The sequence below is a fragment of the Bacillus sp. SCT118 genome, from assembly GCF_058566435.1.
Map to the genome: position 1 here is coordinate 692,057 of NZ_CP191225.1, position 57,671 is coordinate 749,727.

The following is a 57,671-nucleotide window of genomic DNA, read 5'->3' on the forward strand; positions in this document are numbered from 1 at the left end:
ATATGTTTCAGCTGATTGATGAAGTCCATAAACGCGGAATGAAAATCGTCATGGATTTGGTCGTGAACCACACATCAGATGAGCATGCTTGGTTTGCTGAAAGCCGCAAGTCGAAGGACAATCCTTACCGGGATTATTATTTTTGGAAAGATCCTAAACCGGACGGCTCAGAGCCGAATAATTGGGGATCGATCTTTTCAGGCTCAGCGTGGACATACGATGAAGGAACAGGGCAGTATTATTTGCACTACTTTTCGAAAAAACAGCCTGATTTAAATTGGGAAAACGAAGCCGTTCGCCGGGAAGTTTATGATGTAATGAGATTCTGGATGGATAGAGGCGTTGACGGCTGGCGGATGGATGTGATCGGCTCTATTTCTAAATACACCGATTTTCCGGACTACGAAACGGATCATAGCCGCAGCTATATTGTCGGCCGTTATCACTCTAACGGCCCACGTCTTCATGAGTTTATTCAAGAGATGAACAGGGAAGTGCTTTCTCATTACGACTGCATGACAGTCGGAGAGGCAAACGGCTCTGATATTGAAGAGGCGAAAAAGTACACAGATGCAAGCAGGCAAGAGCTGAATATGATCTTTACATTTGAACATATGGATATTGATACAGAACAAAACTCGCCAAATGGGAAATGGCAGATCAAGCCGTTTGATTTGATTGCTTTAAAAAAGACGATGACAAGGTGGCAGACCGGGTTAATGAATGTCGGCTGGAATACCCTTTATTTTGAGAACCATGATCAGCCGAGGGTTATTTCCCGCTGGGGCAATGACAGGAAACTGCGTAAGGAATGTGCGAAGGCATTTGCAACGGTTTTGCACGGCATGAAAGGAACGCCGTTTATTTACCAGGGAGAAGAAATCGGCATGGTCAACAGCGATATGCCGCTGGAGATGTATGATGATCTTGAAATAAAGAATGCATATCGTGAACTAGTCGTCGAAAACAAAACGATGTCAGAAAAAGAGTTTGTCAAAGCCGTGATGATAAAAGGAAGGGATCATGCGAGAACACCTATGCAGTGGGATGCCGGAAAACATGCGGGATTCACAGCCGGAGACCCATGGATACCGGTAAATTCCCGCTATCAAGATATCAATGTGAAAGAGTCCTTGGAAGATCAAGATTCGATTTTCTTTTACTATCAGAAGCTCATTCAATTACGAAAGCAATATAAGATTATGATATATGGCGATTATCAGCTGTTGCAGGAGAATGATCCGCAGGTCTTTTCTTACCTCCGAGAATATCGAGGGGAAAAGCTTCTTGTCGTTGTGAATTTATCGGAAGAAAAGGCTCTGTTCGAAGCGCCTCCAGAACTGATTCATGAGCGTTGGAAAGTGCTGATTTCAAACTATCCGCAGGAGCGGGCTGACTTAAAGAGTATTAGCCTCAAACCTTATGAAGCTGTGATGGTCATTAGTATATGAAAGCGGTCATTTTTGATTTAGACGGAGTGATAACAGATACGGCTGAATATCATTTTCTCGCTTGGAAGCACATCGCAGAACAAATCAATATCCGCTTTGACAGAGACATGAATGAAAGGCTAAAAGGAATCAGCAGAGAAGAGTCACTTGAAAGCATATTGATTTCTGGCGGTGCGGAAACAAAGTATACAAATGCGGAGAAACAAGAACTTATGCATCAGAAAAATCACGATTATCAAACGTTGATCAGCAAATTGACGCCGGAAGATCTTTTACCGGGGATTGGCAGGCTCCTATGTCAATTGAAAAACGAAAATATAAAAATCGGGTTAGCATCTTCAAGTCGCAATGCCCCCGAGATTTTAAGACGATTGGCAATTATCGATGATTTTGATGCCATTGTTGATCCGACGGCTCTTGCGAAGGGGAAGCCTGATCCTGACATCTTTTTAACAGCTGCAGCGATGCTCGATGTTTCCCCTGCTGATTGCGCGGCAATAGAAGACGCAGAAGCAGGCATTTCTGCAATCAAATCTGCGGGGATGTTTGCGGTTGGTGTCGGTCAAGGACAGCCGATGCTTGGTGCTGATTTGGTTGTGAGGCAGACGAATGATTTGACGCTTGAGCTGTTACATGAGGAATGGGAGCAGTATAGAATAAAAAGTGTTTAAGGGAGTCAATTCCTTGAAATGAAAAAAACCTGCAAGAGACGCAGCTCTTGCAGGTTGTGTTATTACTTTTTGTCTTCTGTGTGAGTCAAAATTTTGTCAATCAGGCCGTATTCAAGCGCTTCTTCAGCAGACTTGAAGTTATCACGGTCTGTGTCGCGTTCGATCACTTCAAGCGGCTGGCCAGTACGTTCAGCAAGGACTTTGTTTAATTTGTCGCGAAGCAAGAGAATGCGTTTCGCGGCAATTTCAATTTCTGTCGCCTGACCTTGCGCACCGCCAAGTGGCTGGTGAATCATGACTTCACTGTTTGGAAGCGCATAGCGTTTGCCTTTTTCGCCGGCTGCAAGCAGGAACGCGCCCATTGACGCAGCCATACCGATACAAATTGTAGAAACCTTCGGCTTAATAAACTGCATGGTATCATAGATCGCCATACCGGCTGTAATAGAGCCGCCCGGGCTGTTGATGTAAAGAGAAATTTCTTTTTCAGGGTCTTCTGCTGCTAAGAATAAAAGCTGTGACACGATGGAGTTCGCAACGTTGTCATCAATCGCAGATCCAAGCATGATGATACGATCCTTTAATAGACGAGAATAAATGTCATACGCTCTTTCCCCGCGGTTCGTTTGTTCAATGACTGTAGGTATTAAATTCATAATGCTCCTCCTTCACCTTTTAGGTAAGTATGTAGTTACATGATACATTTTTGGTCAATAAAGGTCAAACAAAAAGCTGGCTTGATATGCAAAGTCGTCTCTTTTTCCCATTTTCCCCAAAAATACAGGGGTTCAAACCATCGTATGTCAGATTGCCAATTAAGATGCTTTGTCTATTTAAAAAACGGCCTCTCGAAATAGAGGGTTGTTATTTGAATGGAATTATCGTATAATTAGTTGTGCTGACGTTCTCATAACGCAGTCATTCTGCGCTCGTAGCTCAGTTGGATAGAGCGGTGGTTTCCGGTACCACGTCTGTCGGGGGTTCGAATCCCTCCGAGCGCGTCCAATAGAACAACAGGAAAGACAAGGGTTTGGCGATTTGCCGCTCTTGTCTTTTTTGTGTGAAGTAATGAAAAACTAAGGATTCTGTTTCCTGTATATATTATAGGAGTAAGAGCTTTCTGATGTGTCAAATATCTTCAGCAGATGTTATAGAGTGCGTACAATCCTAATGCCCTTGAGTGCTTATATAATTTTCGAAATCATTTTTTATACGAAAAAGAGGTTAGAGATCTATAAAAAAGGTTTAAATAAGTTTAATATGAAAAAATAAATACTATCCCTTACAAGTTTAACAGCTCACTTTTCGGCAGTGGCTATCAACTAGTAGGGGATTTTTTATGGCGCGAAAAGGACAACATTTTTACCACTATATGAAAGAAATTAACATGAAAGCCGTCAACTTGCATGTAGAAGGAACTAAAGCGCTGTAACGCGTTATCTGAAGAATAAGGGCTTCAGAGTTCAAACCAGCTCAAAAAATTGGGTAAAAAACGCCGTGGTATTTTGAAGAGCAACGGGGAAAGAATAAAAAGTCAGACAACCTTTTTATAGGATGCCCTAAGACAACGTTTAAAAGCGTTGAGGAAGAACGAGATTATCTAAAGGTACAGGTTGAATAACTAAAAAAACGTTATCCGATTACATGGCTGGCGGTATCGCCAAGGTGTCAAGATAAGGATACTAAAAATGGTGCAAGACTCAAAGGGTTCGAATGGCAAGGTATCAGAGAGATCAGTTGATTAAAGAACACATTATGGCGAATCACCATTCGCGCCCCTTCTATGACTATCCGAATTACTGTAGCTGTTAAAGAAAGAAGGCTTTTCCGTCAACCATAAGCGTGTTGACAGGTTGATGAAAGAGATGAACATCCATCGATCATTCGAAAAAAAGGGACGTTATTCTGGAAGAAAGGCATCGATTGTTCAATCAAACTGACTGAACCGAGAATTTTAAACCAATCGACCTAACCAGCTATATGTAACCGGTATTACCTATATTGTAGTGGACAGCTCCACTCTCTGATCAAGGATCCCAATACACAACAAAAACATATCATAAGCGATTCGAAACCGTTTGTTTGAAGGGCAGTCATTCTCGTAAGGGTAACGGTCTGGATAATGTATGCATCGAATTGTTTTTCTCACACCATACTTTTCTTCATGCCAAATTGAAATAGAGCTACACAAGAACATTAAAGATTATTCAGTTATATCAACGATTCCAGAAAAATTTAAACCAGTGTGCTCCGATAGAATACCGTAACACACTGGTTGCTTAGTTTTTTTATGCTGTCTACTTGACAGGGGTAAGACTAACTAACCTATCGGGTATCTTTTTTACGATTATTTTTATTTTTCGGTGCTATGTAGGTTGGGCCACAAACAAATCCTACAACCATAATAACGACTCCTACCCACCGGACAGCATAAAAATCAGTATCACGTAGGAAGACGAATGAAAATAAGGTAATGATCGTCCCAATAATCACTGCAACTGCCCAGATATTACTTGATTTCCTCATTTAAAAGCTCCTTTATAACTTAATGTTTCAGCTGAGTATTGCGATGTAAAATATAACATACTGTGGATTAAATGGAAAATCCTAAAGGTAATGAATTGATAGCACTATTTTTAACGAATAACAACTCTATTGAATTAATATCTGAATAAAAAAGTTCTTAATACCCATTTTTTTTTTTGAACTCTATTTACAATACAAAATCTAGTCAAAAAAACTTTACTTTAGTTTAATATTAAACGAATCGTAATAGAATGAATTCGTATAAATGAGGTCATTTTCACCTATAAAATAATATTTTCACATTAATTATAATAATTTGACATATTAAACTTTTATTCCTAATATTGGATTTGAATACAAATAAAAGGAGGAGTTTTGTGAAGCTTAAAAGATTTGTTATAGCTGTTACTATTGGAACTGGAATTCTGGGGTCTGTAATGTATTCGTCGGCTTCGGCAGCAACATTAGAAACAAAAAAAGTTGAACTGGAAAATGTCTCTCAGGAAGGCAAAGATGCTAATGCAGCAGGCATTGGGAACCTAGCTCAAAAAGCCTGGGTTTATGGGACTGAAGCTGCAAAGCATTATGGAGGCAAAGCTTTGAATATGTTTTTAGACAATGGAGGGTTAGGTATAGCTAAGCCTTCAAACGAAGAGGTACAAGATATGGATGTTATTTTTGACAAAAAATAATTTATAAGGAAGGGGGATTATTATAGTCCCCCTTTTTTTAATAGAGGGGATTTTGATGAATAAAAATAAAACTTTTATTATTGGTTTGTTGTTTATTTTATTAGTTACTTTCGTTGTACATTTCTTTTTAATTTTGTCTACTGTATTACCCCCTAATCCGTTAGCTCTTGCGGTCAAACCTGTTTCTGATCGTTACACAAATACTTTATTCCAACAGAATTGGCATCTATTTGCGCCGGATCCTATTACAACTAATACAAATATATATATGAAGGTTGATACTGGAAAAGCGAGGGGAAAGAACGAGTGGATTGACATTTCTACCCCCTTAAAAGACCAAAATCACACTAAAATCGTAACCCCTTACAATCGAATTGTTAGAATTATAGATGGGCTTTCTTCTGATATTTTTGGAACTAATCAAGATGATGTCATTTTTCAATACTTAAAAAAAGCAGCTGAAAATGATAAACAGGTAAAAGCTATAACAAAAGAGATAGAGAAGAGCCAAAAGATTGGCGAGGAAAATGTGTATCGTTATGCAAGTTCGTATGCTAAATCAATTTATAATCCTAAAACAATAAAAAGAATAAGAGTAAGAATAGATACAGTGAAACCGATTCCGTTTTCTCTACGGGATAACAATGATAAAGGTGAGAAATTAGAACAAAGCACTACATTTAAATGGAAAACGTTCAATAATAAAGTGGTTCCATTTTTTTAATGAGAGTGGAGGAACAATATTATGAATAACAGTATCACTAACAGAGTTATCTCCTATTTTGCAAAAGAACGTTTTTATATTGGGGTGAGCTTGCTTCGTATTGTATTTGGTTTGCTCATTTTATATTTTTATTTAATTCATTATAATCAAAGGTATTTCTTGTTCTCCGATTATGGTATCAATACATTTCATAATGTTATGAAACCAACTACATATTCATTGTATAATGTAACTTCATCCTTAAAATACTTTGATGCGATATATCACGTTGGCATTGTGTCAGCAATTCTATTTACTCTAGGTTTTAAAGGCCGGCTCATGGGCATCTTGAATTATGTTTTGTTCTATTCATTATATGTTCGTTTCTCATATATTGGGGACGGTGGCGACAATTTAATGGCAATTACACTTTTTTATCTCTTGTTTGCAAATACTACAAAGTATTTTTCTATAGATGCAGCGTTACGAAAAAAAGTGGCTTATGTATCTGACTGTAGGAAAACTACCGCTAATATTATTCAGTACTTTGTTGTTTTGTTTTGTATAATGCAAGTTTGTATTGTATATGTTACGTCTGCTATTTATCAAATTATGGGTGAAACTTGGAATAATGGAACAGCTTTATACTATATATCACAAGTTAAAACGGTTGCGATGCCTTTTCTTCAGTCAGTAGTTAGTCAACACATCTATTTAAGCGTCGTGATTTGTTATTCTAGTGTATTATTAAAAATTGCTTTTCCTTTTCTTATTATAAACAAAAAAACAAAATGGCTTGCTGTCTTAATGGTTTGTTTACTACATTTAGGTATTGCATTTGGAATGGGTTTATATTCATTCTCTATTGTCATGATTGCGATTGAATTGGTGATTTTTACCGATAAGGAGTACAATCGCTTATTCTTTAGTTATCAGCAATTGAGACATAAGCTTAATTGGATGGTAAGGAAAAAATTAATGCGAAAATTTCAAGCTCACTGGAAAATGACTGTATACTATGATGCATGGTGCCCGTTATGTACTAAAACGAAAAAACGTATCAAGAGGGCGGACTGGCTCAATTTAATTGTTTTCGAATCCTTTCGTGATGAGACATCAACTATTAATGATGAGATAGGTATAGAAGAATTAGAAAAACGAATGCATGGAAAGACGTTGGAAAAGGGCATCGTCTCTGGTGCAGATACTTTTATCGAAATAAGCAAGCGGGTTATTCTGCTATGGGTATTGTATATGATACTCCTCTTGGCTAAGTTGTTTCATGTTAGCGATAGGATATATGATTTGATTGCCTCAAAAAGAAAAATAATTCCTTATGGGCAATGTAATCATGGGGCATGCGGCCTCAATCAGAAGCAGAGAAAGGGGTAATAGTTTGTTCCTCATTGTTTTAATACTAATAGTAGCTGTTTTTATATTCGGTTTTTTTGGCCTAGCGGCATTTTTGAAAAGAAAGGATCGAAATAGAACGGTTGAGGATTTGACACGTTTTATGTTATCTCACCCTGAGCGCTTTTCGCTGACTGTTATACAAAATGATCAAATCCTTTTAAATCATAATGGAAGTAAGATGTTTCCCTTAGCCAGTACAGTGAAAATCCTTTTTTTGCTAGCATTTGTACATGAGGCAAGAAAAAATCAGATAAGTTTCAATGATACTGTCAGTATCATTGAAATAGATAAATTTTATATTCCGAATACCGACGGAGGAGCACACGATAATTGGAAGAGCAAAGAGAATATTGGTCAAATTGTGACGATGAAAGAAGTGCTCATTGGTATGATGAGATACAGTTCAAATGCATGTACTGATTATATTTACTTAAGGATCGGTAAAGACAATATCCAAAAAATAGTTGATATATATTTACCTGATAATCACACGCCTGTTTTTTCTATAAACTCTTCGATGTTAGTCGCTCCTTATCTAAAAAAATATGAAAAGAAAAAAACGAAAGAAATCTCTGGTTATATGAAAGAGATGAAGCAAAAATATTTCATGGATATTTCAGGAGAAACTTTCGATGCCCTTGTGCATGGTAAAGCTGATTCGTTAATATCCTCACTTTCTTCTGCTAATCATATTGATATACAAAGGGAGTTCACGAAGAAACTTCCATCTTCATCTAGTGAAAACTACGCCAGATTAATGTATCGTCTGGGAACCGGGGACCTTTTAAGTGAAGTGGAAAAAGGAATATTAGATGAGATAACAGGACCGCCGAACCTTCAAGAAAACCGTATTTGGTATAAAGGAGGCTCTACCTTATTTGTTATGACGTCGGCTATTTTTAAAGAAACTGCGTCAGATTCCATCTCATTGGCCTTTTTTATTGAGGACATGACTCGTTTAGATATGTTATGGATTGATCATGTTTATCAGCCATTTCTTCAAAAGATAACTAACGACCCCTTATTTCGACAACAATTAATAGCTGATTTAAAGGGAAAATTATAATAATGTTGAATAACGGTACTTTAAAATAAAACCGTCAAATTTACAGATTTAATGTAAAGGAAAATCACAATACGCAAACATTCAATTCATTTTAATTTTGGTTAAACTTGTAAATCGATATGGGTAACATAGTAATTATAACTAATGAAAATGAAACGTTTAGAAAAGTGTATTATATATTTAAGGATAATAAATATATAATATGAAGTTCTTTAATGGTTTCCGGTACCACGTCTGTCGGGGGTTCGAATCCCTCCGAGCGCGTCCAATAGAACAACAGGAAAGACAAGGGTTTGGCGATTTGCCGCTCTTGTCTTTTTTGTTTTGTTTCATAAATCTTTCTTGCTGAAACATAAATTTTCCTCCTACCGGGCACGTTATGGAATGTATGCGATATTGAATTTGCGAGGAGGATGAACATGGGTATTTTAAGCGGAAATCCGCAGGATGAACCGATGCATTATGGTGAGGTATTCGGCTTGTGGAGTTATGTGATGGCGGGCAATAAAATGGTCGGCAATTACCAAATGCTATTGAATCATGTCGGTGATGACGACCTGAAGAAGCTGCTTCGTGAGTCTATTGAAAAATGCCAAGATGAAATCAAACAGGTCAGCACGATCCTGAAAGAAAACGGGGTGGCGCTGCCGCCGGCTTCTCCTGAACCGCCGACAGCAGATCTTAACGATATTCCGCCTGGCGCACGGTTTCTCGATCCGGATGTGGCGGCCTCCGCGGCAGCAGCAAATGCTGCAGGTCTTGTGACATGCAGCAAAATGATGGGGCAATCGATTCGTGAGGATATTGCCATGATGTTTGGGCAATTTCATATGTCGAAAGCGGCAACCGGCGCAAAATACTTAAGGCTGCTAAAAAACAAAGGCTGGCTCATCCCGCCGCCGCTTCATCTTCAAAAACATCACGAAGCTTAATGGCAAAGGCATATACAGCTGTATATGCCTTGATTTTATGAAGATGACGTAAGACGCAGGCCGATGACGCCGGCTAGGATAAGGCAAAGTGAAATCACCTGTGAAAGCTGAAACCGCTCCTTAAACCAGATGAGCCCGACCGCCGAAACGCCAATGCTGCCAATGCCGGTCCAGACGGCATAAGCGACTCCGGCAGGCAGGACGATCATCGCTTGGGACAGGCAGTAAAAGGATAAGCCGAATCCAAGCGTCATCACAATGATCGGCCATTTTTTTCTTGTCCCATCAATATATTTCATGGCAATGGCAGCTATAATTTCTTCTATGCCGGCAATCACTAATAAAAACCATGCCATTATTGTTCACCTCCCGGCTGAGATTTGCTTTCTTTCGTAAATAATTTCATTCCTAAAATGCCAGCCAACAATAAAGCTAAAAAGAACATCTGGGCTGCTGAGAAGGATTCGCCCAGAACAATTCCAGTCAGATATGTTCCGACGGTTCCTATTCCGACAAACACAGTGTACGCCGCGGCCATCGGAATTTTTCGATAAGAGCGGATCAACAGGATAAAGCTGACCGCGATTAAGATAAAAATGATGATCCAATCCAAAAGCGAATCGGCATGTTTGAGGGAAGAGGCCCAAACAACTTCTAAAAGCCCTGCAATAAAAACAAGAACCCAATTCAAATGAAACACCTCTCTATTTTTATGAATGAACGTCAGTCATTTTTAAGACATTAAAAAATGAGCGGTGTTACCCAGTCATTTTTTAAGCAGTGCCTAAGCTCCGTTTTAAGAAAGTGAAAATTTCCTTTTTATACACTTCAACATTTTCATCTTGTTCAAATCCGATATAGAATCGTTCCGCAGTATTCTCGACCAAGTTGATAATCGTTCTGGCTGTCCATTTTGAATTGATTCCTTCCGTTACCTCATGGTTTGCAATGGCCTTGTTGATGATTTTTTCAAGCCAGGAATAATAAGGTTGATAGATCGTCTCCCATTTTTCCATGGAGTGGTCGATCGCAAGCCCGGAATAACAGAGGACAATAATATCCTTATGGCGTTCTGTAATGAGAAAAGTCTCATCAATTAATATATCTAAAACGGTCCAAAAATCCTCGTCCCCATGCAGCCTACTTTTGATTTGATCAAGTGTATGGGTGAGAAGATTTTCTGCAATGGCCGGTATGAGGGCATTTTTAGATGAGAAATACAAATAGAATGTTCCTTGGGCAGTGCCGGCCTTTTTGACAATATCAGAAATAGAAGCCTTGTCGAGGCCTTTTTCAGAAATGACTTCTATGGCAGCCTGCAGAATTTTTTCATATTTGCCCGATGTTTGTTTTGGCATGAGGAACACCTCCAATAATGACTGACTCTCATTCATTTTATCGCGTGTATGTATGTTTGTAAAGAATAAAGAAGCAAGAAACCTCTTGCTTCTTTATTTATCGTAATCAATGGCGGCTTTTGGGAGCCCGGTATACTTTGCCCAGTAATAAATCGCAAGTGAGCCGATCGCGACTAAAATGAGGTCGACGGGATTGCTGATAATCCCTAAACCATGTCCGAAAGAACCGATGTAGGAAAAGATCAGCATCATAATATAAAACCCGATAAGCCACCAGGCTGATTTCAGCTGCTGAGCGAGGCTGACATCTTCTTTAGGCGTATATTTGCTGAAACAGAGATAGATCAAAAACATCACGAGCTGTGAACCGAGCAGCCAGGAGACTGTTTTCCATCCTGACCAGTACACGATAAACGCTGTAAATATAAAGGAAAGCGGCCCGATAATGCTCATTCCCTTTAAATAAAATGGCCTGTTTAAGTCCTTCGCGTTGACCCTCAGCGCAGCTGAAGAAATGGGTGCAATCGCATATGAAAGAATGAGCGCGACTGAACAGACATTGACGAGCGCGTTCCACGAAGGAAAGGGAAGTGTCCAGAAAATGGACAGGGCAAACGAAAGCCAAAGTGAAGCGCGGGGTGTCCCCGTATCTTTATTGACCTTTGAGAATATGCCAAATAATGTGCCGTTACGCGCCCAGGCGTAAACAAGGCGGGATGTCGTATTCATAAAGATATTCCCGTTTCCTCCGGGAGACAGAATGGCGTCTAAAATGACAAGCGTTGCAAGCCAGCCTAACCCGAGCATGACCGCAATATCCTTAAACGGCAATGAGAACTCCCGGCCAATTGCCGGCCAGCCATGTTTCAGTGTTTCTGTCGGGATTGCACCAATAAAGGTAACCTGCAAAACAGTATAAATGATGGTAGAAACGATGATGCAAATGATTAAAGCGATCGGGATATTGCGTTTTGGATTTTGGACTTCACCTGCTACAGATACAATCGGGTGCAGGCCGAGATACGCAAACATGACGCCGCCTGTCGAGATGGCAGCCTGAATACCTGTAAATCCAAACGGTGCAAATCCTTCAACAGATAAATTCTCCGGCTGAAAATGAAAGATCAGTACAATAATGATGGTAATCGGCACAATATATTTAAAAATCGATATGATGAAATTCGCCTTAGCGAAGGTTTTGACGCTCCAATAATTCAGCAGGAAAAACAAGCATAATAGGGCAAACTGCAAGATCCAGCCGGAAATGGTCGGTGAATCAGACCCTTTAATGGTCAGGCCGGGAAACCAATAGGCCACATACTGGCGCACAGCTGTCACTTCAATTGAAATCAAGCTTGTATAAGCGACAATCGTGACAAACGAAATTAAGTAGCCGACAAGGTGGCCATGTGAATAAACGGGGTATCGAATGATGCCTCCGGTACGGGGCAGAGCGGCTCCGAGCTCTGCATATACGAGCCCGATTAACAAAATAATGGCTCCTCCGAGGATCCAGGAAAAAGCGCCGGAGGGCCCTGCTTTTGAAGCGACATTACTGACAGCGAACAGCCACGCTGATCCAAAGATGGCTCCCATCCCAATCAAAATCAGATCAAACAGCGACATTGATTTTTGAAAATTTCCTTGTTTAGACATTCGCTTCCTCCTTTGAAACCAGCCTTATATTTCTTACAATGCCCAATATGTAACAGAGAATACCGCTCCTAATAAAAAAACAGGGCAGCCTGCGCTGCCCCTGTTTTTATTCATGAATCGAATCAAAGTGTTTCACTGTTATATTTTTGAAGGAGGCTGTGCCGCCGTCAGAAAAAAGGGTAATTCCTTTATCTTCAGGCTTTGGGAAGACTTCATTTGAAAAAACGGTTTTCCCGTCGCCTACAAATACTTCTATCGTTGTCTTATCGACGAGAATTTTTACATGTGCTTCATGTTTGCTTACATCGTAAGGTGCTTTGCTTTCGACAAAGGTATTGCTTTTGTCAGGCTGATTTGTGGCTGCTCTATTGACATATGCATAGCCGCTTTCGGCGAAAATGCCGACATCAATATGGCGTTTTTGGTCTTCTGATTCTCTGAGCCTGACGCCTGCATTTTTTAGCTCTGACCAAGAAAGATCCATATCAAGCTGGTATGTATCACCTGTCATCGACAATGTTTTTGATCCGTTCACATCCTGATCCTCTATTTCGTCAGTTGAAACAGTCAGCTGCTCCAAAGCTTCAATCGGCTGTGAGACGAGGCTGTATGTTCCATCCTGCTCCTTCAGCCGGAGTTCGCGTATGACAGAATCTGTGCCGTTAAAGCCGTTCTTCATTGTCGGAGTGTTGTTGGCATAATCCCAATTGTTCATCCAGGCAAGCGCATACCGTTTTTCTAATGGATCTGTGCTTTTGCTGTCTTCGAACGTCACACCGCCATACCAGTCGAAGCCATAGTCAAGCCATTGGGCTTCAGTCTGATCCGCTTTGAATTCTTTTCCGTCGAAGCTTCCGGTCCAGTAGGCGTACGTATTTGGTTTGCCCCACGGTTTGCCATTCGCGCTGGCGCCGAGAACCCACTTATTCGTTCCGTCGCTTGCCCGCATCATGTAGAGGTCGGGACATTCCACCATTCCCGCCTGTTCTGGGAAGAATCCGCTTGTGTAATGCCAGTCCTTAAGATTATCGGATTCATAAAAGCCGATTTTTGATCCTTCAGCCATAACCATGACCCATTTGTTATCTTGGTCATCCCATATCACTTTCGGGTCTCTGAAATCGTCTGTGCCCGGATTAGGCATAACGGGGTTGCCACTGTAGAATTTGAATGATTTTCCTTTGTCTGTGCTGTACCACAAATATTGTTCCTGTTTTTTGTCTTTGGCTGAGGGCTGTGTCACAATCGCGACAAGCGCATTTTTCCCGAAGCCGGCTGTGTTCTCTTTATCCACCACGACGGAACCGGTCCAAATGTCACCGTCCGGGTTCGTATATTTCGGAATAGCCACGCCTTCATCGGTCCAGTGCACCAAATCCTCTGAGACGGCATGGCGCCATTCTGTGCCGTTGCCTTTTGGGTAATCCCGGTTATATAGATAGAAATAATGATACTTGCCATCAAAATAGATCGGTTTTTGAGGGTCATTTTTCCATTTATCCGGCGTCGTAAAATGATATGCTGCCCGGTAGTCCGGCTTCTGTTTTGATTTTGTTTTTTGGTCATGTCCTTCTTTTGGAAATAAGTCGATAAACAGCAATATTCCTAAAAAGGTTAGGAATACGGTTAGCCATTTGCCTGCTTTTATATAGTTCATATGGGATTCACCTTTATGTTAATAAGAAATAAAAGAAAATGCCAATAGGATATCGGCATTTTCTTTTGTGTTTTTATTTGTTAACTGTTAATTGTCCTTGTTCAAGGATGCTGTCTTTGACAACAGATGTTTTCTTGCCTTTGATGTTCAGCAGGAAGCTTGGCGCAAACGTTGATTGTTTGTCTGCGTAGAATCCTCTGTTTGTCATATAGCTTGTAATCACGACATTGTTTCCTTTCGCTTGAGGTACAGCGAAGTGTGAGTAAGTAAAGGTTACATCGTTAGGATCAAGATCCATTTTTAATACAAGGCCAGTTTTGTTCAGCGGCTTGTATGGGCCAGTTAAAGAATTAGAAACATAGCCAAGCATGTAAATATCGTTAGACGTGATGCCGTCAATCGTCATTTTTGACCCGCGGGAGTCAGTGAACAGATACCATTTGCCGTTCATTTTAAAGACGTTCGCGCGTTCAATTTCATCTGTTACTGTGTTAGATGCAATCAGCGGTTTCATCACTTTTTTCAGTGTGTAGTCATCGTTTAGCTCGATCATGCCGAGGGCGCCGTTTGCTAACTCAGCCGTGCGTTTTTTATCGCTTTGCAGAAGTTTTTGACTTTCTTGACGGAAGAACGATGTGCTTTTGCCATAGTATGCTTTGTTAAATAAAGATTCTTCGCCTTGGTAGCCATCTTCAGTTCCAGTGTTTGCTTCAAATACTAAGTATTTGTGGCCTTTATCTTCTACGTAGTGAGGATCTCTCAGCGTATGGTTGTCGCCTGAGCTGTAGTTGCCTTCATCGATGAACTGCTGTACATTTTGATACGTTTTGCCGTCACCGTCAAAGATTGATTTATAATCCTCTACACCGTTGATGTTCAAAGAGCTGTCTGATGCTGATACGTTAACCTGTGCAGTTGTCAGTGTTTGTTTGCCGTAATGTTTACCGGAGAAATCAGTGTAGAATAAACGGATGTGACCGTCAGATGTGAATGTCGCTGAGCCAGACCATTCTTGTGTTTGGTCTTTCAGGATTGAATCATTTGCATCGAATTTGTCGCTGTCTTTGAAGACGCGGCCAGCGTTTTTCCAGCTGTCAATAGAAGTTTCGCCGACTTTTTGATAGAACATGTAAATCGATGTGTCATCCGCGTTTTTAGGATCTCCGGCTAATGCAAAGACGATGTGGTAGCCGTGATAGTTTGCGACAGTGCCGTCAGCGTTTTGTAATGGCCAGCTGTCCCAAACGTCCAGGCCTTTTGCAGAAGAGATATTTTTAATTGTGGACGGATCGAATTCAGGTACTTGATATTTTTCATTTTTTTGCTGTTCAGGGATTTGCAGCATATCATGGCGTGTAATATGGGAAATGCCGTACGTTTCCTTATATGGTTTTTGGTTCGTTTCTTTCGCAAACGCTTGAGTAGCGCCTCCTGCCAGCAGTGCGGTAGTAAAGGTTAATACTGTTGCTTGTTTTGCAAACTTTTTGATGTTCATCGTTCATGTCTCCTTTTTTATGTACTGTGTTAGCGGTCTGCTTCTTCCAGCCCTCCTGTTTGAAGATGGCAAGTTAGTTACGCACAATAAAAAAAGACCTAAAATATGTAAGGGGTGGCGCCAAAGTATACACTTTGCCCTTTACACATTTTAGGTCTTGCCTGCTTTATCAGTAACAAACCCGCGCGATTTACTTTTCGACCTCATTCTATTAGACTCTCGTTTGGATTGCAACTGGTCTATTTTCCTCTTTTGTTTGATAGTAAATCATAAAAGGATTTGCGGACTACGGGCCTAAAGAACTAAAAAATCTAGCTGTTTCTTTTCATTCTCTGTATTTTTTATAGCTTCTGTTGCATGGGCATAAAGTTGCCTTTTTCATCATAATTCAGAAAATATGACAATATCTCATTTTTCTATTGATCGATTAAAAAGGATCTCTAACTGAGGTCTTTCATATAAGATTAGCTGATGCCTTGGTGAAGCATGCCTCTTGGATTAAAAAGCAGTAATTCGTTTTGGGAACATGCTGCTGTTATTTCTATTTTTGAGTACAGTCCGGGCAGATACCGTTTCAATGTCTGTAACGATCAATATAATAATGTATTAACTAGCAAAAAAAGATAGAAGCTTAAGGCTTATAAGGAGGAAAAAGTTATGCCGCCACGGCCAACTAAATGGATTATGAGGAACGATCGACCGGAACCTCTTTTATCACCAAGTGTCATGCAAGGCAGAAATGGAAATACCCCGCCAGCTCAACAAAACCAGCTCTTCGCACCAATTAAGGCAAATAGTAACCAGCCTATTTCTGCTTTCCGAGCTACCAGCAATGCGAATCTGTCAGTGGCTGCAAATGCAGCTAGCGGAGTCCTTTTTCAAAATGTGCAATTTGATTTGGCGAATGAATATAACCCCGGCACATCTACATTTTCCCCGAGAACAGCAGGCGTGTATTCTCTTAATGCATCAGTTGAATTTCAAGCGAATGCGAATGTTGGCTTCAACTTAGAAGTCGTATTTCTCGTGAATCAAGATGTGGTAGGCGGCGGAAATAACCAATTTCAAGCAGGGAATCTCCCCGCTGTCGTAGCCATTACGGAAATTCTTCAGTTAAACGCCGGAGATACGGTGACAGTTGCAATGAGGAGTACTGCCGCAGGAGTCATTCAAGCGACTACGAGAACCCATTTTGCAGCCGCTAGAGTTCCTTCTCCGACTTCATAAAAGAGGATTTTTTGATTCATGCAGATCTAATACCGCTATATTAAAGTTGATTTTTCCTATTTGAGGATTAATCGGCTTTTTTTATTGTTTTCAAAATATTTGAAACGTTAGTAGGTTAGTTACGTACAGAGATATGGGAGGTGGAGGAATGAAGCAGAATAAAAGAAAGAATCTTCAGACGTTATTTGAGACATTAGGCGAAAAACATCAGTTTAACGGGACGGTTCTGGCTGCGGAGGGTGGCGATATTTTATATCACCACTCTTTTGGCTATGCGGAAATGACGGAAAAACGCCCGTTGCAAACCAACTCTTTGTTTGAGTTAGCGTCTTTGTCAAAGCCTTTTACAGCATTGGGAATCATCTTGCTGGAGGAGAAGGGGATTCTTGGCTATGAAGATAAAGTGGATCGCTGGATGCCCGGTTTTCCGTACCAGGGTGTAACGATTCGGCATTTATTGAACCATACGTCAGGGCTTCCTGATTATATGGGATGGTTTTTTGCCAATTGGGATTCACACAAGATTGCGGTGAATCAGGAATGCTGATGAATGAGGGGCTATCTGGTTATTTTGAGCCGAATGAAGGCTGGATGTACAGCAATACGGGGTATGTGCTGCTGGCGGTTATCATTGAAAAAGCATCTGGCATGAGCTATGCGGATTTTATGAAAACAAGTATTTTTTTACCGGCCGGCATGAATGAAACAAGAGTGTATAACAGGAGGCTTTCGCCTGAGCGAATTGATCATTATGCATATGGATATGTGTATGATGTACATTCCGAAACATACGTCCTCCCTGATGATTTAGAGGAAACGGACTATGTTGTGTATCTCGATGGCATACAGGGAGACGGGACTGTGAACTCTGTCACAAGTGATTTGTTTCGATTTGATCAGGCTTTATATGAGGACGATTTAATCAGCAAGGCTTCTAAGGAATCTGCGTTTTCTCCAGTGCACCTCAACAATGGAGAAACAATTGATTATGGCTTTGGCTGGGTACTGCAAAACAGTCCTGAAAAAGGGCGGATTGTCAGCCACAGCGGAGGATGGCCCGGCTATTCGACGATGATGATCCGATATATCGATCATCGTAAAACGCTGATTTATTTGAGTAATAAGGAAGAGGATACTGAATATGAACAAGCGATTCTGAAGACGGCGGAACATATTCTATTTGGCCAGCCATATGAGGTCCCGGAACGTCCTGCTGATAAAAAGAAAAAAGCTATTGATACGGCGATATACAGCCGCTATGTTGGCAGCTACCTGTTGCAGGATGGGACGGCTGCACAGGTGACAGCCGAGAATGAACGGCTTTATTTGGAGATCACCGGACAGCTGAGACTGGAGTTATTTCCTTTCTCGGAAACACGTTTCTTTCTGCGATCATTGTCTGTTGAAGTCGAGTTTACGTTAGGTGAGGATGCTGCGAAAAGCTTTATCCTCTATGAGGATGGCTCAGAGGAAGAAGCAGTCCGTACGAATTAGAAAGGAATGAATTTGATGATCGGAATATTAGCCGGAATGGGGCCGAAATCGACCTCGCCGTTTATTGATAAGGTGATTGATTACTGTCAGAAGCTGTATGGGGCTTCAAACGATATTGACTACCCGCACATGATGATCTATTCATGCCCGACGCCCTTCTATGCAGATCGTCCAATTGACCATGCTGAGATGAAAAAAGCGATTATCGACGGGGCGGTAAAGCTCGAGAAAACAGGCGTTGATTTCATTGCGCTGCCTTGTAATACGGCGCATGTCTACTATGAAGAGATTCAGCAGGCACTGTCGGTTCCTATGTTACATATTGTTGAGGAAACGATAAAAGAGATTCCGCAGCCTGCAAAAAAAGCGGTTGTTTTAGGAACAGAGCCAACCATCCAATCCGCCATCTACCAAAAAGTTCTGAAGGAAAATGGAAAAGAAGTTGTTCACAAGGACCATTGGCAGCAGGCTGTGAACCAGCTAATCGCCGCAATCAAACAGCCAAATCATATGCAGCATACACCAGTATTGTGGCAGACGCTATATGAAGAAATCAGTCAGCATGCAGACATCATCATTTCAGCCTGCACGGATTTAAATGCGTTGTTAAATCATATTCAAAGTGAGATTCCGATGATAGATTCCTCTGCCTGTCTTGCCAAAAGCACTGTCAGCACATATCTTGCTTATCAAAGCTAGCTTCAGCCAAGGACTGTCTTCAAACAGTCCTTGTTTTTTTATGTTCCTATTGTTTGACAGTTAACTGCAATAGTGTTAAAGTAAACATGTAAATAGTTACATGATTTTTTTCTGGAGGTGAGGTGGTTCTCGTGAAGAAGCCGGCTTTAAAACCATTCGCCTCTTTAGAAATCAAGGTTGATCCGCCTATCACGATTGGTGAGACAGGCCTGGGACTGAGACGATTCATTCCGATTCGTTCGGGAACAATAACCGGGGAAGTAAAGGGACGTATTTTGCCGGGCGGTGCCGATTCACAAATGATTCGCGCTGACGGCAGAACCGATTTATCTGCCAGGTATGTGATTGAAACAGCAGATCATGAACTGATTTACATTGAAAACAATGGACTACGGCAAGTCAGCGAGCCGTTTCGAAAACAAGCGGCAGCCGGGGAAATTATTGATCCTGAGCATGTTTATTTCCGTACGGTACCGACGTTTGAAACAGGCAGTGAAGTCTATCAATGGCTCCATGACCGCTTGTTTATCGGTTCCGCAGAAAGAACCCCTGATTACGTTCGACTAGACATTTATGAAGTACAGTAAAAGACTAAGGAGAGTGTGAAAAATGGAAAACTTTATCGGAAGCCACATGATTTATACGTATGAAAACGGCTGGGAATACGAGATTTATATTAAAAATGACCATACAATTGATTATAGAATTCATAGCGGAATGGTTGCCGGACGCTGGGTTCGGGATCAGGAAGTGAATATTGTCAAACTGACAGAAGGCGTATATAAAGTGTCTTGGACAGAGCCGACTGGCACGGATGTTTCATTAAACTTTATGCCAAATGAAAAACGCATGCACGGCATTATTTTCTTCCCGAAATGGGTGCATGAACATCCTGAAATTACGGTTTGCTACCAAAATGACCACATTGATTTGATGGAAGAATCCCGCGAAAAATATGAAACGTATCCAAAATACGTTGTACCTGAATTTGCGGAAATTACATTTCTGAAAAATGAAGGAGTCGACAACGAAGAAGTGATTTCGAAGGCTCCTTATGAGGGAATGACAGACGATATTCGCGCGGGAAAATTATAATAAACATAAAAACCCGGAAAAGAGAATTACTTCTCTTTTCCGGGTTTTCTTTTTGCTGAGTATGCGGGAACCATCACAATTCCCGTGAAAAACAGTATGATGCCAGTCCAGCGCATAGGCTGGTAATAGACTGTGTCCCGTAAACATACCACGGCCGATAAAATAATGATACAAGCGGCCACAACAATGGCAGCACCAATGTATCCTGTTTTCCCCATGTTTATTCTCCTTTTGGAGGGAATAGTTTCTGCCTTTTTTCAGATTCGGGATCGTTTTCGATCGTAATCTTTGAATCTAAAATCAGCGTCTCTCTTGTTTCTTCCTGATACGCTGGCCAATTCACAGCTTCGGTGCTTGGGTTTCCTGTTTTGGCGAATGTGATCCATGCTGTTTGTATCGAGTGAGAAAGCTGTTTCACCTCATCCGTAACCTCCGCTTTTGCCATTCGTTCTAATCCGTCCATATTTCCAAAGACAAAAGGAAGCTCTAATGCGTGAAACGCTTTATTGTATGGCGGCTTCTCTGGGTGCCAATCGAACCGGTACATCCAGACAGGGGCGTAATGAGACTGTGCGGATGCATAGGCGACAGCAGGGCGCCAAAATAATAAATCAGTCATCATATGAATTTGGCTTTCCAAAGAACGCGGATACAAATCGGCAGCTTTCTCTGCCAGCGGCTTCCCTAGTAAATACTCGAGCGCTGCATCAAGCGTTTCCTGAGAATGAACGTCTGAATCCGGGGTGAAAAATAAATATCCTTCATCACGGGTTGTTCCGATTAATAGCGGAATGCCGGAAGCAGCCCCTTCTGCGATCGCTTTTTCTGGTTCAGCAGGGAGCGTTTTCGGATCAAGGGCGGGCTGGAAGAACAGCTGAAAGATATTTTCTTTTTCTGCGATCCGAAGCTGATCGGCCGCTTTAAGCAAATCTTCCGCTGCTACAGTATGCAATCTGTCCATCTGGCTCTCATTAATCCCAAGGACCTGTAAAAAGGCAGCCGCAGTGCTTGCCGCTTGTTCTTTTGTCATTGTTCGAGAAGCGCCGCTTTCCATGATCGCTTTCTGGAACAGGCCTTTTGCCGCAGGCATAGCGAGCAGCGCGGCAATGCTCATGCCGCCGGCGGATTCTCCAAATACTGTTATGTTATTGGGGTCACCGCCAAACGCTGAGATATTCTCTCGCACCCATTTCAGTGCGGCGGCTTGGTCTAAAAGCCCAAGGTTATCGGAATACGCCTCATCAAATGAAGACAAGTGCAAAAAGCCAAACGGCCCCAGCCGATAGTTCAGTGTGACGACAATGACCTCTCCCTGCGCCGCAAGTTTTGATCCGTCATATAATGGCTCACTGCCCGCTCCAAGATAAAAAGCGCCTCCGTGAATCCACACCATGACAGGCAGGTTTTGACTTGGAGTGTCAGGCGCAAATACATTGACATACAAGCAATCCTCGGACTGGCGGGGCAGCTCGGCATACGACAGTGAGAGCAAATCAGACGGCTGCGGGCAAACAGGGCCGTACGCTGTGGCATCAAGGACATCTTCCCACACTTCAGGCGGCTCAGGTGCTTTAAAACGCCATTGTCCGACAGGCGGCTTGGCATAAGGGATGCCTTTCCACTTATGTACGCCATTTTCCGTTGTGCCTTTTATTTTGCCGTATTGAGTCGTTACTATTTGATGAGTCATTGTGCTCTCTCCCTTTTTCCCCCATTATAAACAGATTTACCCTATAGATGCGAACGTTAGCCCTTAACTGATCATCATCTTCCCATTGTTTTTAAAAAGGATTTGACTTCATGGACAGTCAAGCCGATTTCTCTTGCTTCCGCCATCAGCGCTTTCCATTCTTCTATATTGGATTCCGTCAGTTTGCGGTTGCGGTAAGAGGCAGTTTCAGGCTGTTCTTTCTTCAGCCTGTTCGTAAAAGTGAACAATTCTTCCTTTTCCATCCCGGCTTGTACGGCTTGCACTAAATGTACGCGCCATTCTTCTTCACCGCCGCTGATTTTTTCATACATCATTGTTTCTGCGTCAAATAATTCTGTTAATTCAACTTCCAGTGTGTCAGAAACCTTTTTTAAAAATTGAACGGACGGATTCGTGTGAACGCCTCTTTCAATCTTGCTTAAATAGGATTTGGATACGCCTGACTCAACAGCCAGCTGATTAATAGAATAGCCTTTTCTTTTACGGTACAAACGGATAATTCTTCCAATCATAATATGAAATTCTCCTCTATTCCTGTCATTATTTCGTTCATTATAAGGAATTTTTCGTTCTTTATAAAATTTAAAATAATAAGGGAAGTGCAGTAAATTAGAGGAAAATCATGATTTTGTTCTCTAAAGAGAACTTATTGGCTTATTTTGCAATTTTTAAATAATAACGTTTTCTTTTATAATCCAATCATTAACAGAAAGGGGCGCGGGAAGCCAGCCGCGGGAAGGCTGAAGGCTATGAATACATGAATGAGAATATGAGTTTCAAAGAATTATATGCGATTGTCAGACACAGATTCGTGCTGATTCTGCTCATCACAATCGGCGTCACCCTTATTATGGGTTTTGTGCAATTTAAGGTCATTTCACCGACCTACCAGGCGTCGACACAGGTGCTGGTTCATGAATCAGACGGTGAAGAAAACTCGAATCTCAGTGACATCCAGCGAAATCTTCAGTATAGCAGCACGTTCCAATCGATTATGAAAAGCACTGCCTTGATGGAAGAAGTTAAGGCGGAATTGCACCTATCTGAATCGGCTTCCTCGCTGAAAGGAAAAGTGGTTACCAGCAGTGAAAATGAATCAGAAATAATCAACGTTGCCGTTCAGGATCACGATCCGGCGAAAGCAGCTGAGATTGCGAACACATTAGTGAACAAGTTTGAAAAAGAAGTAGATGAAAGAATGAATGTACAAGGCGTACATATATTATCAGAGGCGAAGGCTTCTGAAAGCCCGATGATCAAGCCGGCCAGGCTGCGAAATATGGTCATGGCTTTTGGCGCTGCTGTCATGGGCGGCATTACACTGGCATTTTTTCTGCATTTTCTCGATGATACGTGCAAAAGCGCACGGCAGCTCAGCGAGAGAACCGGATTGCCATGCTTAGGCTCCGTTCCTGATGTCCACAAAGGGCGGAATCGCGGGATAAAACATTTCGGGGAGTGAAGCGAGTGATCTTTAGAAAAAAGAAAGCAAGGCGAGGTTTGGCTCAAATATCTGTTTTACACAATAAATCAGTTGTTGCGGAACAATATCGCACCATTCGGACAAACATTGAGTTCTCATCTGTCCAGACCAACTTGCGATCTATCCTCGTCACCTCCTCTGTGCCTGGTGAAGGTAAATCGTTCAGTGCAGCGAATCTTGCGGCTGTCTTTGCGCAGCAGCAGGAAAAGAAAGTACTGCTGGTGGATGCCGATTTAAGAAAGCCGACCATCAATCAGACGTTTCAGGTTGATAATGTAACCGGGCTGACAAATGTGCTGGTCGGCAATGCTTCACTCAGTGAGACGGTGCAAAAGACGCCGATCGATAACTTATATGTACTGACAAGCGGGCCGACCCCGCCAAACCCGGCAGAACTGCTGTCTTCAAAAGCAATGGGAGACTTAATATCTGAGATCTATGAACAATTCAGCCTCGTCATCTTTGATTCCCCTCCGCTTTTGGCTGTTGCAGATGCTCAGATTCTAGCAAATCAGACAGACGGCAGCGTGCTCGTCGTTTTAAGCGGAAAAACAAAAACCGATACCGTTCTAAAAGCAAAGGATGCACTGGAACAATCCAATGCGAAGCTGTTAGGCGCTCTTTTAAACAAAAAGAAAATGAAAAAATCGGAACACTATTCCTACTAGTTTTTGTAAAGGTGATGTCTCCTGACCTGTATCAATGGAGGCACTCGGCTCTGCTGTGGGCAGCTGAAGTTGCTGCCTTAGATGCTGGTCGTCGCTGGCGGGGCGTGAGGATGGGTTAAATGCCCACTTATCTGATATATACATAGGACGTATTGTCGGTTTAGCTGCTGCCGATTTTTTGGAGAGACGAAAACCGCCGCAGCTAAACCGATAAAAGAATTAGGGGGGAAAAGGTTGAGTTACCGGAGAAGACTGTCAATGATTATTGCGCTGGATACTTACCTCGTTTTAAATTCAGTTATTGCAGGATATCAATTTTTAAAAGATTCCTATCAATTTTATGACTCCGGAGCATTACTGCTTACCGCTGTCAGCTTGCTCCTCAGCTATCATGTGTGTGCTTTCCTGTTCAATCAGTATAAACAGGTGTGGACATACACCGGACTCGGCGAGCTGATTGTCCTGCTTAAGGGCATTACGCTTTCCGCCGCTGTGACCGGCATCATTCAGTATGCTGTGTATCACACGATGTTCTTCCGTCTGTTAACCGCGTGCTGGGTGCTTCAGCTTTTGTCTATTGGAGGGACCCGTATTTTATCCAGAGTATTAAACGAAAGCATCAGAAAAAAACGCTGCGCCTCGTCCCGCGCGCTGATTATCGGGGCGGGTTCAGGTGGGACTCTGATGGTCAGGCAGCTGCTTTCGAAAGATGAACCTGATATCATACCTGTCGCTTTTATTGATGACGACCAAACGAAGCATAAATTAGAAATTATGGGGCTGCCCGTAATCGGCGGAAAAGAAAGTATCATGCCTGCGGTGCAAAAGCTCAAAATTAATTATATTATTATTGCCATTCCTTCACTCCGCACCCATGAGCTTCAGGTGTTATATAAAGAATGTGTGCGAACCGGAGTAAGCATTAAAATTATGCCTCATTTTGATGAAATGCTGCTTGGCACACGAACTGCCGGACAAATCAGAGATGTAAAAGCTGAGGACTTGCTCGGCAGAAAGCCGGTAACCCTCGACACTAGCGAAATTTCGAACCGCATCAAAGGAAAAACAGTTCTCGTCACGGGAGCGGGGGGATCAATCGGCTCGGAAATCTGCCGTCAGATCAGCGCGTTTCAGCCTAAGGAAATCATTCTGCTCGGCCATGGGGAAAACAGCATTCATTCGATTTATACAGAGCTGAACGGACGATTCGGCAAACACATTGTGTTCCATACGGAAATCGCTGATGTGCAGGACCGCGATAAAATGTTTACCTTGATGAAAAAGTACGAGCCGCATGTTGTCTATCATGCAGCTGCCCATAAGCATGTGCCTTTAATGGAACACAACCCTGAAGAGGCGGTCAAAAACAATATTATCGGAACAAAAAATGTCGCGGAAGCAGCCGATATGTCGGGAACAGAGACATTCGTGCTGATTTCATCGGACAAAGCGGTGAACCCAGCCAATGTAATGGGGGCGACAAAACGATTCGCAGAGATGATTATTATGAATCTTGGGAAAGTCAGCAGAACCAAATTTGTCGCTGTTCGCTTCGGCAATGTACTCGGGAGCCGCGGCAGCGTCATTCCGATTTTCAAAAAACAGATTGAAAAAGGCGGCCCAGTGACAGTAACACATCCGGCAATGACCCGCTATTTCATGACGATTCCCGAGGCATCAAGGCTTGTGATTCAGGCTGGGGCACTGGCGAAAGGGCGTCAAATTTTCGTTCTCGATATGGGAGAGCCCGTAAAGATTGTGGATCTTGCCAAAAACCTCATTCATTTGTCCGGCTACACGACTGAGCAGATTCCGATCGAATTCACAGGCATTCGTCCGGGCGAAAAAATGTATGAAGAATTACTGAACAAAAATGAAGTCCATGCTGAACAAATCTTTCCAAAAATTCACATCGGTAAAGCGGTGGACGGCGATTGGCCGGTGCTGATGCGCTTTATCGAGGATTTTCATGAGCTGCCGGAAGCCGACCTGAGAGCGAGGCTGTTTGCGGCAATCAATACATCAGAAGAAATGACGGCTGCCAGCGTTCATTAGGGGGAGTGAAAATGACGAAAAAGATATTGTTTTGCGCGACTGTTGATTATCATTTTAAGGCCTTTCACCTCCCTTATTTTAAATGGTTCAAGCAAATGGGCTGGGAGGTTCATGTCGCCGCGAACGGACAAACCAAGCTGCCGTATGTGGATGAGAAATTCTCCATTCCGATTCGCAGGTCACCTTTTGACCCTCAGAACCTGGCCGTTTATAGGCAGCTGAAGAAAGTGATCGACACCTATGAATACGACATTGTCCATTGCCATACACCGGTCGGCGGTGTTCTCGCCAGACTGGCGGCGAGGCAGGCACGGCGGCACGGAACAAAGGTGCTGTACACAGCGCACGGATTTCACTTCTGCAAAGGAGCACCAGTGAAAAATTGGCTTCTTTACTATCCGGTCGAGAAATGGCTTTCAGCATATACGGACTGTCTGATTACGATTAATGAAGAGGATTACACACGGGCGAAAGGACTTCAAAGGCCGGGCGGAAGGACGCAGAAAATTCACGGCATTGGTGTCAATACCGAGCGTTTCCGGCCTGTCAGTCCGATAGAGCAGCAAAGACTCAGAGAAAAGCACGGATTCCGTGAAGATGATTTTATATTGGTTTATCCGGCTGAGCTCAATCTGAACAAAAACCAGAAGCAGTTAATTGAAGCCGCAGCCTTGCTAAAAGAAAAAATTCCTTCGCTTCGCCTTGTGTTTGCCGGGGAAGGGGCCATGGAACAAACGTATCAAACGTTAGCTGAAAAGCTTGGCGCTTCCGCCAATGTCTGTTTTTACGGCTTTTGCAGCGACATACATGAGCTGATTCAGCTTGCGGATGTATCTGTCGCATCCAGCATTAGAGAGGGCCTCGGCATGAATGTGCTTGAGGGAATGGCGGCAGAAAAACCGGCGATCGCCACAGATAATCGCGGGCATCGGGAAATCATCCGCGACGGAAAAAACGGTTTTCTGATCAAAATCGGTGACAGTGCTGCTTTTGCCCGCCGGATTGAACAGCTTTACCATAAGCCGGTACTCTGCCGAAAGCTGGGACAGGAAGGCCGAAAAACAGCCTTGCGCTTCTCGGAGGCGCGAACGGTGGAAGAAATGGCAGATATTTATTCCGCCTACATGGATATGGATACAAAGGAGAAAAGCGTATGAACTCAGGACCGAAAGTTTCTGTCATTATGGGCATTTATAATTGCGAACGCACTTTGGCAGAAAGCATAGAATCCATACTCAGCCAATCCTATAAAAATTGGGAGCTGATTTTGTGCGACGATGCGTCAACAGACAGCACGCTCCGCATCGCGAAGCAGTATGCCGCTCATTACAGCGACCGCATCAAACTGATTCAAAACAAAACAAATAAGCGGCTTGCCGCATCATTAAATCATTGTCTTTCGCATGCGACAGGCGATTATATCGCACGTCAGGATGGAGATGACCTTTCGTTTCCGCGCCGTCTGGAAAAGCAGGTCGCGTTTTTAGAAAAGCACCGACATTATCAGGTGGTTGGCACCGGCATGCTTGTGTTTGATGAATTTGGCGTAAGAGGCACCCGCATTCTGCCTTCTGTTCCGGAGCCGGGCATCATGGCAAAAGGGACCCCATTTTGCCACGGCACGATTATGATGAGAGCGAGTGCCTACCGCACGCTGAAAGGCTACCGGTCGGTGCGGCGGACGAGACGAATGGAAGATATTGATTTGTGGCTTCGCTTTTTTGAAGAGGGCTTCAGGGGCTATAATCTTCAGGAAGCCTTGTATAAAGTGAGGGAAGACAGCGATGCATTCAAACGGCGGTCATTTACGTATTCAATCGACAATGCCATTCTTGTCTATCAGGCGTGTAGACGCTTGAAGCTTCCTTTATCTGATTACATATATATCGCAAAACCGTTAATCCGCGCGTTTATGCCTGCAGCCGTGATGAATCGCTACCATAAAAAAAGAGTGATGAACCAAAAGGAAGGGCTTGTCAAGCATGAATAGCAGCCAAAAGCGCGTGCTCCATGTTCTCAGCGGCATGAACAGGGGCGGCGCGGAAACCATGGTAATGAATTTATATCGGAAGATGGACAAAAGCAAAGTGCAATTTGACTTTTTAACGCATCGAAATGATCCGTGCGCTTACGATGAAGAGATTTTATCTTTAGGCGGGCGGCTTTTTTATGTCCCGAGCATTGGGCAAAGCAATCCCCTTACATTTGTGAGGAATGTGAGAAACGCGATAAAAGAAAACGGGCCGTTCAGCGCCGTTCATGCGCACACGGATTTCCAAACGGGTTTTATCGCCCTTGCGGCAAGGCTCGCCGGAGTGCCGGTCAGGGTATGCCACTCCCACAATACGTCTTGGAAGACCGGCTTCAATTGGAAGGATCGCTTGCAGCTGATGGTGTTCAGGCGGCTCATTTTGGCAAATGCGACAGCGCTGTGTGCCTGCGGAGAGGATGCGGGCAGGTTTTTATTTGGACAGTCCAATATGGAGCGGGAGCGTGTTCACCTTCTTCCTAACGGGATTGACCTTGAGTTGTTCGCCCCAAATGGGCAGGCGGCTGATGAAGAAAAAGCAGCACGCGGCATTGCAGCCGACCGGCTCATCATTGGCCATGTGGCCCGGTTTCATGAAGTGAAAAACCACGCGTTCCTGCTGAAACTTGCCGCACATCTCAAAGAAAGAGGCGTTCGCTTTCAGCTCGTTCTGGCGGGAGACGGGCCGTTGCGCGGGGAGATAGAGGAGGAGGCGCGGCGGCAGAATTTGCTTTCAGACGTCCTCTTTTTAGGCACCGAAGAACGGATCCATGAACTGATGCGAACATTCGATGTATTTGTCATGCCGTCTCTGTACGAAGGCTTGCCGGTTGTGCTTGTGGAAGCGCAGGCGTCGGGGCTTCCATGCATCATTTCAGACAGCATTACAGAAAAAGTCGACGCCGGTCTCGGGCTTGTCACAAGATTAAGTCTTTCTGAGCCGATCAGCGTCTGGGCTGAAACCATTGCGAGGGCGGCCGCCGCAGGCAGGCCGAAGCGTGAGTTCATCAAAGAAACACTCGCTCAACTTGGCTACGATGCACAGCAAAATGTAGGAGCGCTGCTGAATGTATACAACATCAGCACGGAAAAGGACCATAACCGATGATTGTATATGCCGTCAATATGGGGATTGTATTTATTTGGTCTTGGTTCGCTAAAATGTGCGGCGGCCGTGACGATTCGCTTGCCACGGGGTATCGGCCGAATAAGCTTTTGATCTGGATTCCGCTCGCTTCACTTGTGCTCGTGTCAGGTCTCCGCTATCGAGTCGGCACGGATTTTCAGACGTACACGCTGCTGTACGAATTGGCGGGCGATTATCAAAATGTGTGGCAGATATTCGGTTTCGGCACAGCAAAAACAGCGACAGATCCGGGGTTTACCGCACTCCTTTGGCTGATGAATTTCATCACGGAAGATCCTCAAATCATGTATTTTACGGTGGCGGTCGTGACCTACAGCTTTATTATGAAGACACTCGCCGACTATGGCAGGCCGTTTGAGCTGAGTGTCTTTTTATTTTTGGGAACCTTTCATTACTACGCGTCTTTTAACGGCATCAGGCAATACATGGTCGCAGCTGCTTTGTTTTGGGCGATCCGTTATATCATCAGCGGGAACTGGAAGCGATATTTCCTGATTGTGCTGGTCAGCTCGCTCTTTCATTCGTCGGCGCTAATTATGATTCCAGTGTACTTTATTGTCAGAAGAAAAGCCTGGTCACCGGCGATATTTGGCCTATCCGCTTTATTTCTCGGCATGACATTTTTATATCAAAAATTTATTTCTGTGTTTGTCGTTGTACTTGAAAACAGCTCATACAGCCATTATGAAAAATGGCTCATGACGAACACAAATGGAATGAATGTGATCAAAATCGCTGTTTTGGTTCTGCCGCTGTTTCTTGCATTTTGCTATAAAGAACGACTGCGGCGTCTATGGCCGCAAATCGATATTGTCGTAAATTTGTGCCTGCTTGGTTTTTTATTCGGCCTTTTGGCCACAAAGGACGTGATTTTTGCCAGATTCAATATTTATTTCGGTCTGTATCAAATGATCTTAGTCCCTTATTTCGTCAGGATATTTGATGAAAAATCGAATGCCCTTATCTATATTGCTATCATTGTTTGTTATTTTCTTTACAGTTATTTGCTTATGCCGGTTGATTCATCCGTTCTGCCTTACAGAACGATTTTTTCCCGGTAATTTATGCAAGAGGAGCCGGTCATTATGGAAACACCTGCGGTTAGTCTGCTAGTCGCTGTTTATAACACAGAAACATATATCAGAACGTGTCTCGAATCACTGCGGAACCAGACAGTGGACAATATAGAAATCATCATTGTTAATGACGGTTCAGCAGACGCCAGCCCGGATATCGCAGAAGAATACGCCAATATGGACAACAGGTTCAAGGTGATTCATCAAGAGAACCAGGGTCTCGGTGCGGTTCGGAATAAAGGCATTGAGGCAGCACGCGGCGAATTTATCGCGTTTATCGATTCAGACGATTGGATCGAACCTGATTATTGCGAGCAGATGCTCCGAGCAGCAGGCGATGAAACTGATCTGGTCATTTGCAATTACGCCGCAGAGTTTGAGGACACTGGCAAAACCATGGACTCAGACATTGCCCAAACCTATCAGGATCGGCCGAAGGAGCACTATATCAAGGCGTTATTCGAAGGGAAGGTCAGAGGGTTTTCATGGAACAAACTGTACAGAAGAAGCATGATTGAAGCCCATCGGCTATCGTTTCCGCTCCGAGGCGAGCTGGAGCATGTCGAGGATCAGTTTTTCAGCTTCAGGGCTCATTTTTTCGCCCGCTCAGTATCCTACGTAAAAACGCCGCTCTATCATTACCGAATTCACCTTTCCTCCATTGTGCAGCGCTATCAGAAAAAATTGTTTGAATCAGGACTTGCGCTGTATGAGGCGAATGCGGCGTTTTTACAGGAGAACAACAAACTGGAGGAGTATCGCAAGGAGCTTGATACCTTTATCGTTCTTCACAGCAGCATCTGTATGCTGAATGAATGGAAAACGAGCGGCAGCCGCCGGCTGTTTGAAAAGCTTAGAAATGTTGGCGTGATATGCGCGGACCCGGTGTTTCAAGAAAGTCTTTCAAAAACGGGTACTGCTCCTTTTGACGCAAAACGGTCATGCCTGCTTCTGATGGCGAAATACAGAATGATTCCGTTCGTCGCTATGGCATCGGCTGTGTATCAGCGGGTGATCGAGTACAAAATGAGAAACAGAGGGTGAGGACATGTCGTTACAATCGTTGAAAATCAATTTTGCAGAATGGCTGCTGCTAAAGGTCAAATACCCGTCCCAATATTGGCTGGGAGCGGCAGATCAGCCGGTAAAGGCCGCAGCACATCAGAAAAAAATCATACTGACCCTGCTGCCGTCCCATGACAATTTGGGAGATCATGCAATTGCTTATGCCAGCAAGGCATTTCTTGAGCAAGAATACTCGGACTTTGACATCGTCGAGGTCGATATGAAGGACATTTACAAATCAGCAAAAAGCCTGATCCGCTCGCGCCATCCGGAGGATATGGTCTTTATCATCGGCGGCGGAAACATGGGGGATTTATACCGTTATGAGGAGTGGACGCGCCGCTTCATCATTAACACATTCCGTGACTATCGGGTTGTCCAGCTTCCGGCAACGGCCCATTTTTCTGACACGAAAAAAGGGCGCAAAGAGCTGAAACGGGCACAGAAAATTTATAATGCGCACCCCGGCTTGTTGCTGATGGCGCGGGATGAAACAACGTATCAATTTATGAAACAGCATTTTCAAGAAAAAACAATTTTGAAGCAGCCGGACATGGTGCTGTATTTAGACAGAAGCAAGGCCCCCGCAGAACGCGAAGGGGTTTATATGTGTTTGCGCGAGGATCAGGAAAGCGTGCTTCAGGAGGACCAGAGGAACCGGGTCAAGGCTGCGCTATGTGAGGAATTCGGCGAGATCAAATCCTTTACGACAACGATCGGGCGCCGGGTCAGCCGCGATACACGCGAACAAGAACTTGAAGCACTGTGGTCTAAGCTGCAAAGCGCAGAAGCCGTCGTCACTGACAGGCTTCATGGCATGATTTTTTGCGCGCTGACAGGAACGCCGTGTGTTGTCATTCGCTCCTTTGACCATAAAGTAATGGAGGGCTATCAATGGCTTAAAGACATCCCGTTCATGAAGCTGATAGAACATCCGGAGCCAGAGCGCGTAACAGCCGCAGTTAATGAGCTTTTAACAAAAGAAACACCCCGTGCAGGCTTTCCGAGAGATGTGTATTTTAAAGGTCTGCGTGACAAAATCAGCGGTGAAGCGCAATGACCCCGCTCGTCAGCATTATTGTCCCGATGTATAATGTTGAACCATTTATAGAAGAGTGCATTGATTCTTTGCTTCGTCAAACGCTTTCTGATATTGAAATCATCCTCGTGAATGACGGAACACCGGATCGTTCAGGCGAAATTGCAGAGGACTATGCACAACGGGATGGGAGAATCCGGGTCATTCATCAGGCAAACGGCGGGCTTAGTTCAGCGCGAAATACGGGAATAAAGGCCGCGCGGGGCACTTACATCGGCTTTGTAGACGGAGACGATTATGTATCATCCTCCATGTTCCAGAGGCTGGCTGAAGAAGCGGAGCAAAATCGGCTCGACATCGTCGGATGCGGTTTTTACAAGCAGTCATCGGACAGGCGGACATATGTGCCGCCGCAGCTTGAGGCAAACCGCGTGCTGACAAAACGAGAAATGACTGAACGGCTTAAACATGCTCACGAAACGAGATTTATCTGGTATGTATGGCGTTACCTTTACCGCCGTGAGCTTTTTGATAGGGCGAATCTGATGTTTGATGAAGACATCCGTTTTGCTGAAGACTCTCCCTTCAATTTGTCCGCTTTTTGCGAAGCGGAGCGGGTAAAAATGCTTGATGAAGGATTGTACATTTATCGTGAAAACCCGAACAGCCTGACAGAAATTCCTTATAAGCCGGCGATGGATGAACATCTTCAAAAACAATATCAGGCTAAAATCGCATTCTACAATCACTACGGCTTAGCAGGCGCATGCAAAGAAGATTTGAATGTGTACATTTGCAGGCACCAGCTTCCGATGCTTTTGGCAAATGCCTGTGCTTCTCCGAATTCGCCGAGAGACATCAAAAAGAAGATCAGACAGATTTTATCCTATGACATGGTGCGGCAGGCTGTCAGACATACACCGTTTCAGCATGAGAAATTATTAAGAGGAGAGCGTTTGGTATTAGCACTGTGTAAATGGCGGCTCACTTTTCTCATCAAGCTGTTTTTCGAGCAGCGGGGGACAATGAAAGGCAGTGCGAAGCAGGCATGAAATTCACGATAAATTTCAGCGCTAATCTCACGGCTTTTCTCTTGTCCGTTTTCCTGTCGGTTTGGATGACGCCTTTTATTGTCAAAACGCTCGGTGTGGAAGCGTTTGGCTTTGTTCACTTGACACAAAATGTGATTAATTACTTTTCGGTTATCACCGTGGCGCTCAGCTCGGTTGTCGTTCGGTTCTTTTCTGTTGCTGCCCACAGGGGAGAGCGGGAGAAAGCAAATGCGTATATCAGCAATTATTTAGCGGCCTCTGTTTTGATTTCATTGCTGCTCTTGCTGCCGCTTGCGGGTTCGGCTTTTTTTATTGACCGCGTCATGAATGTGCCGCAAGCGCTTTTGGCAGATGTGCGGTTGTCGATTTTGATCGGCAGTGTGCTGTTTATTTTAACATTTCTGATGGCCGGCTTCGGCGCTGCACCATTTTATGCCAACCGTCTTTATATCACCAGTTCCATTCAGGCGGTGCAAATGCTTATACGGGTGCTGTCTGTGCTGCTCCTGTTTGCATACTTTGCGCCGAAAATCTGGCAGATCCAGCTTGCAGCTTTAGCTGGTGCTGTTATTGCGTCTGTGCTGTCTTTCTATTTCTTCAAAAAGCTGATTCCATGGTTTTCGTTTCGTATGAAGGATCTTTCATTCCGCACTAGCAAGGAGCTGTTTCAAGCGGGCGCATGGAGCTCCGTCAATCAAATCGGCGTCCTGCTTTTTTTGCAGATTGATCTGTTAACCGCCAATTTGATGCTTGGGGCGTCCGCCTCCGGGAAATACGCGGCGATTATCCAGTTTCCGCTGCTTTTGCGCAGCTTGGCCGGAACGGTCGCATCCCTGTTTGCGCCTATCATGACTTCATATTATTCAAAAGGCGATATGGAAGGATTGATGAATTACGCAAATAAGGCAGTAAGGCTTAATGGTCTTTTGCTTGCACTTCCTGCTGCCTTATTGGGCGGATTGGCGGGGCCTTTTTTGACAATCTGGCTCGGACCGTCCTTTTCGTCGATAGCACCGCTTTTATTTATTCATGCCGGATACTTGGTTGTCAGCCTCGCCTTTATGCCGCTGTTTTATATATGGACCGCTTTTAATCAACAAAAAACACCGGCAATTGTTACCCTGCTGTTAGGTGCGGTGAATGTGGTGCTGGCGGTCACGCTGAGCGGGCCGGCTCATCTCGGTCTGTACGGCATAACATTGGCAGGGGCCATTTCTCTTATTTTAAAAAATGCCATCTTTACGCCGCTTTACGTATCCCGCATTACAGGCTACAAAAAGCACGTGTTCTTTAAAGGCATAATCGGGCCTCTTTCAGCCGCTGTATTTGCCTGGACGGTCTGTAAGACAATTCAGTTCGTTGTGAAGATTGACGGCTGGCCGTCACTGATAGCGACGGGAGTGGCAGTCAGCTTTTGCTACGCTGTTTTCGCTTTTATGCTCGTTTGTACAAAAGAGGAAAGACAGCTGGTATTAAAACGGTTTCGAAAAACGAAAGGAGCTGTGAATCTTTGATCCTGAAACGACTTTTTGATCTGACGGCCGCCATTTTTTTGTTGTGCTGTACAAGTGTGATCATTCTGTTCACCATCGCCGTTGTCAGGCTGAAAATAGGATCACCTGTCTTCTTTAAGCAAGTAAGGCCGGGCCTGCACGGCAAACCGTTCACCCTATATAAGTTCCGGACAATGACGGATGAACGGGACGGTGAGGGAAATCTGCTGCCCGATGAAGTCCGGCTGACGAAAACGGGCAGGCTGATCAGAAAGCTGAGCATTGATGAGCTTCCGCAGCTCCTGAATGTCCTGAAGGGCGATCTTAGCCTTGTCGGGCCGCGGCCGCTTTTGATGGACTATCTGCCTCTTTATACAGAAAAACAGGCACGGCGCCATGAGGTGAAGCCGGGTATCACAGGCTGGGCGCAAATCAATGGCAGAAACGCGATTTCCTGGGAAAAGAAATTTGAATTAGATGTTTGGTACGTTGACAACCGGTCATTTTTTCTCGATTTGAAAATTTTATGTTTGACGGTGCGAAAGGTCCTTGTTTCAGAAGGGATTCAGCAAACCAATCATGTGACCGCGGAACGGTTTACCGGAAGCGGAGATGTGTCCTCATGAAAAACGTGGCCATTGTGGGTGACGGCGGACACGGAAAGGTGATTAGAGAGCTGATAGACGTCCGCTCAGATACGCGCTTAGCCGCGGTGCTGGATGATAAATTCAAAACGTTCGAAGGCGGAAAAGAATGGTACACAGGACCGCCGGAAGCCGTTACTGAACTGCGCAGGCTCATTCCTGATGTGCTGTTTCTGATTGCTGTTGGGAATAACAGTGTCAGAAAACAGCTGGCGGAGCGACTGGGACTGAAAAAGGATGATTTTATTACATTGATTCACCCGTCAGCCATCGTCAGCAGGTCGGCTGTCATTGGGGAAGGGACAGTGATTATGGCGGGCGCGATCATTCAGGCGGATGCGCACATCGGCGCTCATTGCATCATCAATACGGGTGCAGTGGCAGAGCACGACAATCAAATCAGCGATTACGTTCATCTGTCCCCGCGTGTCACGCTGTCAGGAGCGGTTTCCGTTCAGGAAGGCGCTCACGTCGGAACCGGTGCATCCGTCATACCGCAGCTTACAATCGGGGCTTGGAGCATTGTCGGCGCCGGCTCCGCGGTGATCCGTTCCATACCGGACAGGGTAACGGCGGCCGGTGCACCGGCACGCATCATTTCTTCCATTCAAACATCAAACAAAGGATGATTCTATGCATAAAAAAATCTACTTATCTCCCCCTCATATGAGCGGCAGGGAGCAGCACTATATTTCAGAAGCCTTTCGCTCAAACTGGATTGCGCCGCTTGGGCCGCTCGTGAATTCATTTGAAGAACAGCTGGCAGAACGAGTCAGTGTAAAAGCAGCAGCTGCGGTCAGCTCAGGAACGGCGGCGATTCATCTCGCGTTGCGTTTACTTGAGGTAAAAGAAGGTGACAGCGTGTTTTGCCAGTCCTTCACATTTGTAGCAACCGCCAATCCGATTTTATATGAAAAAGCGGTGCCCGTCTTTATTGATTCTGAGCCTGATACGTGGAATATGTCGCCGACAGCCCTTGAAAGAGCATTGGAGGAAGCGAAAAGAAACGGAACACTGCCAAAAGCGGTTATTGCCGTCAATCTATATGGGCAGAGTGCGAAAATGGATGAAATCGTAAGCCTGTGTGATGCATACGGAGTTCCTGTCATTGAGGATGCAGCCGAATCTCTGGGTACAGTCTATAAAGGGAAGCAAAGCGGAACTTTCGGGCGCTTCGGCATTTTTTCATTTAACGGGAACAAAATCATTACCACATCAGGGGGAGGGATGCTCGTTTCAAATGATGAAGCAGCAATTGAAAAAGCAAGATTTCTCGCTTCGCAGGCACGAGAGCCGGCTGTTCATTATCAGCACAGTGAAATGGGACATAATTACAGGCTAAGCAATATCTTAGCCGGCGTCGGCATTGCCCAGCTTGAGGTGCTGGATGAGCGTGTGGAGAAAAGAAGGACCATTTTCACGAGATACAAAAATGCGCTTGGTCTCATAGACGGCGTCCGCTTTATGCCGGAGTACGCAGCCGGCGTATCCAATCGCTGGCTCACCACGCTCACACTTGATAACGGGCTCAGCCCATATGACGTAGTTCATCGTCTTGCTGAAGAAAACATTGAAGCCCGTCCGCTGTGGAAGCCGCTCCATACCCAGCCGCTGTTCGATCCGGCTTTATTTTATTCTCATGAAGATACAGGAAGCGTATGCGAAGATTTGTTCAAGCGGGGAATCTGTCTCCCTTCAGGGTCAAATATGACAGAAGATGAGCAAGACCGGGTCATTGATGTGCTACTGCACTTATTCCAAACTGCCGAGGTGAAGAAATGGACAGCAAGCATTCGATGATCGGCCTGAAACAGAAACTGTCCGGGCTGCTCGACGTCATTCCGAAACAATCAGAGATTATATATGCTGACTATCCTCTATATGGGAATGTAGGGGATTTATTTATTATGAAAGGAACAGAAGCCTTCTTTAAAGAATACGGGATTCGGGTCAGAAAACGCTGGAATCCTGACAATTTTCCAGTCGGGCGAAAGCTGGATCCTAATCTCATCATCGTCTGCCAGGGAGGCGGAAACTTCGGGGATCTGTATCCGTATTATCAAGGCTTTAGAGAGAAAATCGTCCAAACCTATCCGAACCACAAAATTGTGATCCTGCCGCAATCGATTTATTTTCAAAACAAAGACAACCTCAAACGGACGGCAGAGATATTTTCTAAGCATGCGAACCTTCACATCATGACAAGGGAAAAAGCCTCCTATGCTACGGCGCAGACTTATTTTACAAGAAATCACATTCAGCTTCTGCCTGATATGGCTCATCAGCTGTTTCCCGTCGTTCCCACGCAGCAGCCGTCCAATCAAAAGCTGAGATTTATCCGAACAGATCATGAAGCAAACCAGGCGCTCCAGGAACACGCAGAAGCGGAAAGCTACGACTGGCGCACGGTCCTGTCAGCTTCAGACCGCCGGACGATCGCTTTTCTCCAAACGCTGAACGTCCTGAACAAAAAAGCGGGCAACCCTCTGCCGATCGCGTTTATATGGGAAAAATACTCGGATTATATCGTCCAAAAAGCGATTCGGTTCTTCAGCCGTTACGAATCGGTGGAAACGTCAAGGCTGCACGGACACATCTTGTCCTCTCTTCTTCAAAAAGAAAATACGGTCATTGATAATTCCTATGGGAAAAACGCCAATTATTTTCATACCTGGATGGAAGGAGTGCCAAGCACCCGGCTCATCCAGAACGCCTCAAAGAAGGAAAACCTTCCTGCTCACATGTGAGCGGAAGGTTTATTTTGATTCTCCACGTTTGACTTTGTTGTATGCTTCATCTAAATGCTGAATCCGTTTCAGGACAACTGCGTTTTTCGTCAGCTGGTCCTGCACGAGTGTTGAGACGACGGAACGGTAGTAGCTGTTCATCGCGTGGATTTTATCCTCAGACTGATTCATTTCAATATGCTGTTTTAAATTCTCAATAAAATAAGGGACGGAAAAAAGTTCAGACATTTCTTTGGCAGCTCCTTTTTCATAAATGTATACGGTGTGATCTCAATCATGTACAATGAAGAAAGGGGAGTGAGCAAGATGGATATGAAACTTCAGCAAGTACAAGTATTAAAGCCTCAACTGACACAGGAGCTCAGGCAGGCCATCACGCTGCTTGGCTATCATTCGGCAGAACTCGCCGAGTACATTGATGAGCTCTCACTGGAAAACCCTCTTATTGAACGAAAGGAAACAGACACACCGCCACTATCTTACCATAAAACAAACAAAAACAGGATGAATGCACAGGAAGCGGGCCTTCAATTAAGTGATCCGCAAAAAACATTGCAGGATGCGTTAAAACAGCAGTCACTCGATATGAATCTGACAAACACTGAAAAAAAGATTTTTAATTATCTGATTCATTCGCTTGATTCAAACGGGTACTTGGAAGAAGATATAGAGGAGGCAGCACGGCGATTATCTGTATCGGCCAAGGAAGCGGAGGCTGTTTTGGCAAAACTCCAGTCATTAGAACCGGCTGGAATCGGCGCGAGATCTTTGCAGGAATGCATCCTTCTTCAATTACAGCGGCTGCCGAACAGAAATGAACAAGCGGAAATGCTGGTTTCAGCTCATTTTGATGCTTTTGCGCAAAAAAAATGGAAAGCGCTTTCAGTAGAGACAGGAATTCCGCTTCATACCATTCAAGATATCTCAGATGATATCGCGGCTCTTCATCCTAGACCTGGCCTTCTGTTTGCCCGGCCAGAGCAAGATGTGTATATTGAGCCTGACATTTTTATCACCGTAAAAAACGGGCACATTGCAGCGGAACTGAATACCCGCTCGTTTCCCGAGATCGATCTGCATCCGCAGTACAGAACGCTTTTATCATCCGGCTCCTGTCAGGATACTGTCTCCTATTTATCTGCGAAATATCAGGAGTGGCGCTGGCTGAGCCGCGCGCTGCGGCAGCGAAAACAGACAATCACGAGAATTATCAATGAACTGATCACACGCCAAAAGGATTTCTTTATGAAAGGGCGAAGCGCAATGAAGCCGCTGACTCTCAGAGAGGTGGCGGACTGTCTAAGCCTTCATGAATCAACTGTGAGCCGGGCCATTAAAGGGAAAACAATACAAACGCCTTATGGGCTGTTTGAGATGAAACTCTTTTTCTCAGCAAAAGCCGAGGCTTCAGGAGAGGGAGATGCGTCGAATTATGCAGTCAAAATGCATCTTGAAGACCTGATCAATCAAGAGGACAAAACAAAACCGCTTTCAGATCAAAAGCTTGTCGATTTGCTGTATGAACAACACGGCATCCAAATCTCGAGACGCACCGTGGCAAAATATCGCGATCAAATGAATATTCCGTCATCGGCAGCGAGAAAGCGATATAAATAAAATCCTCCCTAGACGGGAGGATTTTTTTAAGGAATCATCCAGCTGAATACGTGATGCTGCAAAAAGGTGATGATACAAACGAGCAGCAGCAAAAACAGACTGTGTTTAATGGTAAAGCGGAAAAGATCTGACTCCTTTCCGGCGAGTCCTACGGCGGCGCACGCCACCGCTATCGACTGCGGTGAAATCATTTTTCCTGTGACACCGCCTGAAGAATTGGCGGCCACAGACAGAACGGGGTCCATGCCGACTGATAATGCGGTGACTTTCTGCAGGTTGCCGAACAGCAGGTTGGCGGAAGTATCCGAGCCGGTAATGAAGACGCCGAGCCAGCCGAGAACGGGCGAAAAGAAGGTAAACATCGAACCTGTCAGCGCGAGTGTCATCCCGAGTGTCGTGCTCATTCCCGAGGAGTTGGTGACATAGGCAAAACCAACGACAGAAGCGATGGTCAAAATCGGAAGCTTCAATTCCTGGACTGTTTCTTTAAAAACGGCTCCCCAGTCTTTCCACGAAATCGCCGTGATGAACTTTGACAGCACTGCGGCAATCAATATCGCGGTGCCGGCCGAACCAAGCACCTCAAGCTTGTAAACCGCCTCAATCGGCGTACCGTCAGCATTGACAATCTGATTGTTCAAAAAAGGCACACCGGGGGCAAAAGTCAGTTTTTCTCCAACAGCATTCAGCCATTTCAAGAACACCGCAGAGCCTTCATAATGCCCGGTCAGTGCAGATTTGACAGATGGAATGCCCCATACGGAAATCATCGCCGTCAGCAGCAGAAATGGCGACCAAGCCTTAAAAATCTGTCCGCCGCTGTATGCAGGCGCTGCCGGATTTGTGCGCGCCGTTTCAATTGAGGCGGCCGACTCTTGTTCACCGGCAAACCGGAATGTTGTTTTCGGCTTCCACCATTTCAAAAACACAGCAAGCGCAGCCATTGAAACAAGAGCTGACAAAACATCGGGCAGCTCAGGCCCTAAAAAATTGGAACTGAGATATTGAACAACAGCAAAGGAAACACCGGATACGAGAATCGCCGGCCAGATCTCCAAGGCTTTCCTGAACCCGCTCATGATGATGATTAAATAAAGAGGAATAAATACGGATAAAAACGGCAGCTGCCGCCCAACCATTTGCGAAATCTCCATCGCCGGAATCCCTGTCGGCCCTTCTACGGCTGTAATTGGAATCCCAATTGCCCCAAAGGCAACCGGCGCCGTATTGGCGATCAAACAGATCCCCGCAGCATAAAGAGGATTAAAGCCGAGACCGACCAGCAGCGCGGCAGAAATGGCGACCGGCGCTCCGAAGCCTGCTGCCCCTTCTAAAAAAGCCCCGAATGAAAAAGCGATCAAGAGAGCTTGAAGCCGTCGGTCATCAGTAATCGAGAGAACAGAGCTGCGAATGATATCAAACTGTCCCGTTTTCACAGTGATTTTATACAAAAAAACAGACGTCACAATGATCCAGCCGATCGGCAACAATCCGTATACGGCTCCTTGTGTCGCGGACATCAGCGCTTTTTCCGCCGGCATCCGATAAACCAATACAGCAATAATAAGGGCGATCCCCAATGTGGCCAAGCCTGCTGTATACCCCTTCATCCGTTTAATCGCGAGTGCCCAAAAAAAGAAAATAATCGGTACAAGTGCGGCAAGCGCTGATAATAGCAAATTTCCCCCTATAGGCGTATATGCCTGTGTCCATTGCATCCCAAACCCCTCCTTGAAACATAAACTGGCGCCATATGTAAGCGGTTTCTATAGATGATATGATCATCTGATGACTGGGTAATAAGACCAGTTACCTAGCATTATATTTTGAAAAAAATCAAAGTACAAGACTTTTTGACAAAATAGTCAAAATCTTTTGGCGGCCCACAAAACAGAGTATAATAGATCGTAAACAGCCAGACCTACAAGTTACGGGGTGAATTGCATTGAAATACAAACAGATTAAAACAAAAAAAATATATGAAGAAGTAGCGGATGCACTATTAGATATGATCAAAAACGGCGAATTGAAGCCGGGGGATAAACTGGACTCTGTTCAGGCGCTTGCTGAGAGCTTTCAAGTCAGCCGTTCAGCGGTTCGCGAAGCACTTTCTGCGCTAAAGGCGATGGGGCTTGTCGAAATGAAACAGGGAGAAGGCACGTATCTGAAGGAATTTGAGCTCAATCAAATTTCTCAGCCGCTCTCAGCCGCCCTTCTGATGAAAAAAGAGGACGTCAAGCAGCTGCTCGAGGTCAGAAAACTGCTTGAAATCGGCGTGGCTTCACTAGCGGCTGAAAAAAGGACAGAAGCAGATCTCGAAAGAATTCAGGATGCACTAAAGGAAATGGGCAGCATTGAAGCGGACGGGGAGCTGGGAGAGAAAGCAGACTTTGCATTTCATCTTGCGCTTGCGGACGCTTCTCAAAATGAACTTCTTAAACACTTGATGAATCACGTGTCATCATTGCTGCTGGAAACAATGAGGGAAACGAGGAAAATCTGGCTGTTTTCCAAGAAGACCTCCGTTCAGCGGCTGTATGAGGAGCACGAACGGATTTACAATGCTGTGGCTGCCGGGAACGGTGCACAGGCGGAAGCCGCCATGCTGGCGCATTTGACGAATGTGGAAGATGTGCTTTCGGGATATTTCGAGGAAAATGTGCAATAACCAACTCATTTCCCGGGCAATTCCGCCGGTTCCGAATGATACGAACAACTGAGACTGAGCCGCAAATGGTTCAGTCTTTTTACATGAGGCAGCCAGAGAGCTTTGTGCACTTGACATTTGTGAAAAAGAAAGTAAAATATTTTACTAAATCAATGCGAGCTGAATAATGGAGGCAGATGCAATGGCGACAATTAAAGATATCGCGCAGGAAGCGGGATTTTCAATCTCAACCGTTTCCCGCGTTTTAAATAACGATGAAAGCCTCTCTGTTCCTGATGAGACACGGGAGAAAATCTATGAAGCGGCGGAAAAGCTCAATTACCGCAAAAAAACAGTAAGGCCGCTGGTGAAACATATTGCGTTTTTATATTGGCTGACAGATAAAGAAGAATTAGAAGATGTCTATTTTAAAACGATGAGATTAGAAGTAGAGAAACTGGCGAAAGCATTCAATGTCGATATGACCACTTATAAAATAGCGGATGGAATCGAGCGCATTCCTGAACATACGGAAGGGTTTATTGCCGTTGGCACATTTTCAGATGAAGAGCTGGCTTTCCTCAGAAATCTCACTCAAAATGGCGTGTTCATCGATTCAACTCCTGATCCCGATCATTTTGACTCGGTAAGGCCCGATTTGGCACAAATGACAAGGAAGACGGTAAACATCCTGACTGAGAAGGGACATAAGAGCATCGGTTTTATCGGCGGCACATACAAAAATCCGAATACCAATCAGGATGAAATGGACATCCGTGAACAAACCTTCAGATCCTATATGAGGGAAAAAGCCATGCTGGACGAGCGCTATATTTTTTGTCATCGCGGATTCTCTGTAGAAAACGGCTACCGCCTGATGTCAGCAGCGATCGACACATTAGGCGATCAGCTTCCGACTGCTTTTATGATTGCAGCGGACCCGATTGCAGTGGGCTGTCTGCAAGCCCTGAACGAAAAAGGAATTGCCATACCAAACAGGGTAAGCATTGTGAGTATCAACAACATCAGCTTCGCGAAGTATGTCTCGCCTCCTCTGACGACGTTTCATATTGATATACATGAATTATGTAAAAATGCTGTTCAATTACTGCTTGAACAAGTGCAGGACAAGAGAAGAACGGTAAAAACATTATATGTGGGCGCGGAATTAATCGTCAGGAAGAGTATGAATGAAGGATGACTTAGGACAACTAAGTCATTTTTTATTTAGGTAAAAAAATTTACTCAAAGAGGTAAATAGTTTGTTTACACATTTTCTTGGGCGTGCTATATTATCTTTAAAGCGCTTTCATTCCTACCGAAAGGGTGACAATCAATGAAAATGGCAAAAAAGTGTTCCGTATTCATGCTCTGCGCAGCTGTCAGTTTATCCTTGGCGGCTTGCGGCCCAAAGGAAAGCAGCAGCGCCAAATCGAGTTCAAAAGGGTCAGAGCTTGTTGTATGGGAGGATAAAGAAAAGAGCATCGGCATTAAAGACGCAGTTGCTGCGTTTGAAAAAGAGCATGATGTGAAGGTCAAAGTCGTTGAAAAACCGTATGCCAAGCAGATTGAAGATTTGCGAATGGACGGACCGGCCGGCACAGGCCCTGACGTGTTAACAATGCCAGGGGATCAAATCGGAACCGCTGTCACGGAAGGATTACTCAAGGAATTACATGTCAAAAAAGACGTTCAATCACTTTATACTGACGCTTCCATTCAGTCTCAAATGGTAGATCAAAAGCTTTATGGACTGCCAAAAGCGGTCGAAACGACTGTGCTTTTTTACAACAAAGATCTCATCTCCGAAAAGGAATTGCCCAAAACACTGGAAGAGTGGTACGACTATTCCAAAAAGACTGCTGATGGCAGCAAATTTGGCTTTTTAGCCCTATTCGATCAAATTTATTATGCAGAAAGTGTGATGAGCGGATATGGCGGATACATTTTTGGAAAGGCCAAAGATGGGAGCTATAACCCGTCAGACATTGGAATCAATAATGAAGGAGCTGTCAAAGGTGCGGCGCTGATTCAGAAGTTTTACAAAGATGGCCTGTTCCCGGCTGGCATTATTGGAGAACAAGGGATTAACGTATTGGAATCGCTGTTCACAGAAGGAAAAGCCGCCGCAATTATTTCTGGTCCATGGAATGTAGAAGCTTTTTCGAAAGCAGGAATCAATTATGGCATTACGAAACTGCCGAAGCTGGAAAATGGGATAAACATGAGCTCCTTTATCGGCGTCAAAAGCTACAACGTTAGTGCATTTTCAAAGAATGAAGAGCTGGCGCAAGAATTAGCCGTTTTCCTGGCAAATGAAAAAAATTCTAAAACACGATATGAAGAAACGAAAGAAGTTCCTGCTGTGAAATCCCTAGCCAATGACCCGGCTATTATGAAAAGCGAGGCGGCACGGGCTGTTACTGAACAATCCCGTTTCTCAGAGCCAACACCAAATATTCCGGAAATGAATGAAATATGGACGCCGGCTGATTCAGCATTACAGACGGTTGCAACAGGGAAGGCAGATCCGAAACAAGCATTGGATCAAGCAGCTGAAACGGCCAAAGGACAAATTAAGGCAAAGCACAGCGGAAAATAAAGAGAAAGCTAGATTTGTATTGTAAGAGAGGTGAAAACGGTGCAGCATCGTCAAGTCGCTTTGTTGCTTTCTATCATTCCGGGACTCGGGCAATTTTATAACAAGCAATGGATAAAAGGTATTGTCTTTCTTTTCTTAGGCGCATCGTTTTTTGCGGTCTTTGGAGATCTGCTCAATATGGGGTTTTGGGGAATCTTTACACTGGGAACAGAAGTGCCGCGGGATAATTCCGTTTTTCTGCTGGCGGAAGGGATTATTGCTGTCATCGTGACCTGCTTTGGCCTTGCGGTGTATTACGTGAATCTTCGCGATGCGTTCCAAAGCGGAAAACAGCGTGATGAAAACAAGCCATTAAGTTCCTTAAAGGAACAATACCAGCATATCATTTCTGAGGGCTATCCATATGTCGTCAGCGGCCCATCTTTGTTTATTTTAATTTTCGCCGTGATCTTTCCTATCTTATTCAGCTTTGCATTAGCGTTTACAAACTATGATTTGTATCATTCTCCTCCTGCAAAATTAATTGATTGGGTCGGTTTTCAAACGTTCGCAAATATTTTCACAGTTGATATTTGGAGGTCGACTTTTTTTGATGTACTGGCTTGGACGGTGGTTTGGACACTTGCTGCATCCACACTGCAAGTCAGCTTGGGGATTTTTCTCGCGATCATTGTTAACCAAAAAGACCTTCGGTTTAAACGTTTTTTTCGGACGATTCTGATTTTGCCATGGGCCGTTCCCGGTTTTGTGACGATTTTAATTTTTGCGGGACTGTTTAATGATAGCTTCGGTGCGATGAATCACGACATCTTGGCTTTCTTCGGGATAGATCCGCTTCCGTGGATGACAGATGCCAATTGGTCGAGGCTTGCGTTGATTCTCATGCAGGGCTGGCTTGGGTTTCCGTACATCTTTCTCGTCTCAACAGGCGTATTGCAATCCATCCCGGACGATCTGTATGAAGCAGCTACGATAGATGGCGCTTCTGTCTTTTCAAAGCTGAGATACATCACGCTTCCGATGGTGTTCATTGCAATGGCTCCGATTATCATTACCCAGTTTACGTTTAATTTTAATAACTTTAATATTATCTATCTATTCAATGGCGGAGGTCCGGCTGTAACCGGATCAACAGCCGGCGGGACAGATATCCTCGTTTCATGGATTTATAAATTGACAATGCAGTCAAGCCAATATTCACTTGCTGCGGCTTTAACCATTTTATTATCTGTATTTGTTATCTCCATCGCATTGTGGCAGTTCAGAAAGACAAAGTCTTTTAAAGAGGAGGCATAAGGCATGCTGGCAGATATGAAGGTCAGGAAATATATCCGTCTCCTTTTCTCTTACTTGTTGTTAGCCTTTATGGCGGTCATCATTGTTTATCCTCTCCTTTGGACGGCAGGCGCAAGCTTTAACCCTGGCAACAGCTTAATCAGTACATCCATCATTCCGAAGCATCCAACATTCGACCATTACAAAGAATTATTTGCGGGCAAAGAAAGCCTTCAATATGTGCAGTGGTATCTCAACTCAATGAAGATCAGCCTGTTTACAATGGCAGGGTCTTTGCTCTGTGTGACGTTTACAGCCTATGCGTTTTCGCGCTTTCGCTTCAAAGGCAGGAAATACGCTTTAACGCTCTTTTTATTGCTGCAGATGATTCCTCAGTTTTCAGCTTTAATTGCCTTGTTTGTGTTGGCGCAAATCTTGGGAATGATCAATAGCCACTGGCTGCTAATCTTGCTTTATATCGGCGGCCTGATCCCGATGAATACATATTTGATGAAGGGGTACATGGATTCCATTCCGATGGATTTAGACGAAAGCGCCAAGATTGACGGAGCCAGCAGCACCAGAATCTTCTTCCAGATCATTCTGCCATTATCAAAACCGATGGCGGCAGTCGTGGCCATGAACGGCTTTACCGGTCCGCTCGGAGATTTTGTGTTGTCCTCAACCATATTGAGAACGCCTGAATCATATACATTGCCCGTCGGTCTATTCAATTTAGTGAATGATGTCATGGGGGCCAGCTATACGACATTTGCGGCCGGAGCCCTGCTTATCAGCATACCGGTTGCCGTCATCTTTATCATGCTGCAAAAGAATTTTGTGTCCGGATTAACCGCAGGCGGAACGAAGGGCTAAAAGAACAAGGAGGAGAATGTGATGTCAAAGCTTGAAAAAACGCACGTAACAAAAGCAAAATTTATGCTCCATGGGGGAGACTACAACCCCGATCAGTGGCTGGATCGGCCCGATATTTTAGCCGATGATATCAAGCTGATGAAGCTTTCTCATACGAATACGTTTTCTGTCGGCATTTTTGCATGGAGCGCACTTGAGCCGGAGGAGGGCGTATATCAATTTGAATGGCTGGATGATATTTTTGAGCGGATTCACAGTATAGGCGGCCGGGTCATATTAGCAACACCGAGCGGAGCCCGTCCGGCCTGGCTTTCGCAAACCTATCCGGAAGTTTTGCGCGTCAATGCCTCCCGCGTCAAACAGCTGCACGGCGGAAGGCACAACCACTGCCTCACATCTAAAGTCTACCGAGAAAAGACACGGCATATCAACCGCTTATTAGCAGAACGATACGGACATCACCCGGCGCTGTTAATGTGGCACATTTCAAACGAATACGGGGGAGATTGCCACTGTGATCTATGCCAGCATGCTTTCCGGGAGTGGCTGAAATCGAAATATGACAACAGCCTCAAGACATTGAATCATGCGTGGTGGACCCCTTTTTGGAGCCATACGTTCAATGACTGGTCACAAATTGAAAGCCCTTCGCCGATCGGTGAAAATGGCTTGCATGGCCTGAATTTAGATTGGCGCCGGTTCGTCACTGATCAAACGATTTCGTTTTATAAAAATGAAATCATTCCGCTGAAAGAACTGACGCCTGATATCCCTATCACAACGAATTTTATGGCTGACACACCGGATTTGATCCCGTATCAGGGCCTCGACTACAGCAAATTTGCAAAGCATGTCGATGTCATCAGCTGGGACGCTTATCCTGTCTGGCACAATGACTGGGAAAGCACAGCTGATTTGGCGATGAAGGTCGGTTTTATCAACGACCTGTACCGAAGCTTGAAGCAGCAGCCTTTCTTATTAATGGAGTGTACGCCAAGCGCGGTCAATTGGCATAACGTCAACAAGGCAAAGCGCCCGGGCATGAATCTGCTGTCATCCATGCAAATGATTGCCCACGGCTCGGACAGCGTTCTCTATTTCCAATACCGCAAATCACGGGGGTCATCAGAAAAATTACACGGAGCGGTTGTGGATCATGACAATAGCCCGAAGAACCGCGTCTTTCAAGAAGTGGCCAAGGTAGGCGAGACATTGGAACGGCTGTCCGAAGTTGTCGGAACGAAGAGGCCGGCTCAAACCGCGATTTTATATGACTGGGAAAATCATTGGGCGCTCGAGGATGCTCAGGGGTTTGCGAAGGCGACAAAACGTTATCCGCAAACGCTTCAGCAGCATTACCGCACATTCTGGGAACACGATATCCCTGTCGACGTCATCACGAAAGAACAAGATTTTTCACCATATAAACTGCTGATCGTCCCGATGCTGTATTTAATCAGCGAGGACACCATTTCCCGTTTAAAAGCGTTTACGGCTGACGGCGGTACCTTAGTCATGACGTATATCAGCGGGATTGTGAATGAGCATGACTTAACATACACAGGCGGATGGCATCCGGATCTTCAAGCTATATTTGGAGTTGAGCCTCTTGAAACGGACACCCTGTATCCGAAGGATCGAAACGCTGTCAGCTACCGCAGCCAAATATATGAAATGAAGGATTATGCAACCGTGATTGATGTAAAGACAGCTTCAGTGGAAGCGGTGTATCAAGAAGATTTTTATGCGAGCACGCCAGCGGTCACAAGCCATGAGTATCAGCAGGGCAAGGCGTATTTTATCGGCGCGCGTTTGGAGGATCAATTTCAGCGTGATTTCTATGAGGGTCTGATCACAGACCTGTCTCTTTCACCTGTTTTTCCGGTTCGGCACGGAAAAGGCGTCTCCGTACAAGCAAGGCAGGATCAGGACAATGATTATATTTTTGTCATGAATTTTACGGAAGAAAAACAGCTGGTCACGTTTGATCAGAGTGTGAAGGACATAATGACAGGAGACATGTTGTCAGGCGACCTGACGATGGAAAAGTATGAAGTGAGAATTGTCGTAAACACACATTAGGCTGATGCTCCGCTCGATATGGGCGGATTCTTTTTTCTATAGAATGAAAACGCTCACTAAGTATTAGGGGGATGAAATCATGAAAAGCAAAGTGAAAATGTTCTTTGCGGCCGCCATGGTGTGGAGTGCATGTAGTTCAACAGGATATGCCGCTGCTATTGAGAAGGAGAAGCACGTATCAGAGCTTCGGGCAGAGGATCTTTTTGTTGAAAAAGTAGAGGGAATGAACAAGGACTTTATCAAAGGGGCAGATGTGTCCAGCGTTATTGCTTTGGAAAATAGCGGTGTCACCTTTTACAATACAAGCGGAAAACGCCAGGACATTTTTACAACATTAAAACAGGCTGGGGTCAACTATGTTCGCGTCCGAATCTGGAATAACCCGTATGATTCAAATGGCAATGGGTATGGCGGGGGGAACAATGATGTTCAAAAAGCCATCGAAATCGGAAAAAGAGCGACAGCGAACGGAATGAAGGTGCTGGCCGACTTTCACTACTCTGATTTCTGGGCCGATCCAGCGAAACAAAAGGTGCCCAAAGCCTGGGCGAATCTCAGCTTTGAAGCAAAAAAAGCAAAGCTCTATGAGTATACGCAACAAAGCCTGCAAAAGATGATCAAGGAAGGCGTTGACATCGGCATGGTTCAGGTTGGAAATGAAACAACAGGAGGATTTGCCGGTGAGACTGATTGGACGAAGATGTGCCAATTATTTAATGAAGGAAGCCGAGCGGTCAGGGAGACAAATTCAAATATTTTGGTCGCCCTGCATTTTACCAATCCTGAAACGGCTGGAAGGTATTCATTTATTGCGGAAACACTCAGCAAAAACAAAGTGGATTATGATGTGTTTGCGAGCTCCTATTATCCTTTCTGGCATGGGACATTACAAAATTTGACCTCCGTGCTGAAGGCTGTTGCCAATACGTACGGCAAAAAAGTCATGGTGGCGGAGACATCGTACACCTATACCGCTGAGGATGGCGATGGGCATGGAAATACAGCACCAAAAAGCGGGCAGACGCTGCCATATCCAATTTCTGTTCAAGGCCAGGCAACTGCAGTAAGAGATGTAATGGAGGCAGTGGCGAATACGGGCAAAGCAGGACTTGGTGTTTTCTACTGGGAGCCGGCGTGGATTCCAGTCGGGCCGAAGACACAGATAGAGAAAAACAAAGTGTTATGGGAAACATACGGGTCAGGGTGGGCCTCCAGCTATGCTGCTGAATACGATCCTGAAGACGCCGGGAAGTGGTATGGGGGAAGTGCTGTAGATAATCAAGCTTTATTTGATTTTAATGGACACCCGCTGCCTTCCTTGCAAGTGTTTCAATATGCGGAGTCAGGACATATTCCAAAGAAACGCTGAAACAAAAAAATCCATGAGATGTAACAAATCATTGTTATGTCTCATGGATCATTTTATTTTACATCAACTAATATAAAACATTCGTCATCACTCTTATGATGAGCTTCCTTTTGATGCTGCAGTGATGTAAGGATTTTCTCCTTCAGGTCAGCGATTGGCGAATCAGGATGATCCTTTAGTAAATCAAATAAATAACATGAAGCCGTAGGATCCATCACGCCATCCGTATACAGAAGCAATCTTCCATCCTCCGTGTATGAAAGGCTGCTTGACTGAAACTCTAAGTCTTCAAACATCCCGATCGGAGGTGAAGTCGCGTGAAGCAGATGTTGAGTTCCGCTATCGTCCTGCCAAAGTGCCGGCGGATGCCCTGCGTTGACATAATCAATTCTTTGCCGTGCTATATCAATCTCGAGATAAATAGCAGTGCAATAATGTCTTGCTTCCTCATCATTTTGAAACAAGCTGTGAAGGTGCCGGTCCAATTCCTTCATAACTTTAACGGGGCTGAGACCTTGCGTGATCTGACGCTGGAACAAAGGATGAAGAGACATCGTAATCAATGCAGATGAAATTCCGTGCCCCATCACATCAAGGATAATAATGCCGTAACGGTGTTCATCGATTTGATAATATCCGTAAAGATCACCTGACAATTCACTCGATGCATTGTAATAAGAGTCAATCTGAACCTGATCGTTTACAATCGGTTCAGTCAACGAGTTTTTCTGGATCTTTCTGGCGAGTTCAAGCTCTCTTTTGGTGTTTAATTTAAATTGTTGATTTTGTTTATTGATCTCAAGAAGTTCTTCTTGTTTTGCTTTCAGCGTTTCCAAGGCAATTTCTAACTCCGCATTGGCTTTCTGTTTGGCAAGCAAAGCTTCCTGAGCCTCATTTCTGGCTATCAGCAGCTCATTTTCATATTCATTTCGCTTTCGCATTGGAATCAGAACACACTCGGTGACAGATGCTCCGCGATCAGCTCTTACAACCGCATTGATAAGGACGGGAATTTCTTCTCCATCTCTAGCTTTCAGGGAAATGTATATTTCTTCGATGTGATGCTCTAATTTCAAAAGCGGAAAAAAATAAAGCTGGCAGAAAAGCTGTGCGGGAATGGTCAACATCATATTCATATGCTGGCCGATAACCTGCTCCGGCTCATAATCCAGAATCTTGATAAGGGTACGGTTGGCAGCTATGATCGACCCCTCTTCTGACAAAGCGAGGAAACCGCATGGTGCATCATTCAATTGTTTGTCCATCTAAGAGGGTCACCTCTATCCCTTTCGTTCCTATATCACACGTGTGCTTTTAAATAATTGCCGATCAGCTGTATCGTCTCATCTGGATGGCTCATATGAGGGCAATGTCCGCGAGCCTCCATTTGTTTCAGACTGCTATAAGGCAGATGCTGATGCATATACTTACCTACTGTTGCAGGTGCGATGATATCATCTGCACATTGGAGAATAAGAGAGGGAACCGTTACCTTCGAAAGATCCTCTCGGTGATCAGAAAAAAACGCCGCTTTCGCGAATTGGCGGGCAATGACAGGATCAGTAGAACAAAAACGGCTTTCAAGCTCTTCCTTAATTTCAGGCCGATCTGGCTGATTCAGAACGGTTGCCGCAAATACAGTTGCCCAGCCGATATAATTTTTCTCCATCATCTCCAGCAAGCCAAGGAGCTGCTCCTCTTCAAATCCTCCGTAATACTCAGGCGGATCATTCAAATAGCAAGGAGAAGGCCCCACCATCACCAGATGGGAAAAAAGCTCCGGGCGGCGGATGGATGCAAGCATCCCAATCAAGGCCCCGACGGAGTGCCCCACAAACACGGTTTCCTTCAGATCTAAAGCTTCACAAACATCAAGAACATCCTGGGCATAGCCGTCAAGTGTCTGGTAACGATTCAGGTCATATGCGCGCAAATCTGAATGTCCCGAACCGACGTAATCAAATAAAATCACCCGATGATCTTCTTCAAAGGCAGGTGCCACGGCATTCCACACGCTTTGATCGCATCCAAAACCAGGTGCGAACATGATAGATGCTTTGCCGCTGCCTTTCACCTTCACATGATTTCTAGACAAAATCGCTTCGTTCATGATTGGCTCCTTTCAGCCGGAAAGTAATATAAAGTTCAATATGTCTATCATAACACTCGGATGGTTTGAAGAGTGTATCTTTCTATGAATGTCACAGCAGTTTAAAAGAAAGAGGACATGGGAGATAGAAAAGATGGATGAATTGGAAGATGCAGGAGGAGGATTGCCGTGAGAAAGAAAATGACATTTGTCACTCCATCATCATGACACCCCATACTAACATCGTCTTCTCCGTCATTTTACAATCAATGTAAACGATCAGGAGGTGCTCATGTGATGAAAGAAGCAGTAACAGTAAGCAACGTGACAAAACATTTCCAGCGAAAAACCGCTGTAAACAACATCAGCTTCAGTATTGAAAAAGGAGAAATTGCAGCCATTCTCGGGCCAAATGGGGCAGGGAAGACGACCGTCATCTCTATGATATTAGGATTGCTGAAACCGAGTGAGGGAGAAATCAAACTATTTAACGGGGTTCCTGATGATCAACAGGTTCGTGAAAAAATAGGTGTAATGCTTCAGGAAGTGAGTGTCATGCCGGGCCTTAAGGTGGATGAAATCCTTGAACTCTTCCGGAGCTATTATCCGAATCCATTGTCCATAAAAGAACTCGTTTCGTTAACAGCACTCACCAAAGAAGATTTGAAAACAAGAGCAGAAAAATTATCCGGCGGACAAAAACGCCGTTTGAGCTTTGCTTTGGCTCTTGCCGGGAACCCGGAGCTGCTTATACTTGATGAACCGACAGTCGGCATGGACACTTCATCAAGACACCGATTCTGGCAGACCATTCACGGACTGTCGGACCAAGGAAAAACGATTATTTTTTCAACTCATTATTTACAAGAAGCAGACGATGCCGCACAGCGAATCCTATTTTTTACTGAAGGACAGCTTGTTGCAGACGACTCACCAATGCAAATCCGCTCAAGAATTCAAAAACAGTCTGTTTCCTTTACGCTTCATCCAAGTGAATCATTGGAAAGGCTGTCTTGTCACCCGGAAGTCGAGAGAGTGATCCACGAGCATGAGAGAACCATCATCCAGACATCAAATACAGACAAAGTGTTGGCGCTGATCTTTCAAGAAAACATCCCAGCACGAGATATTCGAATTGAGCAAGCGACGCTCGATGAGGCATTTCGCCAGCTGGCTGACGGCAACAGGGAGGCGATGTGAGTGAACATGCTGCAAAAGCAAAGCATCGCTGAAATGAAAAGGGTGCTTAGGAACAAGTACTTTGTGCTTTGGTCTCTGATCATGCCGATTGCCTTTTATTATTTCTTTACAAATGTAGTGAATACCAACGTCCCTGATCAACGTGCATGGGAAGCCCATTACCTGATGTCGATGACAGTCTTCAGCGTGATGGGTTCCTCTATCATGACGCTTGGCATCCGAATGGTACAAGAACGGTCACAAGGCTGGGCCGCCTTTATCCGCCTTACGCCTCTTCAGGATCATATCTATTTATCAGCTCAGATGATCGGCCAAAGTGTCATTCACGTTTTATCGATTACCGTCATATTTCTGTTCGGCGCAATCATCAATGATATTGCCTTGTCACCGTTTGAATGGATGATGAGCGGACTGTGGATTTTGTTTGGCGCATTGCCTTTTTTAGCATTAGGCACACTAATCGGCCTCATGAGAAAAGTAGAAACAGCGGCCGGAATCAGTAATGTGCTTTATATGCTGCTGGCTTTAGGCGGAGGGATGTGGATGCCATTTGAGGTCATGCCTGACATGATGCAGAACATTGGCCAGTGGCTTCCGTCTTATCATTTCGGGAGCGGAGCGTGGGAACTTGTCCGGGGTGGGAGTCCGACTTGGAAAAATATTCTGATATTAATCGCTTATATGATGCTCTTCATGCTACTATCTAAATATATAAGAAGAAAACAAGAAGCGGTGTAATACATGAAAAAGGCAATATCTATTTTCCCGAAGGAATTCGGGTTTTTCCCTTATATCTTTCTGGTGTATACGATTATGCCGTTCCTCTCTTTATTAAAAGAATCAGGTGTCAAACAGGGGATCGGATATGGCATGCTGCTCCTTTTTGTAGCGGCATATCGCCAGTTATTCTGCAGCGTGGGCAAAGCTTCGTTTACATATTGGCTTATCGTGCAAATGGCGGTTATTTTGATGTATAGTGTGTTTTACAATATCACCTATATATACTTAGGTTTTTTCCCGGCAAACTTTGTTGGTTATTATAAAGAGAAAACGAATTTTAACCGTGCGTTCTGCGCTTTAATCTTTATACTGCTTTTTCCATGCCTATACCAATTTATCGCGAATTCGGTCTCGCTCCGGGAGCTTTTTTCTGTTCTCCCGTTTCTCGTCATTATGCTCATTTCTCCATTCGGCATTCGTTCTATGTTTCGGAGAATTGAGCTTGAAAATAAGCTTGCACAAGCCAACGAACAGATAAAAGAACTCTCTAAAAGAGAGGAGCGTGTTCGAATCGCCCGTGATCTTCACGATACTCTTGGTCACACCCTGTCGCTGCTTACATTAAAAAGCCAGCTCATTCAGCGGCTGGCTGCATCTGATCCAGAACGGACCAAGCTTGAGGCAAAAGAAATGGAAACCAGTTCACGCTCCGCACTCAAGCAAGTTCGAGAGCTGGTTTCTGATATGAGAACGGTCACGATAACAGAGGAGCTCGTAAACATTCAGCACATATTAAGAGCGGGGAACATTACCTTTCAATACGAAGGAGCCGACGACTTTTCAGCGATATCTCCCGTCACTCAAAATATTATCAGTATGTGTATGCGGGAAGCCGTGACTAACATTATCAAGCACAGCAAAGCAACCCACTGTGCCATCACCATTTCTCAGTTTGCTGACAAAATGAGGATCGTGATACGGGATGACGGAAAGGGAGCGCCGAAGGAGAAAATGTTTGGGAATGGCCTGCGGGGAATGGAAGAACGGCTCATGCTCATTGAAGGGGGATTAACGGTTTCAGATCATAACGGAACGGTTGTGGCACTTACGATTCCGCTTATTAAAAAAGCAGAATGATTGGAGGACGAAAAGAATGATTCGTCTGTTTATTGCTGAGGACCAGCGAATGCTTTTAGGCGCTTTGGGATCTCTGCTTGATTTAGAAGAGGATATGACAGTCATCGGACAAGCATTGAACGGGGAAGAGGCGCTACATGCTATTTTGAAGCTGGAGCCGGATGTATGCATCATGGACATTGAAATGCCGGTTCGAAGCGGGCTGGATGTGGCAGAGGAATTAATGAAAAAAGGCTGCGTCAGCAAGGTCATTATTTTAACCACCTTTGCCCGCCCCGGATATTTTGAACGCGCCGTAAAGGCCGGTGCACATGGCTATCTGCTGAAAGACGGCGAAATTGACGATCTGGCCGATGCCATTCGAAAATGTGTAAAGGGAAAACGTGTCTTCAGCCCCGAGCTGACGTTTAATATGATGCGAGACGAAAATCCGCTAACCGTTAGAGAGCAAGAAATTCTGAGGCTTGCGGCTTTAGGTAAGACAACAAAAGACATTACGCTGGAGCTCTATTTATCTCAAGGCACAGTTCGAAACTATATCTCAGAAATCATCCAAAAGCTTAATGCGAAAAATCGGACAGAAGCCGCCAGCATCGCTGAGGAAAAGGGCTGGATTTAACCATATACTGCACTCCTGGGAGATCGGGAGTGTTTTTGATATGCCACAAATGAAAATATCCCTAGAAAACCCTTTCCTTCCATTGTCAGAATAGTGTACGATATTCATATAGTTATTTTAACTCAGGTCATCAGATGACCTGATCATATATTGGGGATGAGAGAGGGGTTCATCATGAAAGTCTCACTTTTTGTCACTTGTCTTGTTGATATGTTTCAAACAAATGTCGGAAAAGCAACGGTTGAGCTGCTGGAGCGGCTTGGGTGTGAGGTTGATTTTCCGGAAGGGCAGATTTGCTGCGGACAGCCGGCTTACAACAGCGGCTATGTACATGACGCCAAAAAAGCAATGAAACGGATGATCGAAACGTTTCAGGATTCCAAATATGTTGTCAGTCCTTCCGGTTCCTGCACAACGATGTTCCAGGAATACCCGCACTTATTTGCGGATGACCCGAAATGGGCCGATAAAGCGCAAAAGCTGGCGGATAAAACGTATGAACTGACAGATTTTATCGTGAACGTCCTTGGAGTAGAGGATGTCGGCGCGACCCTTCATACAAAAGCGACCTTACATACGTCGTGCCATATGACTAGGCTGCTGGGTGTTCGGGAGGAGCCGATGAAGCTGTTGAGCCATGTGAAGGGCCTGCAGTTTACAGAGCTTCCGGGCAAACATAACTGCTGCGGATTCGGAGGAACGTTCTCAGTCAAGATGGCGCAGATTTCCGAGCAGATGGTCGATGAAAAAGTCGAATGTGTGGAGGAAACGGGAGCAGAGGTGCTGATCGGTGCTGACTGCGGCTGTTTGATGAATATCGGGGGTCGGCTTGGCCGAAAAGATAAAAATGTCAAAGTGATGCACATCGCCGAAGTGCTCAACAGCAGATAAAACTGGATACAGAGGGGGAAAGGATCATGGCGATGAAAATCGGTACTGACGCTTTTAAAGAGCGGGTATCACAGGGGATTGATAATGAATTTATGAGAGGCGCTGTTTCGGGTGCACAGGAGCGTCTGCGGACGCGGCGCCTAGAGGCAGCAGAAGAACTGGGAAACTGGGAGGAGTGGCGCTCATTATCAGAGGAAATCAGG

General features: G+C 44.6%; 55 protein-coding genes, 1 tRNA gene and 1 pseudogene (2 of these 57 running past the window's edge). 43 read left to right on the plus strand and 14 right to left on the minus strand.

All coding sequences use genetic code 11. From position 1 onward, the window contains the following. Together malL and pgmB are read left to right on the plus strand one after the other, a co-directional pair. Positions 1-1,451, plus strand: the 3' portion of a protein-coding gene (gene malL / locus ACQVGT_RS03435) for an oligo-1,6-glucosidase (RefSeq protein WP_015483736.1). Its footprint begins 235 nt before the window's first position; 1,451 of the gene's 1,686 nt are visible here — the last part of the coding sequence; its start codon lies off the left edge, out of view; the stop codon is at positions 1,449-1,451. Continuing rightward, positions 1,448-2,122, plus strand: coding sequence for a beta-phosphoglucomutase (pgmB, locus tag ACQVGT_RS03440; RefSeq protein ID WP_015384722.1), 675 nt, complete (start codon positions 1,448-1,450; stop codon positions 2,120-2,122). The genes malL and pgmB overlap by 4 nt, the downstream gene beginning before the upstream one ends. A 62-nt stretch (positions 2,123-2,184) precedes the next feature. On the opposite strand, the gene clpP is transcribed toward pgmB, so the two are convergent. Beyond that, positions 2,185-2,778, minus strand: a complete 594-nt coding sequence (clpP, locus tag ACQVGT_RS03445) for an ATP-dependent Clp endopeptidase proteolytic subunit ClpP (protein WP_003228214.1) — start codon at positions 2,776-2,778, stop codon at positions 2,185-2,187. Between the two features lie 269 nt (positions 2,779-3,047). Between clpP and ACQVGT_RS03450 the strand changes: the two genes are divergently transcribed. The 7 genes from ACQVGT_RS03450 to ACQVGT_RS03480 all read left to right on the plus strand — a co-directional run bounded on the left by ACQVGT_RS03450 (position 3,048) and on the right by ACQVGT_RS03480 (position 9,454). Next, positions 3,048-3,123: transfer RNA gene (locus ACQVGT_RS03450), tRNA-Arg, on the plus strand. 804 nt (positions 3,124-3,927) lie between these two features. Next, positions 3,928-4,062: an IS3 family transposase gene (locus tag ACQVGT_RS03455; RefSeq protein ID WP_141770194.1), complete on the plus strand. Its 135-nt coding sequence runs from the start codon at positions 3,928-3,930 to the stop codon at positions 4,060-4,062. Positions 4,063-5,025: 963 nt separating this feature from the next. After that, entirely contained in the window at positions 5,026-5,340 is a 315-nt protein-coding gene (locus tag ACQVGT_RS03460; protein ID WP_015483734.1) for a hypothetical protein, read from the plus strand. Positions 5,341-5,395: 55 nt separating this feature from the next. Next, complete coding sequence (locus ACQVGT_RS03465) at positions 5,396-6,064, plus strand: DUF5819 family protein (protein WP_015384720.1); 669 nt, start codon at positions 5,396-5,398, stop codon at positions 6,062-6,064. A 21-nt stretch (positions 6,065-6,085) separates the two neighbouring features. Continuing rightward, positions 6,086-7,435, plus strand: coding sequence for a DCC1-like thiol-disulfide oxidoreductase family protein (locus ACQVGT_RS03470; protein WP_015483733.1), 1,350 nt, complete (start codon positions 6,086-6,088; stop codon positions 7,433-7,435). Between the two features lie 4 nt (positions 7,436-7,439). Next, on the plus strand, positions 7,440-8,522 hold the full coding sequence (locus tag ACQVGT_RS03475) for a serine hydrolase (protein ID WP_015483732.1): 1,083 nt from the start codon (positions 7,440-7,442) through the stop codon (positions 8,520-8,522). A gap of 419 nt (positions 8,523-8,941) precedes the next feature. Then, on the plus strand, positions 8,942-9,454 hold the full coding sequence (locus ACQVGT_RS03480; RefSeq protein WP_015384719.1) for a DUF3231 family protein: 513 nt from the start codon (positions 8,942-8,944) through the stop codon (positions 9,452-9,454). Positions 9,455-9,489: 35 nt separating this feature from the next. Here ACQVGT_RS03480 and ACQVGT_RS03485 read toward each other — a convergent pair whose 3' ends face one another. From ACQVGT_RS03485 to sacB, 6 genes are all read right to left on the minus strand, one after another. After that, entirely contained in the window at positions 9,490-9,810 is a 321-nt protein-coding gene (locus tag ACQVGT_RS03485) for a QacE family quaternary ammonium compound efflux SMR transporter (protein WP_014480967.1), read from the minus strand. After that, positions 9,810-10,145, minus strand: coding sequence for a QacE family quaternary ammonium compound efflux SMR transporter (locus ACQVGT_RS03490; RefSeq protein ID WP_015483731.1), 336 nt, complete (start codon positions 10,143-10,145; stop codon positions 9,810-9,812). The genes ACQVGT_RS03485 and ACQVGT_RS03490 overlap by 1 nt, the downstream gene beginning before the upstream one ends. Before the next feature lie 82 nt (positions 10,146-10,227). Further along, complete coding sequence (locus tag ACQVGT_RS03495; protein WP_015384717.1) at positions 10,228-10,812, minus strand: TetR/AcrR family transcriptional regulator; 585 nt, start codon at positions 10,810-10,812, stop codon at positions 10,228-10,230. 93 nt (positions 10,813-10,905) lie between these two features. Then, positions 10,906-12,468 (minus strand): aspartate/proton symporter AspP, encoded by a 1,563-nt coding sequence (aspP, locus tag ACQVGT_RS03500; RefSeq protein WP_015384716.1) that lies wholly within the window; start codon positions 12,466-12,468, stop codon positions 10,906-10,908. A gap of 106 nt (positions 12,469-12,574) precedes the next feature. Further along, positions 12,575-14,125: a 2,6-beta-fructan 6-levanbiohydrolase gene (levB, locus tag ACQVGT_RS03505; protein ID WP_015483730.1), complete on the minus strand. Its 1,551-nt coding sequence runs from the start codon at positions 14,123-14,125 to the stop codon at positions 12,575-12,577. Positions 14,126-14,198: 73 nt separating this feature from the next. Next, complete coding sequence (gene sacB / locus ACQVGT_RS03510) at positions 14,199-15,620, minus strand: levansucrase (RefSeq protein WP_046340268.1); 1,422 nt, start codon at positions 15,618-15,620, stop codon at positions 14,199-14,201. A gap of 657 nt (positions 15,621-16,277) precedes the next feature. Between sacB and ACQVGT_RS03515 the strand changes: the two genes are divergently transcribed. From ACQVGT_RS03515 to padC, 5 genes and pseudogenes are all read left to right on the plus strand, one after another. After that, a complete protein-coding gene (locus tag ACQVGT_RS03515; RefSeq protein WP_015483728.1) occupies positions 16,278-16,847 on the plus strand; it encodes a C1q-like domain-containing protein in 570 nt (189 codons plus the stop codon). Positions 16,848-16,995: 148 nt separating this feature from the next. Continuing rightward, positions 16,996-18,341, plus strand: a pseudogene (locus ACQVGT_RS03520) (serine hydrolase). Between the two features lie 15 nt (positions 18,342-18,356). Next, on the plus strand, positions 18,357-19,040 hold the full coding sequence (gene racX, locus ACQVGT_RS03525) for a broad specificity amino-acid racemase RacX (protein ID WP_015483727.1): 684 nt from the start codon (positions 18,357-18,359) through the stop codon (positions 19,038-19,040). Between the two features lie 131 nt (positions 19,041-19,171). Then, positions 19,172-19,627: a DUF3237 domain-containing protein gene (locus tag ACQVGT_RS03530; protein ID WP_015483726.1), complete on the plus strand. Its 456-nt coding sequence runs from the start codon at positions 19,172-19,174 to the stop codon at positions 19,625-19,627. Positions 19,628-19,649: 22 nt separating this feature from the next. Beyond that, positions 19,650-20,135 (plus strand): phenolic acid decarboxylase, encoded by a 486-nt coding sequence (gene padC, locus ACQVGT_RS03535; protein ID WP_015384708.1) that lies wholly within the window; start codon positions 19,650-19,652, stop codon positions 20,133-20,135. A gap of 26 nt (positions 20,136-20,161) precedes the next feature. Here the strand turns inward: padC and ACQVGT_RS03540 are convergent, their stop codons facing one another. The 3 genes from ACQVGT_RS03540 to slrR form a co-directional block, all read right to left on the minus strand. After that, positions 20,162-20,353, minus strand: coding sequence for a hypothetical protein (locus ACQVGT_RS03540; RefSeq protein ID WP_014480958.1), 192 nt, complete (start codon positions 20,351-20,353; stop codon positions 20,162-20,164). A 2-nt stretch (positions 20,354-20,355) separates the two neighbouring features. Continuing rightward, the gene (gene pnbA / locus ACQVGT_RS03545; protein ID WP_015384707.1) at positions 20,356-21,825 is read right to left on the minus strand and encodes a para-nitrobenzyl esterase; all 1,470 of its coding nucleotides are present in this window, start codon (positions 21,823-21,825) and stop codon (positions 20,356-20,358) included. Between the two features lie 74 nt (positions 21,826-21,899). Then, positions 21,900-22,358, minus strand: a complete 459-nt coding sequence (gene slrR / locus ACQVGT_RS03550; RefSeq protein ID WP_015384706.1) for an HTH-type transcriptional regulator SlrR — start codon at positions 22,356-22,358, stop codon at positions 21,900-21,902. A 245-nt stretch (positions 22,359-22,603) separates the two neighbouring features. Here slrR and ACQVGT_RS03555 point away from each other — a divergent pair, with 245 nt between their 5' ends. The 15 genes from ACQVGT_RS03555 to ACQVGT_RS03625 all read left to right on the plus strand — a co-directional run bounded on the left by ACQVGT_RS03555 (position 22,604) and on the right by ACQVGT_RS03625 (position 38,344). Then, positions 22,604-23,308 (plus strand): YveK family protein, encoded by a 705-nt coding sequence (locus ACQVGT_RS03555; RefSeq protein ID WP_003228247.1) that lies wholly within the window; start codon positions 22,604-22,606, stop codon positions 23,306-23,308. Positions 23,309-23,313: 5 nt separating this feature from the next. Then, on the plus strand, positions 23,314-23,997 hold the full coding sequence (gene epsB, locus ACQVGT_RS03560) for a protein tyrosine kinase EpsB (protein WP_003228249.1): 684 nt from the start codon (positions 23,314-23,316) through the stop codon (positions 23,995-23,997). A 234-nt stretch (positions 23,998-24,231) separates the two neighbouring features. Further along, a complete protein-coding gene (locus ACQVGT_RS03565) occupies positions 24,232-26,052 on the plus strand; it encodes a polysaccharide biosynthesis protein (RefSeq protein WP_181220166.1) in 1,821 nt (606 codons plus the stop codon). Positions 26,053-26,063: 11 nt separating this feature from the next. Further along, a complete protein-coding gene (locus ACQVGT_RS03570; protein WP_041518059.1) occupies positions 26,064-27,209 on the plus strand; it encodes a glycosyltransferase family 4 protein in 1,146 nt (381 codons plus the stop codon). Beyond that, a complete protein-coding gene (gene epsE / locus ACQVGT_RS03575) occupies positions 27,206-28,042 on the plus strand; it encodes a glycosyltransferase EpsE (protein WP_046340266.1) in 837 nt (278 codons plus the stop codon). The genes ACQVGT_RS03570 and epsE overlap by 4 nt, the downstream gene beginning before the upstream one ends. Then, positions 28,035-29,189, plus strand: coding sequence for a glycosyltransferase family 1 protein (locus tag ACQVGT_RS03580; protein ID WP_015384701.1), 1,155 nt, complete (start codon positions 28,035-28,037; stop codon positions 29,187-29,189). Before epsE ends, ACQVGT_RS03580 begins: the two co-directional genes overlap by 8 nt. After that, positions 29,186-30,289, plus strand: a complete 1,104-nt coding sequence (epsG, locus tag ACQVGT_RS03585; protein ID WP_015384700.1) for a biofilm exopolysaccharide biosynthesis protein EpsG — start codon at positions 29,186-29,188, stop codon at positions 30,287-30,289. Before ACQVGT_RS03580 ends, epsG begins: the two co-directional genes overlap by 4 nt. Positions 30,290-30,313: 24 nt before the next feature. Further along, positions 30,314-31,348 carry a glycosyltransferase family 2 protein gene (locus ACQVGT_RS03590; RefSeq protein ID WP_015483722.1) on the plus strand — a complete coding sequence of 345 codons (1,035 nt, stop codon included), beginning with the start codon at positions 30,314-30,316 and terminating at the stop codon, positions 31,346-31,348. A gap of 4 nt (positions 31,349-31,352) precedes the next feature. After that, complete coding sequence (locus tag ACQVGT_RS03595; protein ID WP_015483721.1) at positions 31,353-32,429, plus strand: polysaccharide pyruvyl transferase family protein; 1,077 nt, start codon at positions 31,353-31,355, stop codon at positions 32,427-32,429. Then, the gene (locus ACQVGT_RS03600; RefSeq protein ID WP_015384697.1) at positions 32,426-33,460 is read left to right on the plus strand and encodes a glycosyltransferase; all 1,035 of its coding nucleotides are present in this window, start codon (positions 32,426-32,428) and stop codon (positions 33,458-33,460) included. The genes ACQVGT_RS03595 and ACQVGT_RS03600 overlap by 4 nt, the downstream gene beginning before the upstream one ends. Further along, a complete protein-coding gene (locus tag ACQVGT_RS03605; protein WP_015483720.1) occupies positions 33,457-34,974 on the plus strand; it encodes an MATE family efflux transporter in 1,518 nt (505 codons plus the stop codon). The genes ACQVGT_RS03600 and ACQVGT_RS03605 overlap by 4 nt, the downstream gene beginning before the upstream one ends. After that, the gene (locus tag ACQVGT_RS03610; protein WP_015251185.1) at positions 34,971-35,579 is read left to right on the plus strand and encodes a sugar transferase; all 609 of its coding nucleotides are present in this window, start codon (positions 34,971-34,973) and stop codon (positions 35,577-35,579) included. Before ACQVGT_RS03605 ends, ACQVGT_RS03610 begins: the two co-directional genes overlap by 4 nt. Then, the gene (locus tag ACQVGT_RS03615) at positions 35,576-36,226 is read left to right on the plus strand and encodes an acetyltransferase (protein WP_015384694.1); all 651 of its coding nucleotides are present in this window, start codon (positions 35,576-35,578) and stop codon (positions 36,224-36,226) included. Before ACQVGT_RS03610 ends, ACQVGT_RS03615 begins: the two co-directional genes overlap by 4 nt. Before the next feature lie 4 nt (positions 36,227-36,230). Further along, entirely contained in the window at positions 36,231-37,397 is a 1,167-nt protein-coding gene (locus ACQVGT_RS03620) for a DegT/DnrJ/EryC1/StrS family aminotransferase (protein ID WP_015483719.1), read from the plus strand. Then, positions 37,376-38,344 carry a polysaccharide pyruvyl transferase family protein gene (locus tag ACQVGT_RS03625; RefSeq protein WP_015384692.1) on the plus strand — a complete coding sequence of 323 codons (969 nt, stop codon included), beginning with the start codon at positions 37,376-37,378 and terminating at the stop codon, positions 38,342-38,344. Before ACQVGT_RS03620 ends, ACQVGT_RS03625 begins: the two co-directional genes overlap by 22 nt. A gap of 9 nt (positions 38,345-38,353) precedes the next feature. Here ACQVGT_RS03625 and yvfG read toward each other — a convergent pair whose 3' ends face one another. Next, the gene (gene yvfG / locus ACQVGT_RS03630) at positions 38,354-38,572 is read right to left on the minus strand and encodes a protein YvfG (protein ID WP_003219905.1); all 219 of its coding nucleotides are present in this window, start codon (positions 38,570-38,572) and stop codon (positions 38,354-38,356) included. A 78-nt stretch (positions 38,573-38,650) separates the two neighbouring features. Between yvfG and rpoN the strand changes: the two genes are divergently transcribed. Next, positions 38,651-39,961, plus strand: a complete 1,311-nt coding sequence (gene rpoN, locus ACQVGT_RS03635) for an RNA polymerase factor sigma-54 (protein ID WP_041518055.1) — start codon at positions 38,651-38,653, stop codon at positions 39,959-39,961. A gap of 26 nt (positions 39,962-39,987) precedes the next feature. On the opposite strand, the gene lutP is transcribed toward rpoN, so the two are convergent. Beyond that, positions 39,988-41,679, minus strand: coding sequence for an L-lactate permease LutP (lutP, locus tag ACQVGT_RS03640; RefSeq protein ID WP_015384690.1), 1,692 nt, complete (start codon positions 41,677-41,679; stop codon positions 39,988-39,990). A gap of 227 nt (positions 41,680-41,906) precedes the next feature. Between lutP and lutR the strand changes: the two genes are divergently transcribed. The 7 genes from lutR to ganB all read left to right on the plus strand — a co-directional run bounded on the left by lutR (position 41,907) and on the right by ganB (position 50,812). Beyond that, entirely contained in the window at positions 41,907-42,629 is a 723-nt protein-coding gene (gene lutR, locus ACQVGT_RS03645; RefSeq protein ID WP_003228277.1) for an L-lactate utilization/bacilysin biosynthesis transcriptional regulator LutR, read from the plus strand. 181 nt (positions 42,630-42,810) lie between these two features. Next, complete coding sequence (ganR, locus tag ACQVGT_RS03650) at positions 42,811-43,809, plus strand: galactan degradation operon transcriptional regulator GanR (protein WP_015483716.1); 999 nt, start codon at positions 42,811-42,813, stop codon at positions 43,807-43,809. A gap of 135 nt (positions 43,810-43,944) precedes the next feature. Continuing rightward, on the plus strand, positions 43,945-45,210 hold the full coding sequence (gene ganS / locus ACQVGT_RS03655; RefSeq protein WP_015384687.1) for an arabinogalactan oligomer ABC transporter substrate-binding protein GanS: 1,266 nt from the start codon (positions 43,945-43,947) through the stop codon (positions 45,208-45,210). Positions 45,211-45,249: 39 nt separating this feature from the next. After that, a complete protein-coding gene (gene ganP / locus ACQVGT_RS03660) occupies positions 45,250-46,506 on the plus strand; it encodes a galactooligosaccharide ABC transporter permease GanP (RefSeq protein WP_015483715.1) in 1,257 nt (418 codons plus the stop codon). A gap of 3 nt (positions 46,507-46,509) precedes the next feature. Beyond that, positions 46,510-47,361, plus strand: coding sequence for a galactooligosaccharide ABC transporter permease GanQ (gene ganQ, locus ACQVGT_RS03665; RefSeq protein WP_015384685.1), 852 nt, complete (start codon positions 46,510-46,512; stop codon positions 47,359-47,361). An 18-nt stretch (positions 47,362-47,379) separates the two neighbouring features. Next, the gene (gene ganA / locus ACQVGT_RS03670; RefSeq protein ID WP_080030693.1) at positions 47,380-49,443 is read left to right on the plus strand and encodes a beta-galactosidase GanA; all 2,064 of its coding nucleotides are present in this window, start codon (positions 47,380-47,382) and stop codon (positions 49,441-49,443) included. Between the two features lie 79 nt (positions 49,444-49,522). Beyond that, positions 49,523-50,812, plus strand: a complete 1,290-nt coding sequence (gene ganB / locus ACQVGT_RS03675) for an arabinogalactan endo-beta-1,4-galactanase (protein WP_015384683.1) — start codon at positions 49,523-49,525, stop codon at positions 50,810-50,812. Between the two features lie 53 nt (positions 50,813-50,865). On the opposite strand, the gene rsbP is transcribed toward ganB, so the two are convergent. After that, on the minus strand, positions 50,866-52,077 hold the full coding sequence (rsbP, locus tag ACQVGT_RS03680) for a phosphoserine phosphatase RsbP (RefSeq protein ID WP_015384682.1): 1,212 nt from the start codon (positions 52,075-52,077) through the stop codon (positions 50,866-50,868). 35 nt (positions 52,078-52,112) lie between these two features. Continuing rightward, complete coding sequence (gene rsbQ / locus ACQVGT_RS03685) at positions 52,113-52,922, minus strand: sigma factor SigB/phosphatase RsbP regulator RsbQ (RefSeq protein WP_015384681.1); 810 nt, start codon at positions 52,920-52,922, stop codon at positions 52,113-52,115. Positions 52,923-53,195: 273 nt separating this feature from the next. Between rsbQ and ACQVGT_RS03690 the strand changes: the two genes are divergently transcribed. From ACQVGT_RS03690 to lutB, 6 genes are all read left to right on the plus strand, one after another. Continuing rightward, positions 53,196-54,101, plus strand: a complete 906-nt coding sequence (locus tag ACQVGT_RS03690; RefSeq protein WP_080030692.1) for an ABC transporter ATP-binding protein — start codon at positions 53,196-53,198, stop codon at positions 54,099-54,101. After that, positions 54,102-54,839 (plus strand): ABC transporter permease, encoded by a 738-nt coding sequence (locus tag ACQVGT_RS03695; protein WP_015384679.1) that lies wholly within the window; start codon positions 54,102-54,104, stop codon positions 54,837-54,839. A gap of 3 nt (positions 54,840-54,842) precedes the next feature. Beyond that, positions 54,843-55,958: a two-component system sensor histidine kinase YvfT gene (gene yvfT, locus ACQVGT_RS03700; RefSeq protein WP_015384678.1), complete on the plus strand. Its 1,116-nt coding sequence runs from the start codon at positions 54,843-54,845 to the stop codon at positions 55,956-55,958. Between the two features lie 16 nt (positions 55,959-55,974). Further along, entirely contained in the window at positions 55,975-56,577 is a 603-nt protein-coding gene (gene yvfU / locus ACQVGT_RS03705) for a two-component system response regulator YvfU (RefSeq protein WP_015251201.1), read from the plus strand. Positions 56,578-56,751: 174 nt separating this feature from the next. Continuing rightward, entirely contained in the window at positions 56,752-57,468 is a 717-nt protein-coding gene (gene lutA, locus ACQVGT_RS03710) for a lactate utilization iron-sulfur protein LutA (protein ID WP_015483712.1), read from the plus strand. Positions 57,469-57,494: 26 nt separating this feature from the next. Beyond that, positions 57,495-57,671: the 5' portion of a lactate utilization iron-sulfur protein LutB gene (gene lutB / locus ACQVGT_RS03715; RefSeq protein WP_491798039.1), read on the plus strand. It continues 1,263 nt past the right edge of the window; only the first 177 of its 1,440 coding nucleotides appear in the window; it begins with the start codon at positions 57,495-57,497; its stop codon lies beyond the right edge, outside the window.

Bases quoted from the DNA above. Each gene is read 5' to 3' on its own strand.
- rsbP (WP_015384682.1), bottom strand. From the start codon at position 52,077: ATGGACAAACAATTGAATGATGCACCATGCGGTTTCCTCGCTTTGTCA.
- ACQVGT_RS03625 (WP_015384692.1), top strand. From the start codon at position 37,376: ATGGACAGCAAGCATTCGATGATCGGCCTGAAACAGAAACTGTCCGGG.
- aspP (WP_015384716.1), bottom strand. From the start codon at position 12,468: ATGTCTAAACAAGGAAATTTTCAAAAATCAATGTCGCTGTTTGATCTG.
- ACQVGT_RS03470 (WP_015483733.1), top strand. From the start codon at position 6,086: ATGAATAACAGTATCACTAACAGAGTTATCTCCTATTTTGCAAAAGAA.
- ACQVGT_RS03495 (WP_015384717.1), bottom strand. From the start codon at position 10,812: ATGCCAAAACAAACATCGGGCAAATATGAAAAAATTCTGCAGGCTGCC.
- slrR (WP_015384706.1), bottom strand. From the start codon at position 22,358: ATGATTGGAAGAATTATCCGTTTGTACCGTAAAAGAAAAGGCTATTCT.
- ganQ (WP_015384685.1), top strand. From the start codon at position 46,510: ATGCTGGCAGATATGAAGGTCAGGAAATATATCCGTCTCCTTTTCTCT.
- ACQVGT_RS03595 (WP_015483721.1), top strand. From the start codon at position 31,353: ATGTCGTTACAATCGTTGAAAATCAATTTTGCAGAATGGCTGCTGCTA.
- ACQVGT_RS03540 (WP_014480958.1), bottom strand. From the start codon at position 20,353: ATGGGGAAAACAGGATACATTGGTGCTGCCATTGTTGTGGCCGCTTGT.
- ACQVGT_RS03480 (WP_015384719.1), top strand. From the start codon at position 8,942: ATGGGTATTTTAAGCGGAAATCCGCAGGATGAACCGATGCATTATGGT.
- ganB (WP_015384683.1), top strand. From the start codon at position 49,523: ATGAAAAGCAAAGTGAAAATGTTCTTTGCGGCCGCCATGGTGTGGAGT.
- levB (WP_015483730.1), bottom strand. From the start codon at position 14,125: ATGAACTATATAAAAGCAGGCAAATGGCTAACCGTATTCCTAACCTTT.
- clpP (WP_003228214.1), bottom strand. From the start codon at position 2,778: ATGAATTTAATACCTACAGTCATTGAACAAACGAACCGCGGGGAAAGA.
- yvfG (WP_003219905.1), bottom strand. From the start codon at position 38,572: ATGTCTGAACTTTTTTCCGTCCCTTATTTTATTGAGAATTTAAAACAG.
- pgmB (WP_015384722.1), top strand. From the start codon at position 1,448: ATGAAAGCGGTCATTTTTGATTTAGACGGAGTGATAACAGATACGGCT.
- epsG (WP_015384700.1), top strand. From the start codon at position 29,186: ATGATTGTATATGCCGTCAATATGGGGATTGTATTTATTTGGTCTTGG.
- ACQVGT_RS03465 (WP_015384720.1), top strand. From the start codon at position 5,396: ATGAATAAAAATAAAACTTTTATTATTGGTTTGTTGTTTATTTTATTA.
- ganS (WP_015384687.1), top strand. From the start codon at position 43,945: ATGAAAATGGCAAAAAAGTGTTCCGTATTCATGCTCTGCGCAGCTGTC.
- racX (WP_015483727.1), top strand. From the start codon at position 18,357: ATGATCGGAATATTAGCCGGAATGGGGCCGAAATCGACCTCGCCGTTT.
- pnbA (WP_015384707.1), bottom strand. From the start codon at position 21,825: ATGACTCATCAAATAGTAACGACTCAATACGGCAAAATAAAAGGCACA.
- ACQVGT_RS03615 (WP_015384694.1), top strand. From the start codon at position 35,576: ATGAAAAACGTGGCCATTGTGGGTGACGGCGGACACGGAAAGGTGATT.
- ACQVGT_RS03515 (WP_015483728.1), top strand. From the start codon at position 16,278: ATGCCGCCACGGCCAACTAAATGGATTATGAGGAACGATCGACCGGAA.
- sacB (WP_046340268.1), bottom strand. From the start codon at position 15,620: ATGAACATCAAAAAGTTTGCAAAACAAGCAACAGTATTAACCTTTACT.
- lutA (WP_015483712.1), top strand. From the start codon at position 56,752: ATGAAAGTCTCACTTTTTGTCACTTGTCTTGTTGATATGTTTCAAACA.
- ACQVGT_RS03580 (WP_015384701.1), top strand. From the start codon at position 28,035: ATGAATAGCAGCCAAAAGCGCGTGCTCCATGTTCTCAGCGGCATGAAC.
- yvfT (WP_015384678.1), top strand. From the start codon at position 54,843: ATGAAAAAGGCAATATCTATTTTCCCGAAGGAATTCGGGTTTTTCCCT.
- ACQVGT_RS03590 (WP_015483722.1), top strand. From the start codon at position 30,314: ATGGAAACACCTGCGGTTAGTCTGCTAGTCGCTGTTTATAACACAGAA.
- lutP (WP_015384690.1), bottom strand. From the start codon at position 41,679: ATGCAATGGACACAGGCATATACGCCTATAGGGGGAAATTTGCTATTA.
- ACQVGT_RS03485 (WP_014480967.1), bottom strand. From the start codon at position 9,810: ATGGCATGGTTTTTATTAGTGATTGCCGGCATAGAAGAAATTATAGCT.
- epsE (WP_046340266.1), top strand. From the start codon at position 27,206: ATGAACTCAGGACCGAAAGTTTCTGTCATTATGGGCATTTATAATTGC.
- ACQVGT_RS03605 (WP_015483720.1), top strand. From the start codon at position 33,457: ATGAAATTCACGATAAATTTCAGCGCTAATCTCACGGCTTTTCTCTTG.
- ACQVGT_RS03620 (WP_015483719.1), top strand. From the start codon at position 36,231: ATGCATAAAAAAATCTACTTATCTCCCCCTCATATGAGCGGCAGGGAG.
- ACQVGT_RS03600 (WP_015384697.1), top strand. From the start codon at position 32,426: ATGACCCCGCTCGTCAGCATTATTGTCCCGATGTATAATGTTGAACCA.
- rpoN (WP_041518055.1), top strand. From the start codon at position 38,651: ATGGATATGAAACTTCAGCAAGTACAAGTATTAAAGCCTCAACTGACA.
- rsbQ (WP_015384681.1), bottom strand. From the start codon at position 52,922: ATGAACGAAGCGATTTTGTCTAGAAATCATGTGAAGGTGAAAGGCAGC.
- ganR (WP_015483716.1), top strand. From the start codon at position 42,811: ATGGCGACAATTAAAGATATCGCGCAGGAAGCGGGATTTTCAATCTCA.
- ACQVGT_RS03555 (WP_003228247.1), top strand. From the start codon at position 22,604: ATGAATGAGAATATGAGTTTCAAAGAATTATATGCGATTGTCAGACAC.
- yvfU (WP_015251201.1), top strand. From the start codon at position 55,975: ATGATTCGTCTGTTTATTGCTGAGGACCAGCGAATGCTTTTAGGCGCT.
- ACQVGT_RS03570 (WP_041518059.1), top strand. From the start codon at position 26,064: ATGACGAAAAAGATATTGTTTTGCGCGACTGTTGATTATCATTTTAAG.
- padC (WP_015384708.1), top strand. From the start codon at position 19,650: ATGGAAAACTTTATCGGAAGCCACATGATTTATACGTATGAAAACGGC.